The 57377-nt window shown below is 70.3% G+C and carries 52 protein-coding genes, 1 tRNA gene and 2 pseudogenes (2 of these 55 running past the window's edge); 32 read left to right on the top strand and 23 right to left on the bottom strand.

Annotation, left to right across the window (positions count from 1 at the left end; translation table 11 throughout):
* Positions 1-657, bottom strand: the 5' portion of a protein-coding gene (locus ADK65_RS14210) for a helix-turn-helix domain-containing protein (protein WP_053670440.1). 261 nt of this gene lie to the left of the window's left edge; only the first 657 of its 918 coding nucleotides appear in the window; it begins with the start codon at positions 655-657; the stop codon falls past the left edge of the window.
* A gap of 178 nt (positions 658-835) precedes the next feature.
* On the opposite strand from ADK65_RS14210, the gene ADK65_RS37110 reads away from it, so the two are divergent.
* The 4 genes from ADK65_RS37110 to ADK65_RS14195 all read left to right on the top strand — a co-directional run bounded on the left by ADK65_RS37110 (position 836) and on the right by ADK65_RS14195 (position 6135).
* On the top strand, positions 836-1294 hold the full coding sequence (locus ADK65_RS37110; RefSeq protein WP_078955959.1) for an ATP-binding protein: 459 nt from the start codon (positions 836-838) through the stop codon (positions 1292-1294).
* A gap of 166 nt (positions 1295-1460) precedes the next feature.
* Positions 1461-3935, top strand: coding sequence for an AAA family ATPase (locus ADK65_RS14205; protein WP_053670439.1), 2475 nt, complete (start codon positions 1461-1463; stop codon positions 3933-3935).
* The gene (locus tag ADK65_RS14200) at positions 3932-4339 is read left to right on the top strand and encodes a hypothetical protein (protein WP_053670438.1); all 408 of its coding nucleotides are present in this window, start codon (positions 3932-3934) and stop codon (positions 4337-4339) included. The genes ADK65_RS14205 and ADK65_RS14200 overlap by 4 nt, the downstream gene beginning before the upstream one ends.
* A gap of 110 nt (positions 4340-4449) precedes the next feature.
* Positions 4450-6135, top strand: coding sequence for a TIGR04141 family sporadically distributed protein (locus ADK65_RS14195; protein ID WP_053670437.1), 1686 nt, complete (start codon positions 4450-4452; stop codon positions 6133-6135).
* 113 nt (positions 6136-6248) lie between these two features.
* Here ADK65_RS14195 and ADK65_RS37105 read toward each other — a convergent pair whose 3' ends face one another.
* Complete coding sequence (locus ADK65_RS37105) at positions 6249-6554, bottom strand: recombinase family protein (RefSeq protein ID WP_234352873.1); 306 nt, start codon at positions 6552-6554, stop codon at positions 6249-6251.
* 85 nt (positions 6555-6639) lie between these two features.
* Here ADK65_RS37105 and ADK65_RS14190 point away from each other — a divergent pair.
* The 5 genes and pseudogenes from ADK65_RS14190 to ADK65_RS14170 form a co-directional block, all read left to right on the top strand.
* Positions 6640-6819, top strand: a pseudogene (locus ADK65_RS14190) (aminotransferase); the annotation flags it as partial.
* Between the two features lie 143 nt (positions 6820-6962).
* On the top strand, positions 6963-7532 hold the full coding sequence (locus ADK65_RS14185) for a hypothetical protein (RefSeq protein WP_053670435.1): 570 nt from the start codon (positions 6963-6965) through the stop codon (positions 7530-7532).
* A gap of 2 nt (positions 7533-7534) precedes the next feature.
* A complete protein-coding gene (locus tag ADK65_RS14180) occupies positions 7535-8842 on the top strand; it encodes a peptidoglycan-binding domain-containing protein (protein ID WP_053670434.1) in 1308 nt (435 codons plus the stop codon).
* The gene (locus tag ADK65_RS14175; protein ID WP_053670433.1) at positions 8839-9549 is read left to right on the top strand and encodes an ABC transporter ATP-binding protein; all 711 of its coding nucleotides are present in this window, start codon (positions 8839-8841) and stop codon (positions 9547-9549) included. Before ADK65_RS14180 ends, ADK65_RS14175 begins: the two co-directional genes overlap by 4 nt.
* On the top strand, positions 9546-10856 hold the full coding sequence (locus ADK65_RS14170) for an ABC transporter permease (RefSeq protein WP_234352872.1): 1311 nt from the start codon (positions 9546-9548) through the stop codon (positions 10854-10856). Before ADK65_RS14175 ends, ADK65_RS14170 begins: the two co-directional genes overlap by 4 nt.
* A 149-nt stretch (positions 10857-11005) precedes the next feature.
* On the opposite strand, the gene ADK65_RS14165 is transcribed toward ADK65_RS14170, so the two are convergent.
* Positions 11006-11365 (bottom strand): hypothetical protein, encoded by a 360-nt coding sequence (locus tag ADK65_RS14165; RefSeq protein ID WP_053670432.1) that lies wholly within the window; start codon positions 11363-11365, stop codon positions 11006-11008.
* A 300-nt stretch (positions 11366-11665) separates the two neighbouring features.
* On the opposite strand from ADK65_RS14165, the gene ADK65_RS14160 reads away from it, so the two are divergent.
* Entirely contained in the window at positions 11666-13300 is a 1635-nt protein-coding gene (locus ADK65_RS14160) for an ATP-binding protein (protein ID WP_053670431.1), read from the top strand.
* Between the two features lie 10 nt (positions 13301-13310).
* Here ADK65_RS14160 and ADK65_RS14155 read toward each other — a convergent pair whose 3' ends face one another.
* The 4 genes from ADK65_RS14155 to clpB form a co-directional block, all read right to left on the bottom strand.
* Positions 13311-14030, bottom strand: a complete 720-nt coding sequence (locus ADK65_RS14155; RefSeq protein ID WP_053670430.1) for a response regulator transcription factor — start codon at positions 14028-14030, stop codon at positions 13311-13313.
* Between the two features lie 246 nt (positions 14031-14276).
* Positions 14277-14804, bottom strand: coding sequence for a YbjN domain-containing protein (locus ADK65_RS14150; RefSeq protein WP_053670429.1), 528 nt, complete (start codon positions 14802-14804; stop codon positions 14277-14279).
* Between the two features lie 279 nt (positions 14805-15083).
* The gene (locus ADK65_RS14145) at positions 15084-15611 is read right to left on the bottom strand and encodes a hypothetical protein (protein WP_053670428.1); all 528 of its coding nucleotides are present in this window, start codon (positions 15609-15611) and stop codon (positions 15084-15086) included.
* A gap of 622 nt (positions 15612-16233) precedes the next feature.
* Positions 16234-18831: an ATP-dependent chaperone ClpB gene (gene clpB / locus ADK65_RS14140; protein WP_053670427.1), complete on the bottom strand. Its 2598-nt coding sequence runs from the start codon at positions 18829-18831 to the stop codon at positions 16234-16236.
* A 103-nt stretch (positions 18832-18934) separates the two neighbouring features.
* Here clpB and ADK65_RS14135 point away from each other — a divergent pair, with 103 nt between their 5' ends.
* Positions 18935-19351 (top strand): TIGR03618 family F420-dependent PPOX class oxidoreductase, encoded by a 417-nt coding sequence (locus ADK65_RS14135; protein WP_053670426.1) that lies wholly within the window; start codon positions 18935-18937, stop codon positions 19349-19351.
* A gap of 167 nt (positions 19352-19518) precedes the next feature.
* Here ADK65_RS14135 and ADK65_RS14130 read toward each other — a convergent pair whose 3' ends face one another.
* A complete protein-coding gene (locus tag ADK65_RS14130) occupies positions 19519-19815 on the bottom strand; it encodes a (2Fe-2S)-binding protein (RefSeq protein ID WP_078955969.1) in 297 nt (98 codons plus the stop codon).
* A gap of 354 nt (positions 19816-20169) precedes the next feature.
* Between ADK65_RS14130 and ADK65_RS14125 the strand changes: the two genes are divergently transcribed.
* A complete protein-coding gene (locus tag ADK65_RS14125) occupies positions 20170-21189 on the top strand; it encodes a helix-turn-helix transcriptional regulator (RefSeq protein ID WP_078955957.1) in 1020 nt (339 codons plus the stop codon).
* Positions 21186-22172 (top strand): helix-turn-helix domain-containing protein, encoded by a 987-nt coding sequence (locus tag ADK65_RS14120; protein ID WP_053670424.1) that lies wholly within the window; start codon positions 21186-21188, stop codon positions 22170-22172. Before ADK65_RS14125 ends, ADK65_RS14120 begins: the two co-directional genes overlap by 4 nt.
* Here the strand turns inward: ADK65_RS14120 and ADK65_RS14115 are convergent.
* The 7 genes from ADK65_RS14115 to ADK65_RS14085 form a co-directional block, all read right to left on the bottom strand.
* Positions 22135-23178: a helix-turn-helix transcriptional regulator gene (locus ADK65_RS14115; RefSeq protein ID WP_053670423.1), complete on the bottom strand. Its 1044-nt coding sequence runs from the start codon at positions 23176-23178 to the stop codon at positions 22135-22137. The two genes, ADK65_RS14120 and ADK65_RS14115, sit on opposite strands and share 38 nt — an antisense overlap.
* Positions 23179-23387: 209 nt before the next feature.
* Positions 23388-24509: a substrate-binding domain-containing protein gene (locus tag ADK65_RS14110; protein WP_053670422.1), complete on the bottom strand. Its 1122-nt coding sequence runs from the start codon at positions 24507-24509 to the stop codon at positions 23388-23390.
* Between the two features lie 269 nt (positions 24510-24778).
* Entirely contained in the window at positions 24779-25231 is a 453-nt protein-coding gene (locus ADK65_RS14105) for a heat shock protein transcriptional repressor HspR (protein ID WP_053670421.1), read from the bottom strand.
* Positions 25232-25236: 5 nt separating this feature from the next.
* A complete protein-coding gene (gene dnaJ / locus ADK65_RS14100) occupies positions 25237-26421 on the bottom strand; it encodes a molecular chaperone DnaJ (protein WP_053670420.1) in 1185 nt (394 codons plus the stop codon).
* Between the two features lie 33 nt (positions 26422-26454).
* Positions 26455-27111: a nucleotide exchange factor GrpE gene (grpE, locus tag ADK65_RS14095; RefSeq protein ID WP_053670419.1), complete on the bottom strand. Its 657-nt coding sequence runs from the start codon at positions 27109-27111 to the stop codon at positions 26455-26457.
* The gene (gene dnaK / locus ADK65_RS14090; protein WP_053670418.1) at positions 27108-28955 is read right to left on the bottom strand and encodes a molecular chaperone DnaK; all 1848 of its coding nucleotides are present in this window, start codon (positions 28953-28955) and stop codon (positions 27108-27110) included. Before dnaK ends, grpE begins: the two co-directional genes overlap by 4 nt.
* Positions 28956-29049: 94 nt before the next feature.
* Entirely contained in the window at positions 29050-30069 is a 1020-nt protein-coding gene (locus ADK65_RS14085; protein WP_053670417.1) for a glycosyl transferase, read from the bottom strand.
* Between the two features lie 296 nt (positions 30070-30365).
* On the opposite strand from ADK65_RS14085, the gene ADK65_RS14080 reads away from it, so the two are divergent.
* Positions 30366-32693, top strand: coding sequence for a (Fe-S)-binding protein (locus ADK65_RS14080; RefSeq protein ID WP_053670416.1), 2328 nt, complete (start codon positions 30366-30368; stop codon positions 32691-32693).
* Positions 32694-32854: 161 nt separating this feature from the next.
* Here the strand turns inward: ADK65_RS14080 and ADK65_RS14075 are convergent, their stop codons facing one another.
* Positions 32855-33298 (bottom strand): DUF6086 family protein, encoded by a 444-nt coding sequence (locus tag ADK65_RS14075; protein WP_053670415.1) that lies wholly within the window; start codon positions 33296-33298, stop codon positions 32855-32857.
* A 120-nt stretch (positions 33299-33418) separates the two neighbouring features.
* On the opposite strand from ADK65_RS14075, the gene ADK65_RS14070 reads away from it, so the two are divergent.
* The 7 genes from ADK65_RS14070 (at position 33419) to ADK65_RS14045 (ending at position 39975) form a co-directional block, all read left to right on the top strand.
* Complete coding sequence (locus ADK65_RS14070; protein ID WP_078955956.1) at positions 33419-34138, top strand: DUF1963 domain-containing protein; 720 nt, start codon at positions 33419-33421, stop codon at positions 34136-34138.
* A gap of 292 nt (positions 34139-34430) precedes the next feature.
* The gene (locus ADK65_RS38555; RefSeq protein WP_053670413.1) at positions 34431-35057 is read left to right on the top strand and encodes a hypothetical protein; all 627 of its coding nucleotides are present in this window, start codon (positions 34431-34433) and stop codon (positions 35055-35057) included.
* A gap of 20 nt (positions 35058-35077) precedes the next feature.
* Complete coding sequence (locus tag ADK65_RS14060) at positions 35078-35458, top strand: hypothetical protein (RefSeq protein WP_053670412.1); 381 nt, start codon at positions 35078-35080, stop codon at positions 35456-35458.
* Positions 35459-35785: 327 nt separating this feature from the next.
* Positions 35786-37192, top strand: coding sequence for an FG-GAP-like repeat-containing protein (locus tag ADK65_RS14055; protein ID WP_053670513.1), 1407 nt, complete (start codon positions 35786-35788; stop codon positions 37190-37192).
* 35 nt (positions 37193-37227) lie between these two features.
* Positions 37228-38652, top strand: a complete 1425-nt coding sequence (locus ADK65_RS14050) for an FG-GAP-like repeat-containing protein (RefSeq protein WP_053670411.1) — start codon at positions 37228-37230, stop codon at positions 38650-38652.
* A gap of 29 nt (positions 38653-38681) precedes the next feature.
* Complete coding sequence (locus ADK65_RS38550) at positions 38682-38819, top strand: hypothetical protein (protein ID WP_159038781.1); 138 nt, start codon at positions 38682-38684, stop codon at positions 38817-38819.
* Between the two features lie 145 nt (positions 38820-38964).
* Entirely contained in the window at positions 38965-39975 is a 1011-nt protein-coding gene (locus ADK65_RS14045; protein WP_053670410.1) for a Yip1 family protein, read from the top strand.
* Positions 39976-40038: 63 nt separating this feature from the next.
* On the opposite strand, the gene ADK65_RS14040 is transcribed toward ADK65_RS14045, so the two are convergent.
* Positions 40039-40536 carry a phosphoribosyltransferase gene (locus ADK65_RS14040; protein WP_053670512.1) on the bottom strand — a complete coding sequence of 166 codons (498 nt, stop codon included), beginning with the start codon at positions 40534-40536 and terminating at the stop codon, positions 40039-40041.
* Between the two features lie 26 nt (positions 40537-40562).
* Positions 40563-41138 (bottom strand): dCTP deaminase, encoded by a 576-nt coding sequence (gene dcd, locus ADK65_RS14035; RefSeq protein ID WP_053670409.1) that lies wholly within the window; start codon positions 41136-41138, stop codon positions 40563-40565.
* Between the two features lie 558 nt (positions 41139-41696).
* On the opposite strand from dcd, the gene ADK65_RS14030 reads away from it, so the two are divergent.
* Positions 41697-41770: transfer RNA gene (locus tag ADK65_RS14030), tRNA-Gly, on the top strand.
* 15 nt (positions 41771-41785) lie between these two features.
* Here ADK65_RS14030 and ADK65_RS14025 read toward each other — a convergent pair.
* Positions 41786-42871, bottom strand: coding sequence for a tyrosine-type recombinase/integrase (locus tag ADK65_RS14025; RefSeq protein WP_053670408.1), 1086 nt, complete (start codon positions 42869-42871; stop codon positions 41786-41788).
* Positions 42872-43013: 142 nt separating this feature from the next.
* On the opposite strand from ADK65_RS14025, the gene ADK65_RS14020 reads away from it, so the two are divergent.
* The 8 genes and pseudogenes from ADK65_RS14020 to ADK65_RS38045 all read left to right on the top strand — a co-directional run bounded on the left by ADK65_RS14020 (position 43014) and on the right by ADK65_RS38045 (position 52620).
* Positions 43014-43643, top strand: a complete 630-nt coding sequence (locus ADK65_RS14020; protein WP_053670407.1) for a DUF7019 family protein — start codon at positions 43014-43016, stop codon at positions 43641-43643.
* Positions 43644-43649: 6 nt separating this feature from the next.
* Positions 43650-47318 (top strand): protein kinase domain-containing protein, encoded by a 3669-nt coding sequence (locus ADK65_RS14015; RefSeq protein ID WP_078955952.1) that lies wholly within the window; start codon positions 43650-43652, stop codon positions 47316-47318.
* Positions 47312-48223 (top strand): tetratricopeptide repeat protein, encoded by a 912-nt coding sequence (locus tag ADK65_RS14010; protein ID WP_063788011.1) that lies wholly within the window; start codon positions 47312-47314, stop codon positions 48221-48223. Before ADK65_RS14015 ends, ADK65_RS14010 begins: the two co-directional genes overlap by 7 nt.
* A pseudogene (locus ADK65_RS39920) lies at positions 48223-48528 on the top strand (FHA domain-containing protein); the annotation flags it as partial. The gene ADK65_RS14010 and the pseudogene ADK65_RS39920, both read left to right, overlap by 1 nt.
* A 132-nt stretch (positions 48529-48660) precedes the next feature.
* Positions 48661-49524 (top strand): serine/threonine-protein kinase, encoded by an 864-nt coding sequence (locus ADK65_RS14005; RefSeq protein WP_234352870.1) that lies wholly within the window; start codon positions 48661-48663, stop codon positions 49522-49524.
* 603 nt (positions 49525-50127) lie between these two features.
* Positions 50128-50250: a hypothetical protein gene (locus tag ADK65_RS39600; RefSeq protein WP_267889724.1), complete on the top strand. Its 123-nt coding sequence runs from the start codon at positions 50128-50130 to the stop codon at positions 50248-50250.
* Positions 50251-51393: 1143 nt separating this feature from the next.
* The gene (locus tag ADK65_RS14000; protein ID WP_053670510.1) at positions 51394-52482 is read left to right on the top strand and encodes an SGNH/GDSL hydrolase family protein; all 1089 of its coding nucleotides are present in this window, start codon (positions 51394-51396) and stop codon (positions 52480-52482) included.
* A 30-nt stretch (positions 52483-52512) separates the two neighbouring features.
* Positions 52513-52620, top strand: coding sequence for an alpha/beta hydrolase (locus ADK65_RS38045; protein WP_420709028.1), 108 nt, complete (start codon positions 52513-52515; stop codon positions 52618-52620).
* A gap of 48 nt (positions 52621-52668) precedes the next feature.
* On the opposite strand, the gene ADK65_RS13995 is transcribed toward ADK65_RS38045, so the two are convergent.
* The 3 genes from ADK65_RS13995 to ADK65_RS13985 all read right to left on the bottom strand — a co-directional run bounded on the left by ADK65_RS13995 (position 52669) and on the right by ADK65_RS13985 (position 54924).
* On the bottom strand, positions 52669-53001 hold the full coding sequence (locus ADK65_RS13995; RefSeq protein WP_053670404.1) for a hypothetical protein: 333 nt from the start codon (positions 52999-53001) through the stop codon (positions 52669-52671).
* Between the two features lie 109 nt (positions 53002-53110).
* A complete protein-coding gene (locus tag ADK65_RS13990; RefSeq protein WP_053670403.1) occupies positions 53111-54247 on the bottom strand; it encodes a sensor histidine kinase in 1137 nt (378 codons plus the stop codon).
* On the bottom strand, positions 54247-54924 hold the full coding sequence (locus ADK65_RS13985) for a response regulator (protein ID WP_078955950.1): 678 nt from the start codon (positions 54922-54924) through the stop codon (positions 54247-54249). Before ADK65_RS13985 ends, ADK65_RS13990 begins: the two co-directional genes overlap by 1 nt.
* A 329-nt stretch (positions 54925-55253) precedes the next feature.
* On the opposite strand from ADK65_RS13985, the gene ADK65_RS13980 reads away from it, so the two are divergent.
* Together ADK65_RS13980 and ADK65_RS13975 are read left to right on the top strand one after the other, a co-directional pair.
* Complete coding sequence (locus ADK65_RS13980; protein WP_053670402.1) at positions 55254-55781, top strand: hypothetical protein; 528 nt, start codon at positions 55254-55256, stop codon at positions 55779-55781.
* Between the two features lie 246 nt (positions 55782-56027).
* Positions 56028-57224, top strand: a complete 1197-nt coding sequence (locus ADK65_RS13975) for a DUF418 domain-containing protein (RefSeq protein ID WP_053670401.1) — start codon at positions 56028-56030, stop codon at positions 57222-57224.
* Positions 57225-57237: 13 nt separating this feature from the next.
* On the opposite strand, the gene ADK65_RS13970 is transcribed toward ADK65_RS13975, so the two are convergent.
* Positions 57238-57377, bottom strand: the end of a protein-coding gene (locus ADK65_RS13970; protein WP_063788010.1) for a cation:proton antiporter. Its footprint extends 1213 nt past the window's final position; the window shows 140 of its 1353 coding nt (coding positions 1214-1353); its start codon lies off the right edge, out of view — the gene reads right to left on this strand; the stop codon is at positions 57238-57240.

The following is a 57377-nucleotide window of genomic DNA, read 5'->3' as shown; positions in this document are numbered from 1 at the left end:
TGCACCCTCGGTGTAGGCGATCTCCGAGCCGTCCGGCATGGCGAGAACGGTGAGCGAACCACCCATGACGTCGTGCTCACCCTGATCAAACGGCAGTACCTGCAAGGTGATGTGACGGGCCCTCATAATTTCCAGCAGTCGTTCCAACTGCTCGCACATCACCGCCTGCCCACCGACCGGGCGCCGAATCACCGCCTCGTCGAGGACCACCCACAACTCGGGCCGGTCAGGCGTGCCGAGATGCTTCTGCCGCCCCATGCGAACGGCGACCCGCTCCTCCAACTGCTCCTTACTGCCGAGCGTCAGACCGACGCTCAGTACCGCCCGCGCGTACGACTCAGTCTGCAACAGACCTGGTACCACATGCGCCGCGTACTCGCGGATCACCACCGCCCGCTCCGCGCACTCCATGAACCTCCGCGACCAGTCCGGAAACGCCTCCCGGTAGACGTACGGCCACAGCTCCACGAGCAAGTCGTCCGCACCGAGGACCACATCCAGCGCTCGCGCCAGCTCCAGCGTCGGCTTCGCCCCGGACGACCGCTCGATCTGCGTGATGCGCGTGCCCACCACATGGACCTTGTCGCCCAGTTCGGTCTGGGTCAGTCCGGCCGCCAGACGGAGTCTGCGGACTCGCGCGCCGAACAGCGCGGCCATCGACGTACCGGGGTCAATTCCGTTGGCCAAAGCGTCACTTCCGTTCCTTACGGGTCGAAAAGTAAGGCCGCGTCACCTGTTGAGCGTAGGGCGACCGGACGACTCTTGAGTGCGGAACGTGACGACTCGCGCACACCACGCCACATCCCTAGCTCGACAGCCAAGGACGGACCACGCCGTGCTGACAGAAACGACGAACGTACAGAGCGAACCGCCAACTGTGGTCGCACAGTTCACTTCCTCACCCCGGGGTGCGCGACTGGCTCGTCAACTCGCCGTACGGCACCTGGAGGAGCAGGGGTATCCGCCGGAGTCGGACGCGTCGTGCGCGGTCGCCCTCGTGGTCGCCGAACTCGCCGCGAACGCCGTGCTCCACGGTCGGGTACCAGGACACGACTTCGGAATCCGGGTCGCTCTCGACACGACGGCGGGCCTGGTCCGCGTCGAAGTCGCGGACGCGGCCTCCGGGAAACGGACCCCGGCGATGCCGCCTTCGTCGACTCCCGAGGGAGAGTCGGGCCGAGGGCTGCTCCTTGTGGACACCCTTGCCGTGCGCTGGGGTTCCGCACCGCGCCAGCCGTTGGGCAAGACAGTGTGGGCGGAAGTGTCCGTCGCCCAACCAACCGCCGTACGGTAGGCGTGAGTTGTGATAACTAGGGTTATCGCAGAGAACATGGATTGAGTAACTTCTCCGCCTCTAACGTCTGTTCCGTCACACCGGGCTCGCGCAAAGCGAGAGGCTCATGGCCCTCGCCCAGCGCACGGCCCGGCCCCGGAACCGACCGCGGAGGGCGGAGAGCACCATGACGGAACACCCCGCACAGAACGAGCCGAACGCATCCGATCATCAGGTCGAGCACCGCCGAGGCGCCTCCTCGACGCTCTCCCGCCTGACCGCCCGCCTCGAAGGTTCGGTGCTCGCCGAGGGACCTCGGGAACTCCTGCGCGAGGCACTGGGCGCCACGGCGACGGAGGCCTCCGGCGCCCTCGCCGCCCCGCACCCGGACCAGCGGGTGTTCCTGGACTCCATCAGCGTCAACGGCTTTCGCGGCATCGGCCGCAAGGCGCGTCTGCCGCTGACCGCGCGGCCCGGCGTCACCCTCGTCGTGGGACGCAACGGCTCGGGAAAGTCCAGCTTCGCCGAGGGCGCCGAGACGGCTCTCACGGGCCGGACCGCCCGCCTGGACAAGCGGCGGGGCGAGGTGTGGCGTCGGCACTGGCGCAACCTGCACGACGGGGCCGACCCGAAGGTCGAGGTCCGCCTCGCCATCGCGGGCGACCCCCGGCTGTCCACGCTGACGTGCACCTGGCCCGGCGACGACGTCACCGCCCCCGAGGTCGAGTTCAGACGGCCGGGCCACGGCCGTCGGCCCTTCGCCGGCATCGGGTGGGAGCGGGCCCTGAACGACTACAGCCCCTTCCTGTCGTACGCGGATCTCGACAAGGTCCTCAACGGCAGGCCCAGCGAGCAATACGACTCGGTCGCCGCCATCCTCGGACTGCGCGAACTGACCGACGCGGACGAGCGGCTCCAGGGCATCGAGAAGACGCTCGACTCCGCGCTGAAGCAGGTCGAGGCCGAACGGCCCGCACTCACCGAGGCGTTGTCCACACTGGACGACCCGCGGGCGGTACGGGCGCTCGCGGTCGTCGGCAAGGCGGGCGAGCCCGACTTCGCCGAGCTTGACGCCCTCGTGACCGCACTGCCCGACGCGGACGAGGGCCGCCTGAGGGAACTGCGCGCGACCGTCGCGCTGGCCGGACCGGACCTCGGCGCGGTCGGCTCGGCCGTGGACCGGCTGCGCGAGGCCGTCGCCGTACTCGACGACGTACGTGCCTCGGGCGCCGAGGACGCCCACCAGCGCGCGGAACTGCTGGCCAAGGCCCTGGAGCACAGCCGCCGACACGAGGACGAGGACACCTGCCCGGTGTGCGGGTACGACCGGGCGCTCGACGAGGCGTGGGCCGAGCAGGCCGCCGAGCAGGTGGCAACCCTGCGGCGGGAGGCCGCGACAGCGCGGGAGGCCCGCACCGGACTGCGGGACGCGGTGGACGCCCTCCGCTACCGCATCACGCCGGTCCCCGCGTGGTTGCCCGCCCCGCTCGTGGACCCGTGGGAGGAGTGGCAGGCGTGCCGGGTGCTCGATGACGCAGAGCGGCTCGCCGCCCGCGCCGAGACCGCTGCGCTCGTCCTCGCCGACGCCTGCGCCGCGCTGCGCGAGGAGGCCCTGCGGGAGCTGGAGAAGCTCGACGAGGAGTGGCGCACCTGTGTCACCCGCCTCGCGGGCTGGCTAGACCGGGCTCGGCCCGCGTACGCCGGAAAGCCCCGGCTGAGCCAGGTCAGGGCGGCCCGCAAGTGGCTCAAGGAGGCGCGTGCCGAGCTGCGCGAGGAGCGGCTGCGGCCGTTCGAGGACCACTCGCAGCGGATCTGGGAGGAACTGCGCCAGCAGAGCAGCGTGGACCTGCGTTCCGTACGCCTGACCGGCAGCGAGAAGGCCAACGTGCGCAAGCTGGTGATGGACGTGTCCGTCGACGGCACCGAGGCGTCGGCCCTCGGTGTGATGAGCCAGGGCGAACTGCACTCCCTCGCGCTCTCGCTCTTCCTGCCGCGCGCCGCCGCGCCGGACAGCCCCTTCGGGTTCGTCGTCATCGACGACCCCGTGCAGTCAATGGATCCCGCCAAGGTCCACGGTCTCGCGAAGGTGCTGCACGACCTCGGCGAGACCCGGCAGGTCGTGGTCTTCACCCACGACACGCGGCTCCAGCGGGCCTTCACCAACCAGGAACTCCCGGTGTCCGTGCTGGAGGTGGAGCGGGCGGGCCGGTCCGTGGTGACCGTGAGCCGGGTGACCGATCCGGTCCGTCAGGCACTGGCCGACGCACGCGCCCTGATCCGCACGCGGAACCTCCCGCCGGTCGCGATGACCCATGTACTGCCCAGCCTCTGCCGCGCCGTCCTGGAACGGGCCTTCTCCGAGGCCGCCTGGCTGCGGCTGCACCGGGCGGGGATGGCCGAACACGAGGCGGAGAAGACCGTCGCGAGGGCCGTCACGCTGATGGACATCGCCGCCCTGGGGCTCTTCGGAGACCCGTCGAAGACGGCCGGTGAGGTCTACGGCGAGCTGCGCAGGCGGTGCGGCCCCAGTGCGATGGACCTTGTCCGGCAGTGCCAGGAGGGCGCCCACCCGTCCGGCACCTCGATGTCGGACCCTCACCGGTTCGTGAACGACATCAAGGCCGTCGCCCTGACGGTACGCAAGCCCGAGGAGGGGCCGTGAACCAGACGATCCGCCAGCTGCTCGACACCGCCGACCTGCTCCTCATGAACACCGGCGAGCCCGCCCCGCCCGCGGACACGGCCGTATCCGCCGCGTCCGCCACCGCCACGGCGAGTCGGTGCCGAGGGGCCGCCTTCGCCCTCCGTGCCGCTCTGGAGAGCGCCGTCGCCGACCGCCTCACCGCCCACAGGGTGCCCCGCGCGATCCGGGAGGGCACCCAGCGGTCCGCGTTCCTCTGGCTCCGCTGCTGCGCCGAAGCAGGAACCGCTCGCCGGGCGAAGGCCGTGTGGAGCCAGCTCTGCCTGGGATGCCACTACCACCAGTACGAGATCGGTCCCACGGAGGACCAGGTCCGCGCCTGGCATTTGGAAGTCGCGGCGGTCATCGCCCTGTTGGCTCGCTGATTCGCGTCGGCCCCAGGAGAGGCGCCGCCGGGAGGAAGACACACGTGAAAACGACACCACGAGGACGGTTACCGCGACCGTCCACGAAGACCAGAACGAGGAGCAGCGGTATGACGGCCCGTACGTCCAAGCGAACCCTGTACCGGCTCAGAGGCGTGCCTCCCACGGACGGCGCGATGTTCGACGCCTTGGACGCGGACCAGTTGGAAAGGGTCCACGCGGAAGTCGACGTCCCCGAGAACCTCGGTGTACCGGCGGTCCTGGTCACCGGCAGCTTCCAGCAGCCCGTCGCGAGCTGGTGCGACGAGATCTTCCGAACGACGGGTATCGAGGTGTCACGGCCCGTCAACCGCTCGGCCGGCCTGCTGATGCTCGCCGTCGACGGTGAGGTGTACGCGATCGGCTATGACCAGGGCTTCCGCCTGGTGCCCGACCGTCTGAAGGACCACCGCTTCGGGCTGAGCTTCGCGTCCCGCCGGGTGGACCCCGCGAAGATCCGGGACCTTGTGTCGCACACGCCGGGCGGAGGACGCACCGACATCACTCTGATCCCCAGCGGGGCCTCGGTGTGGAGCCTGGGCATCGTCGAGCACGCCCAGATCGTGCGCCGCCTCGGCGGCCACCTGGACAACATCCCCCTCACCATCTCCCGGGACAACCCGGGGAAGGTCTCCAGTGCCGAGGGTGGCGCCGGCCTGCGCCTGCGGCTCGGTGTGGAGGGCGCCGACCTGATCGCCGACATCCGTGCGATTGCCCGTGTCCTGCGTGAGGAGAAGCCGAGTCCGGAGCTGGAGTTCGTCGAGCATGTCGTACCCGTCGACGATCCCGGCCTGCTCACCCGCCTGGAGGCCGTCCTCGACGAGCTCCTGGGCCAGGAGCCGGACGGGAGGATCCGTGCCGCCGTCCCCGCCGACCACTGGGACGACTACATCGCTGGTCGGACGTTCAGGGCCAGGATCAACAGCAGCGTCACCGGTCGGTCGACCGATGACTTCGACCTCGATTACGTCCTCTGCCGAGCTCGCGTGCAGCGCGCGGGCACCCGTGTGGCCGTACTCCGCGAAGGAACCGTCACCCTGTACCGGCACAGCCGCGCCGACCGGGCCGACGAGATCTGGACGTCCAGCGCGCTCCGGTGGATCGAGGCGGAAGTGTCCCTCGACTCCCACCGGTTCTTCCTCATGGACGACCACTGGTACGAGATCGACCAGGAGTACCTGAAGACGACCCGCCTGCACGTCGAGAGGCTGATCACTGAGTCTCCTTCCGTCGACCTGCCCCCCTGGGTCCTCGGGGAGAAGGAGCGCACCTACAACGCGTCCGTACCGGACCAGCGGCCCGGGTACGTCAGCTTCGACCGCGACGGCGTTCAGACCACGTTGCACCGGGGGAACGGTGTGGAGATCTGCGACCTACTGAGCCCGGACAATGTCCTGATCATGGTGAAGCGCGCCAAGGGCTCCGACGCGCTCAGCCATCTCTTCAGCCAGGCGCTCGTCGCCGTACAGACTCTGCGGAACTCCCCGGAAGGACGGGAACGGTTCACTGAGAAGGTGCTCGCGGCCCGGAACGGACGCGGCCTGCCGGAAGGCTTCCGGCCGTCGAAGGTCGTCTTCGCGATCTTGCTGAAGGACGGCACCGACCTCACCGCGGACACCCTGTTCGCGTTCTCGCAGGTCACTCTGGTTCAGACGGCCAGGACGCTCGAAGCGTGGGGTGTTGAGGTCGAGGTCGTCGGCATTTCCTCCACTCCGCCGACCGTCACCTCGAACGGGTTCCAGCGGATTGCGGCGTAGCCGCCACGCGTAGGCTCTGCCGAGCTCAGGGGCATCTAGAAGCCGCGGCTGATCTCACCTGGGGGCACCCAGTCTGAGCGCTCACCGTTTGCCCGTCCCGCACCGCCCACACATCACCAGGACGCGCAGCAGGTAGTAGCGCTGCGGCGGCTGGCTGAGCGCCTCCCGGTACACCGCCGACCGGTACTCGTGCCGAGTCGCGCCTCCGCCCACACACCCGCATCAATGATGGCGGGCCAAGCACCGGGGCCGGCTTCCTCGCCCTGATGCATGCGAATTCCGGCAACTTGCCGGGAGTCGAGCAGTGCACGGAGAGTCTCGCTGTTCCACGCCTTGCCGCCAGCCGTACAGATGCCCCGACTATGGAGCCCCTTCGCGAGAGGCGCCGCCCCGTCCCCCTTCAGGTAGCGATCGAACACCTACCGGACGCTCTCGGCCTCCTCCTCGACGATCGTCATCCCGCCCTTGGTGGAGCCGAACCGCGCACGCCGCCCTGCGGCCTACCCCCTCGGCGAGACCGACGGTTTCGCCTTCTGCCGCGGCCTGCCGGAACGCGCGGGCGTGGTAGCGATCCCCAACGCGGTCTTCTACGACCACCGCGAGGAGGGCGCGCCGTTCGTACGGTTCGCGTTCTGCAAGCGGACCGAGGTGCTTGAGGAGGCCGTGAAGCGCCTGATGTCGTAGCCCGGGCCGCAGGGGCTCCGCCCGCCCACCGGAGTGCCGCATGATCGGATGACAGGTTCTTCAAAGGTTCTTCATCACCTCCGGCCTACGGTCGGGAGGTCCGCCGCGCTCGCGGTCGGGCGCGACAGGAGGCGGGAGAACCGATGAGGACGAACCGGGTGCTGATGGCCGTGGTGACGGCGTCGGTCATGGCGATCACCCTGGCCGGCTGCGGGGACGAGGGCGACACCCCGAAGGTCCCGACCGCGGGCGGCGACAGGGCATCCGGCAAGACGGCCGCGCCGAGTGGCGGCGACGACGTGGCCGCGTACGTGAACGCCCAGCGCGAGTGGGTGAAGTGTCTGCGGAATAACGGGGTCGACGCCCCCGACCCGGACGCCAAGGGGCAGGTCGACTTCGGCGACAACGCGGCGCTGAAGAAGAACACGAAGTTCCTGGACGCCTCCGAGAAGTGCGCCTCGCTCAAGGCGGCCGTCCCCGAGGGCCTGGAGAACGCCAACCAGCCCACGCTCAGCCCCGAGCAGATCAAGGTCAAGCGTGACTACGCCGACTGCATGCAGAAGAACGGCGCCCCCGACTTCCCCGATCCCGGCCCCGACGGCACCGCGCAGGGCTCCGAGTGGAACCAGACGTCGGCGGGAGCCAAGCGTGCCACCCGTGTCTGCGCTCCGATCATCGGTGACCCGGCGGACCAGCCCGCCGGCAAGGGCTGACGATGGCGGAGACGGCTGTGCAGACCGAGCACGAGAGCGGGGCGGCTCCCGCGCCGCCACCGCGCGGTCGGCGCGGACGGCGTACGGTCCTGGTGGCGTCGGCTCTGGTCGTCGTGGCGGCGGTCGCCGTCGTCGGTGCGCTCGGCCTCGGCGGAGGCGGGGCGGAGGAGGGGTCCTCCGCCCCGCCCCGCTCGGACTCCACCGTCCCGGTCACCCGGACCACACTGACCGAACGCACCACGGTGGACGGTCAGTTGGGCTACGGCGCCGAGATACCGCTGCCCGTCAAGGCGACGGGCACCGTGACCTGGCTGCCCGCGGAGGGCACGACCGTGAAGCGCGGCGGCACTCTGCTGCGCGTCGACGACCGGCCGGTGGTGCTGCTGTACGGGAGCCTGCCGATGTACCGGGAGCTGGGCCTGACCGCGGACGACCGTCAGGACGCCCCGCAGGGCACCCGGCAGGGGACCGGGACCGCGGGGGACACCGAGCGATCGGGTGACCAGGGCCGCACGGACGAGACCTCCTCGGCGCCGGCCCCCTCCGGATCGCCGACGCCGGGTGGCACCGGGTCCGGGTCCGGAGCCGGGTCCGGAGGGACGGGGGGCACGCTGCGCGGGATGGACGTCCTGCAGTTCGAGAGCAATCTGGCCGCTCTCGGCTACACCGGCTTCACCGTCGACGAGGAGTTCACCGCCCTCACCGCCCGCGCGGTCAAGCGCTGGCAGGAATCCCTCGGGCTTCCCCGGACCGGCAAGGTCGGCATCGGGGACGTCGTCTACTCCGCCGGCAAGGTACGGATCGGCCACGCGGGTGTCCGGCTCGGCTCGCCGGCCACCGATGACGCACTCAAGTACACCGGTACGTCCCGGAAGGTCGTCGTCAACGCCTCGGCGGCGGAGGACTCCTGGGCCGTGCGCGGCGCCGCCGTCACGATCGGGCTGCCCGACGGGAAGTCGGTGAAGGGCGAGGTGGCCTCGGTGGGCAAGAGCGCCACCGCGCCCGAGGAGGGCGGCGGGGAAGGCGGCTCCGCGACACCGACGGTTCCGGTGACCATCACCGTCAAGGACCAGAAATCCGTCGGGCGGCTGGAGAGCGCGCCGGTCACCGTCGAGTACGTGGGGCGGGAACGGGCGGACGTCCTCACCGTCCCGGTCGCCGCGCTGGTCGCCCTGGCCGAGGGCGGCCACGGCCTGGAGACCTCGGACGGCCGGTTCGTCGCGGTGAAGACCGGGCTCTTCGCGGACGGCAGGGTGGAAGTGAGCGGAAGCGCGGTGCGCGAGGGCATGAACGTGAGGATCCCGGAGTGAGCGGAGCATCGGCGGTCGTGGAGTTCGACGCGGTCTCCAAGACGTACCCCGGTGGGGTGGCGGCGGTACGGGACGTGACCTTGCGCATCGGGCGCGGTGAACTCGTCGCGGTCGTCGGCCCGTCGGGCTCGGGCAAGTCCAGCATGCTGAACCTCATGGGCAGCCTCGACCGGCCCTCCGCCGGGCGGGTGCTGGTCGACGGCCACGACGTGGCGAAGCTGACGGACCGTGAGGTGTCGGCGCTGCGGGCCACCCGGATCGGCTTCGTCTTCCAGCAGTTCCATCTGGCGGTCGGGGTTCCCGTCCTGGACTCCGTGGCCGACGGGCTGCTGTACGCCGGAGTGCCGCTGCGCCGCCGCCGGGCCCGCGCGGCGGCGGCGCTGGAACGGGTCGGCCTCAGTCACCGTGTCCACCACCTCCCGCACCAGTTGTCCGGCGGCGAGCGCCAGCGGGTGGCGGTGGCCCGGGCGGTGATCGGCGAACCGGCGGTCCTGCTGGCGGACGAGCCGACCGGCAACCTGGACTCCGCTTCCGGAGAGGCCGTACTCGGTCTGCTGCGCGAGCTGAACGCCGCCGGGACCACGGTCGTGATCATCACCCACGACCGGGAGATCGCGGCCGGGCTGCCCCGCCGTATCGAGATGCGCGACGGCCGCGTGGTGGCGGACACCGCGAGCGGCGCCGTGCCGGACGAGGCGGTCCTATGACCGACGTCACGACGGACGGCCCGTCCACGGACGGCACCCCGCCGACCCCGCCGCCCGGCCCCGGCCGGGGCGGCGGACGTGGCCGCGGACGAGCGGGCGACGACGTCGGCGGCCCGGGCGGCCGGCTGCGGGCCGCCCGCCTCGGTCCCCAGGACATCGTGCGGCTCGGCGGGACCGGGCTGCGGACCCGTCCCCTGCGGATCTTCCTCTCCGCGCTCGGGATCGCGATCGGCGTCGCCGCCATGATCGCGGTGGTCGGGATCTCCGGCTCCGGCCGGGCCGAGGTGGACCGCCGGCTCGACGCGCTCGGCACCAATCTGCTGCGGGTCGCCCCAGGCGACTCACTCGACGGCACCGAGGCCGAACTGCCCCACGAGGCCGTCGCGATGATCGGCCGCATCCCGCCCGTCCAGCAGGTCGCCGCGACCGGCGCGACCGACGCGCACGTCTACCGCAACGAGCGCATCGCCATCGGCCGCACCGGCTCCCTGGAGGTCCTCGCCGCCGACAAGCGCCTGCTCCCGGCCGTCGGCGGCCACGTCCGCCGGGGCCGCTGGCTGGATTCCGCGACCGAGCAGTACCCGGCGGTCGTGCTCGGCTCCACGGCCGCGGGCCGGCTCGACGTGTACACACCGGGGACCCGCGTCTGGCTCGGCGACCGCTGGTTCTCCCTCGTCGGCGTCCTCGATCCCGTACCGCTCGCGCCGGAGCTCGACAGCGCGGCGCTGGTCGGCTGGCCGGCGGCCCGGACGTACCTGCGCTTCGACGGCCATCCGTCGACGGTCTACGTCCGCGCCGAGGACAGCCAGATCGCGGCGGTACGGAGCGTGTTGCCGGCCACGGCGTACCCCGAGAAACCGGGACAGGTCCAGATCTCCCGGCCCTCCGACGCGCTCGCCGCCCGCGAGGCCACCGAGTCGGCACTCACCGGACTGCTGCTCGGCCTCGGTGGCGTGGCGCTGCTCGTCGGTGGCGTCGGGGTCGGCAACACGATGGTGATCTCGGTCCTGGAGCGGCGACCCGAGATCGGCCTGCGCAGGGCGCTGGGGGCGACCCGCGGCCAGATCCGGACCCAGTTCGTGACGGAGTCGCTGCTGCTGTCGCTGATCGGCGGCCTCGGCGGGACGGTGCTGGGGACGGCGATCACGGCGGTCTACGCCCTCAGCCGCGGCTGGCCGACCGTGGTCCCGGTGTGGGCGAGTGCGGCGGGGATCGGCTGCACCCTGGTCATCGGCATGATCGCCGGACTGTATCCGGCGGTACGGGCGAGCCGGCTGTCACCGACGGAGGCCCTGTCCGGCTCCTGAGCGGCTTGTCCGGCGTACGCGTCGGGGGGCTTGTCCGGCGTACGCGTCGGGGGCGGCCGCACGAGTCAGGGGCGGCCTCGATGAGACCGCCCCTGACGCACCATCAGTCCTGCTTGCCCGGCACTCCCGCGGGAGTGGCGGCGAGTGTGCTAGAACCCGCAGTAGACGAGGCTGCCGCCGTCGCTCAGCAGGTCGTCGCGGACCCAGCCGGACGTACCGGTGGTGTCGTTGCGGAGGTACGTCCAGGTCTCACTGGTGTTGCCGATGCGCGTGTAGCAGTGGTAGTCGAGGCGGTGGGTGTTGTAGGCGATGCCGTTGCTGGCGCAGTTGGTGCTGGATCCGCTTCTCTCGTTGGCGCCGTTGGCGGTCCTGTTCCAGGCGCTGCTGTCCATGTCGGAGGCGGTCCTGCCACAGGACGCGGCCGCGGTGGCCGGGGTGGAGAGGGCGAGCGGGACGGCCATGGCCACCGCCGCCAGGGCGGGTATGACAGCTGCGATGCGACGCTTCACTTTGAACCCCCATGAATGCGTTCTCGGTTGGCGCTGCTTCTCTCAGGTCGTTGGACGACACCTGAGCGAAACAGCGACCACTGCACCAATCGGTGCGCAAGTGGCGTCAGTACGATCACAGTCAAAAAGATGCTGAAGAAATCCTTCCGCCCCCAACCGTCCGATTACTGCCCATGAGAGTCCGAAAACACCGGAAGAGGAAATGCGCCATTCCACAGTCCTTTCGGCCGGGAGCGCACTCTTGACGAGCATCCGAGTCCCGTCGCGCACACAGGTCCCGGCCGCTGGGCGGGGTGACCGATGAGCTTCCGGTTCCGGGTACTCGGCCTGTTGATGCTGGTCGCGATGGCCGCCACCGCCGCCACCGGCTGGTTGACCCTGCGTCAGGCGAACCGCCAGGTCCAGGAGAGTGTCACCGCGGGCCGGCAGGAGGTCTCCCGGATCACCGGCGACCTCCGCGCGTACGGGTTCGCGCACAGCACCTGGGAAGGCCTCTCGCCGACGGTGCGCCGCCTGGCCGAGGACACCGGCCAGCGCATCCGGGTCGCCACCGAGAACGACGTCCTGCTCGCCGACTCCGACGCGCTCGAGGGACGTGACCCCCGCCCGGTGAGCAACCAGCCGCCCGTGCTGGTCGACCCCCGCCCCCTCCTGCGGATCCCCGCGCGACAGCTGCCGCGGACCTCGATGAAGCGGACGGCGACCGCGATCGCCCAGTACCGCGCCGAAGCGGTGTACGCGGCCTGTCTGACCCGGGCGGGAGCCGAGGTGACGGCCCGGCCGGACGACACCGGCGTGCCGCGGATCAGCACGGAGCGCCGGCCGGAACGGTGCGAGGAGCCGAAGGGCGAACCGGACCCGCAGACCCCGCAGGACCTCGAGAAGATCCGGACCTGCGAGTCGGAACCGCAGTTCACCACCTGCCTGCAGCGGGTGTTCAACGAGCGCGTGGGCACCGCCGCCCCGCCACGCCTGGTGATCCGTCTCGGCGTCCGGGACGAGTCCCCGCCCACCCTGGCCGCGGCGCCCACGATGGCCGTCGCGGGCGGCGTCGCCCTCGCCGCCGTGCTCGGCGCCCTGCTCCTGAGCCGGGCGGTGCTGCGCCCGGTCCGTGCCATGACCCTGGCGGCCGGGGGGCTGGGCGAGGGAGACCTGGGGCGGCGGGTGCCCGTGTCCGGCCGGGACGAGATCGCCCAACTGGGCCGGGCCTTCAACCGGATGGCGGAGTCCATCCAGGCCGGCGAGGAACGCCAGCGCCGCCTCACCGGTGACATCGCCCACGAGCTGCGCACCCCGCTGGCCAATCTGCGCGGCTATCTGGAGGCCCTGCGGGACGGGGTGGTCGAGCCGACCCCCGAGCTGCTCGACTCCCTCCACGAGGAGGCACTGCTGCAGCAGCGGATCGTCGACGACCTGCAGGATCTCGCGCTGGCCGAGGCCGGTGCACTCACCTACCACCGGGTGCGCGTCGATCTGCGCGAGCTCCTCGAAGCAGCCGGCACGGCTCACCGCGCCCAGGCCGACGCGGCGGGTGTCGCGCTGCGGCTGGAGGCGCCGCGGCCGGTGGACGCCGACGCCGACGCCGACCGGCTGCGCCAGGTCGTCGGCAATCTGGTCGGCAACGCGCTGAGGGCCACGGCACCGGGCGGCACGGTGACACTGGCGCTGGCCCGGCACGGCGATCGCGCGGTGCTTCAGGTACGGGACACCGGGAAGGGGATACCCGCCGAGGACCTGCCGCATCTCTTCGACCGCTTCTGGCGGGCGGACGCGGCACGGGGCCGCGCCACCGGAGGAAGCGGCCTGGGGCTGTCCATCGCCCGCCAGATCGTGACCGACCACCAGGGGACGATCGCCGTGGAGAGCACCGTCGGCGTCGGCACGACCTTCACCGTCACACTCGCCGCGACCGGGCCGTCGGCCGACTCCGGCTGACCGGCCCCGGTCAGGATTCCGCGTGCGCCCGGGCGGGCGCCGAGCCGTCCAGCAGGCGGTATCCCCGGCCGTACACGGTCTCCAGATGGCGGGGCCGGGTGGGGTCGTCCCCCAGCTTCCGGCGCAGGTTGCGCACATGGGCGTCCACCGTGCGCTCGAGTACGTCGCTGTCGAAGCCGAAGGCGCGCTCGATGATCTGGGCCCGGGTGAACACCCGCCCCGGCTCGCGGGCCAGAGCCTCCAGGATCGAGAACTCCTTGGAGGTCAGCGCCACCGGGCGGTCTGCCACCCGGACCTCGAAGCGGGCGGTGTCCAGCTCGACCGCGCCGACCCGCAGCACCTCGCTGCCGGCCGCGCCGGCTTTCCTGGAGCGCCGCAGCAGCGCCCGTACGCGTGCGGTGAGCTCGCGGGGGCTGTACGGCTTGGTGAGGTAGTCGTCGGCCCCCAGGTCGAGGCCGAGGAGCATGTCCTCCTCGGTGCTGCGCGCGGTCAGCAGCAGGATCGGTACCTCGTGGCCCTCGGCCCGCAGAATGCGGCACACGTCGAGTCCGTCGACGAGCGGCAGCATCACATCGAGGACGATGAGATCCGGCCCCGTCGAACGTGCCCGTTCCAGCGCTGCCCGGCCGTCGGCCACGACCTGGACGGCGTTGCCTTCCCGTTCCAGATAGATCCGGATGAGACGGGATTGTTTTTCGTCGTCCTCGGCGATCAGGATGCGCGCGCTCAACGAATCTCCTCAACGAGGCTCTGCACGATTCCAGCACCGGTGATATCAACGGGCCCCCGGAATTCCCACCTCCGGAATTCCGACCTCGGGAAAATCCCGGGCCGACCGCCCTCGCCGCACAGTACCGCGTGCGGAGCAACCTTCGGCGTGGGCGGCATCCGGGCGCCCGAACCGAAAAAGCAGACGGCGCGTGCAGCGCGTACCCGTTCGTACGCGCCGACGCGCCGTGGAGCCCCGGCAGGGGGCCTACTCGTCGTCCTCGGGCTTCTCCGCCTCGTTGATCTCCTCTTCGAGACCGAGCTGCTCGACGAGCCACTTGTCGAACTCGATCGCCGCGCGCACCCAGCTGACCGTCGAGGAGACGAAGTGCTCCAGGCTGACGCCCATGCCGATCAGCATCTGGGCCTCGCCGATCAGGCGGACCGTGCCGTCGTCGTGGGTGTGGCTGTAGACCTTGGGCCACAGGGTCCGGCGGTTCCAGTCGTCGATCGACTCAAGGATCTGCGGCTTGGCCTCGATCTCGTGGGGCCGGTCGTAGAACGTCCGCACGGAGAAGACCTGCTGGTCTCCCTCTCCCCGGAACATGAAGTAGGTGCGGAACTGCTCCCACGGCGCCGCGAGGTCACCCTCGTCGTCGACGACGTACTTGAGCTCCATCTGGTCGAGGAGCTGCTTCACGAGGTCCTGATCCGGGACGACGGGGCCGGCCGGGCCGCCGGGCTGCGGCTCGGGCTGGCCCCCGAAGTTCGGAATCGAGGACGGGTCGATGGTCACCGTGAATTTCCCTTCGTACGGATTCCGCCATCCTCCCCCATGCGGGGAGGGGGGTGGCAAGCCCCGACCGGCCCCGTCAGCCCAGGGCTGACAGGATCCGGCCGGTCGGCGGAAACACCGGGTACCTCGCCGGAGCCCCGGCGCACCTGTCAGGCGCGCCGCACCTCGAAGATGTCCACCTTGTCGTAGCAGTGCACCTCACCGCTGGGCAGCTCACGATCTGGGTATCACGTCTGTTCTCCGGAGCGGTGTCGTGGACGGGTGACGCGTTTGCGCCGGTCAGCCGTGGACGAGCTGGGTGCCGGGGAGCTCCTGGGTGATGGCGCCCTTTCCGTCTCCCTCGATGTCGTAGACGACGGTGGCGTCCGACGACCACCACAGCTCACCGTCGTAGGTGGCGGACGGGGCGACGCAGGTGTTGTCCGGAGAGTCGTAGGACCACGCGTAGTGGTCGTTGATGATCGCGGTCATGTCACACGTCTTCTTGGTGATGACCTCGTCCTCGGCGGACTTGCCGAGGCGGGCCTCGACCCGCGTGGTGATCTTGAAGCTGGTGAACCGCTTCGAGGCGTCGATCACCTGGTCGACGCCGAGCTGCCAGTAGACGACCGACTTCCCGGTCATGTTGCCGTTCGACGTCGTCTGCGCGCCGGTGTTCTCCACGTAGTAGGTCGTCTGCGGCTTCTGGCCGGGGAAGACGACGTCGAACTGGGCCGAGGCCGTCCAGGCGGCGGCCGGGCCGGCGAACAGCACGCCGAGCGCGACGGCGGAGGAGGTGAGACCGGCTGCGGTCAGGAGCTTGCGCATGGGGCATTCCTTCTGGCTGTGGTGGGGACACACGAGGGCTGGCACCGGCCAGGGGCTGGTCACCTGTGCGGAGGGAGCGTCGGCCGGGGAACGCGGACGCGTTCTCGCGGAGCGGAAGGAGCGCGGGGGCCGCCGCTGGGCAGGGCTCCGCCGCGAGGTGCTCCCTCCCCGTCAGCGGGCAGGCGGCGGCGTGAAGGCGCGCAGGATGACGTGCATGGCTGAATCCCCCCGTGGATGGTCAACGCACCAGGACGGACTGGTCAGGTCCACTTCACTGGCAGCCCGGCCACTCTAGGCACACTGGCAACACGCGGACAGAGGGCCGGCAAGACGTGGCCGAGAACCGTTCCTCGAGCGGAACCGGCCGGCCGAAACGAAAGGTCGTTCGAACCCGGTCGCGCATGGCGACGATGCCGGGAAGCGGAACGTCCGGAGCGTGGAGAAGGCGCGGTGAGTTGGCCGGATATCTGCTGTCCGGGCGACGGCGTCGCGCACGAGGGACCGGGCGCACCTCACCGAGGGCCGCGCCCGCACACGGCACACGCGGGAGGGCATGCGTGGGGGCCGCACGAGTCGGCCCGCCCCGGAGGTACGGGGCGGGCCGACATCGAGGGCGGAGCGGTCAAGAGGCCTTGCCGGTGGCCGGTCCGACCAGGAGCCCGTCCTCGAAGCGGTCCACCCGGACCGTGTCGCCGTCCTTGATCTCCCCGGACAGGATCTCCTTGGCGAGCCGGTCCCCGATGGCGGACTGCACGAGGCGGCGCAGCGGCCGGGCGCCGTACGCCGGGTCCATACCCTCCTCCGCGAGCCACGCCAGCGCCTCGGGCGTGATGTCGAGGGTGAGCCGCCGCTCGGCGAGCCGCTTGGCCAGACGCTCCAGCTGGAGCTTCGCGATGCGCTCCAGCTCGGGCTTGGTCAGCGCCGAGAAGACGACCAGGTCGTCCAGGCGGTTGAGGAACTCCGGCTTGAAGGAGGTGCGGACCACCTCCAGCACCTGCTCCCGCTTCTCCTGCTCGCTGGTCACCGGGTCGACCAGGAACTGGCTGCCCAGGTTCGACGTCAGCACGAGGATCGTGTTGCGGAAGTCGACCGTACGGCCCTGGCCGTCCGTCAGACGCCCGTCGTCCAGCACCTGGAGCAGGATGTCGAAGACCTCGGGGTGGGCCTTCTCCACCTCGTCCAGCAGGACGACGGAGTACGGCCGCCTGCGCACGGCCTCGGTGAGCTGGCCGCCCTCCTCGTAGCCGACGTATCCGGGCGGGGCACCGACGAGGCGGGCCACGCTGTGCTTCTCGCTGTACTCCGACATGTCGATGCGGACCATCGCCCGCTCGTCGTCGAAGAGGAAGTCGGCGAGCGCCTTGGCCAGTTCGGTCTTGCCGACGCCGGTCGGGCCGAGGAAGAGGAAGGAGCCGGTGGGCCGGTCCGGGTCGGCGATCCCGGCGCGGGACCGCCGTACGGCGTCGGAGACGGCCCGCACGGCCTCGGTCTGGCCGATGAGCCGCTTGCCCAGCTCGTCCTCCATGCGCAGCAGTTTCTGCGTCTCGCCCTCCATCAGCCGCCCGGCGGGGATGCCGGTCCAGGAGGCGACGACGTCGGCGATGTCGTCGGCGCCGACCTCCTCCTTGACCATGGTGTCCTTGGCCACCTCCTCTTCAGCCTCGGAGGCGGCCTCCAACTCCTTCTCCAGGGCGGGAATCTCGCCGTAGAGCAGCTTGGAGGCGGTGTCGAAGTCGCCGTCGCGCTGGGCGCGTTCGGCCTGGCCGCGGATCTCGTCGAGGCGTTCCTTCAGCTCACCGACGCGGTTGAGGGACTGCTTCTCCTTCTCCCAGCGGGCGGTGAGGCCGCGCAGCTCCTCCTCCTTGTCGGCGAGGTCGCGGCGCAGCTTCTCCAGGCGCTCGCGGGAGGCCGCGTCGGTCTCCTTGCCGATCGCCAGCTCCTCCATCTTGAGCCGGTCGACGGCGCGCTGGAGTTCGTCGATCTCGACGGGCGAGGAGTCGATCTCCATACGCAGCCGGGAGGCGGCCTCGTCGACGAGGTCGATGGCCTTGTCGGGCAGGAAGCGGGAGGTGATGTACCGGTCGGAGAGCGAGGCGGCGGCGACCAGCGCGCTGTCGGCGATCTGCACCTTGTGGTGGGCCTCGTAGCGCCCCTTGAGCCCGCGCAGGATCGCGATGGAGTCCTCGACGGTCGGCTCGGCGACCAGGACCTGCTGGAAGCGGCGCTCCAGGGCCGGGTCCTTCTCGATCCGCTCGCGGTACTCGTCGAGGGTCGTCGCACCGACCATGCGCAGCTCACCGCGCGCGAGCATCGGCTTCAGCATGTTCCCGGCGTCCATGGCGGAGTCGCCGCCCGCGCCGGCCCCGACGACGGTGTGCAGCTCGTCGATGAAGGTGATGATCTGCCCGTCGGAGTCCTTGATCTCGGCAAGGACGGTCTTGAGCCGCTCCTCGAACTCACCCCGGTACTTGGCGCCCGCCACCATGGCGCCCAGGTCGAGCGCGACCAGCCGCTTGTCCTTCAGCGACTCGGGCACGTCGCCCTTGACGATCCGCTGGGCGAGGCCCTCGACGACGGCGGTCTTGCCGACGCCGGGCTCGCCGATGAGGACGGGGTTGTTCTTGGTCCGCCGGGACAGCACCTGCACCACGCGCCGGATCTCCTGGTCCCGGCCGATGACCGGGTCCAGCCTGCCCTCCCGCGCGGCGGCGGTGAAGTCGGTCCCGAACTTCTCCAAGGCCTTGTACTGGCCCTCGGGGTCTGCGGTGGTCACGCGGCGCTGTCCTCGTGTCTTCTGGAATGCGGCCTGCAGCTTCTTGGCGTCGGCCCCCTGCTGGGACAGCACCTCGCCGGCCGCCCCGCCCTTCGCGGCGAGGGCGATGAGGAGGTGCTCGGTGGAGAGGTACTCGTCCCCCAGGTCCTTGGCGCGGGCCTGCGCGTCGGCGACGACGGCCAGCATCTCGCGGTTGGGCTGGGGCGGCGCGACGGTCGACCCGGTGACGCTGGGCAGCCCGGCGAGCACGCGCTCGGCTCCGGCGCGCACGGCGGCCTGGTCGGCGTCGACCGCGGCGAGCAGGTCGGTGATGTTCTCGTTGTCCTGTCCCTGGAGCAGCGCGAGCAGCAGGTGGGCAGGGGTGAGGTCGGGGTGTCCCTCGGTCACGGCCCGGTTGCTGGCAGCGTTGATCGCGTCCCGGCTCCGGTTGGTCAGCTCGGCGTCCACGTTCGCGTTCTCCTCCTCGCACTGACCCGAACGGCTTGCACAAAGTTGAGTCTACTGCACTCAAGGGCGTCGCCGCGGGGATCGGGGGTCTAGGTTCCGGGGCATGGCGACCAAGTACTCCGTGGACCCCGGCGCTCCGGACCCGTCGTATCTCGATTTCTGGCGGGAGCGGCACCTGTGCACCCTGACGACTCCCCGCCCGGACGGCACTCCGCATCTGGTACCCGTCGGGGTCACATACGATCCCGAGGCCCGTCTGGCTCGGGTGATCACGAACCGGGCGAGCGCGAAGGTCCGGTATGTGCGCGCCGCCGGCGAGGAGGGAGCGGCCGTCGCCGTCTGTCAGCTGGAGGGCCGCCGCTGGGCGACACTGGAGGGCCGGGCCTTCGTCCACGAGGAGCGGGAACGGGTCGCCGAGGCGGAGCGGCGCTACGCGGAGCGCTACGGCAGGACCCCGTCGCCGAACCCGTCACGGGTGGTGATCGAGATTCATCTGACGCGGGCGATGGGGCGAGGTTGACCGAAGTGAACATCCACACCGGGCATCGACTGGATCCGGCCACCGCCGGATCATGCCCATACCCGGAAATATCCCGGAAAACTGCAGCGGCGTCACCGTGTTCAGGTCACGGTGACGCCGCTGCGGGGGGAAGCACCTGAGCGATCTGTTACGACGGGGGAATCGCGTCAGGCACTGCGGGGGGTGGCAGAGATGGTCCTCGGGGCGGGAGCGTCGGCCTCCACCTGCCGGTGGTCCCGTTGGTCCAGGTTCACAAAGATCATTCCGTACCGTACGGCACAGCGGACTGGCTGCGGCGCCCCCCGAGGCCGCCGCAGACACCGGTAGGCCCGGACGTCCTCGTCGTCGTCCCGCGTGACGACCACCGGCTCACCGAAAACAGTCACCATCAACGAGTCACCGCTGTGGGGGATGGCGGTGACCAGGTCGATGAAGTGCCAGCCGGAGCGGTAGGCGGTGGCCATTTCACGGCGGAAGGAGCGGTCGTCGGGTGGAGTGGTCACGTCAGCTCCCGGCTCCGTCTGCAGTGGCCCCTACGGACCGGGCCGCCGCCGGCCACACACTGTCCGCCAGGACACGACTCTTGGCAGCCGCCGGCCAGACACTGTCCGCCCGGTCGTCGCCGCTCGCGCCCGACAGGCCACTCACGGTTCCGAAGGCCACGACGGCAGAGAAGGCGGCGACAAGCCCCAAGCGAAGCATTCTGTTACGCATAGTCGGCTTCGTCCTCACTTGAAGGTCCCCTCTTCCCCCGTCGAATACGACGATGGCTCATTCGGGCACGTCATGGCCACACAATCGATGCATCATGTTCCTGCATGTTCAGGACCCTGGGGGGTGGAGATTTGACAACGAATCGGACCAAGGTGACACATCCCCATGTGGTGACCGAGATGTGCGAGGAAGGTGGCCGACTTTACGCGAACGCCCTGCGTGCGGGACGCGTTCCACGAGCGGACGTGGAAGCGGCCCCCTGCCTCGTGGAGTTCGCCCTTCTCCACCCGGACCCCGACGACCCGGACTGGCTGCGCCCCGTCCCCCCCGCGGTGGCACTTGCCCAACGGCTCAATCCCATCGAGAACGAGATCACCGAGCGCAGGCGCGTGTCGATCGAACTGTCCGACGCCTTCGCCCCTTTCATGGCGCTCAGCGCACAGACCACGACGTCCGGCGACTCCATCACCGTGCTGGAGGGCAGCGAGCGCATCAACGCGGCGCTCAACCTGGCCACGGCCCAGTGTCAGACCGAGATGCTCACGATCCAGCCCAGCGGTCACCGGCCCGAACGCAGTCTCATCCAGGGGCTGGAACGCGACCGGCCGCTGATCGAACGTGGTGTGCGCATACGGACGCTGTATCCGCACACGGCACGGCACAACCCCGAAAGGCTCGCGTACGCGGGTCAGTTCTCCGACGGCAAGGTGGAACACCGGACCATCGACGGCCTGATGGAGCGGCTCATCATCTGCGACGAGACGGTCGCCTTCATCCCCACCCGCGACGACCAGAAGGTCGCACTGGAACTCCGTCACCCCGGCCTCGTCAGCTATCTGATCAAGGTGTTCGAGTTCATGTGGGACCGGGCCGTCCCGCTGAGCGCCGGCGCCCCCTATGAAACCGCCCCCGACGGCATCACGGAGCTCCAGCACTCCATCGCCAAGCTCCTGGTCGAGGGCCATGTCGACGAGGCCATCGCCCGCCGCCTGGGCATGAACGTCCGCACGTGCCGGGCCCATATCGCCAAACTCGCCCACGCGCTGGGCAGCGGAAGCCGCGCCCAGCTCGGGTACCTCATCGCGCAGTCGGGCATCCTGGAACGCGCGGGTGCGGCCCAGTGAGCGCACCGCACCCGGAGCACGGCACCGAGGACCTGTGCTCCGCAGGCGCGGACCTGTACGAACGGGCACTGCGTGAGGGGAGGTTAGCGGCCGCCGACGCCCACTCGGCCCCCTGTCTCGTAGACCTGGGCCTGCTGCATCCCGCCCTCGACGACCCCGTCCGGCTGGAGCCCGTCGCCCCGGTCGTGGCCCTGCACCGGCTCCTGCGCAGCTCCGGGGAGCGCATCGCGCACGAACGGCGGCGCGAGGCACGACTGGCCGAGACCTTCGGCTCCCTCATGCGGATCGCCGGTCAGAGTCCCGCTGCTCACGGGTCTCCCGTGATCCGGCTGGTCACCGGGACGGAGCAGATCAACCGGGCCATCACCGACGCCGTGGATGACGCCCGTGAGGAACTGGTCACCGTGCAGCCCCGCACCGGACTGACCGGGGCACGCGGTGAGGCCGCCGACGCCGCCTCGCTCGGACGCGACCAGGCCGCACTGGACCGGGGCTGCCGGATACGCACCCTCTACCCGCACACGCTGCGTCACTTCCCCACCATCGTCGCCCGTTGCGAACGGCTGAGGGGTGACATCGAGGTGCGCTCCCTGGACGAAGTGCCCGACCGCCTCATCGCCGTCGACCGCGCCGTGGCCTTCGTCCCTGCCGACCAGGACGGCAAACTCGCCCTGGAGATCCGCCATCCGGCCCTGGTGACCCACCTGGTCACCACGTTCGACCGTCTGTGGCGACTCGCCACCCCCATGCACCCCCGCGCCACCCCCCGGCCCTCCCACAACGGCATCACCCCCCGCCAGCACGCCATAGCCGCCCTCCTCGTCGAAGGCCACACCGACGCCGTCATCGCCGACCGGCTCGGGATGAACATCCGTACCGCGCGCGTGCACATCGCCAAGCTCGCCGCGACGCTGGGCAGTCAGAGCAGGGCGCAGCTCGGGTATCTCATCGGGCGGTCCGGGATCCTTGATCGGGGACGCTGAGAGGCGGGGACGCGGCCGAGGGGGGCGGGCCATCGAGGCCCGCCTGGGCGATGCGCACACCCAGCTGCGTACGGCTGGCCGCCCCCAGCGTCTCCGAGAGGCGCGCGATGTGCGCCCGGCAGGTCCGCACGCTTATGCCCAGCCGTTCCGCGATGACGGCGTCCTGATGCCCCTCCGCGAGCAGCGCCGCGATCGACTGCTCCCGGTGGGAGATGCCCTCGATGCCGGTGTCGGGGAGCGGGGCCGTGAGGGGGATGGCGAGGCGCCACAGCCGTTCGAAGACCGTGACGAGGTACTCGACGATCGCGGGATGCCGTAGCTCCAGGGCCATCGTGCGGTCGGAGTTGGCGGGGATGAACGCCACCGTCCGGTCGAAGAGGATCAGCCGGTCGATCACCTCGTCCAGCGTGCGCGCCTCCACCGCGTCGCCCATCAGCTCCAGGTAGTTCAGCAACCCCTGCCCGTGCCGGGCGACATGGGTGTACAGGTCCCGCATCCGCACGCCCCGGCCGCGCAGCGCCAGCGCCCGGTGCAGCCCCTCGGAGAGCTCCGCCTCGCGGCGGATGCCGCCGGGCTGCACCGTGAGGACCTCGTTCGTGCACGCCTGGGTCGCCTCGTCCATCGCGGCCTGGATCCGGGCGAGTCCGTCCAGGACGCGGATCGCCGGGCCCTCCGCGGCCGGTGCGGCCGGCCGCACCCGGTCGCCCAGCCCGGCGTACCACTCGACGGCGGCGACGGCCGAGCCCACCCGCCGCCGGCTCGCGCTGACCTCGTCGTACATCCCGCGCAGCAGCCGGGTCATGACCTCCTGCGGGGAGGTCGGCACCAGCCAGTCCATGTCGTCGGGATCCGGGTGCAGCAGGGCGAGTTCCAGCAGGCAGGGCACCGGCTCCGCGTCCCGGCGCGGCACCCGGCCGCGCCGCACGGCCCGGGAGTACACGCGATCCCCGGCCTCGCACAGCCGGTCGGCACCATGGGGATGCTCATCCGCCCCGTGCCCGGCCATCGCCCATTCCACCCCCCGGTTCCGCCGTCCTCCGCAGCGCAACTATGCGCGGACCGGACGTGCTCCGCAACACGGCTCCCCGCGCGAGGACCGCCGGAAACAGCCCGTACGCACCGGTATCTCCGGGCTCGGTTCATCCGGTCGTGGGTCCTGTCGCAGGCCCGGTCGCACGGGAGGGCCAGGGGTGGTGAACCCGGCACTCGGGGCGGCTACTTCAGGCCGATCGCCCGGCACGCCGCCTTGTAATCGGCCGTGCAGATGTCCGACAGCTTGTAGATGTCGTCCGCGACCACGGTGTCCTTGATGTTCTCCTTGGTGAGCGCGACCACCGGCACGAGCTGCGCCGGGATGCCCTTGTCGGTGGGGCTGTCGACCTTGTCGCGGGTGAGGGCGGCGAACTGGATGTCCCGGCCCTGGACCTTGGCGACGGCCATCTCCGCGGCGTTCTCCGCCTCCTGCGGGTAGGACTTGTACACGCTCATGTACTGCTCGCCGCTGATGATCCGCTGCACGGCCGGCAGCTCCGCGTCCTGCCCGGTGATCGGGGGCAGGTCGCTCACTCCGGCGGCCTCCAGCGCCTTGACGATGCCGCCCGCCATGCCGTCGTTGGCCGAGTACACCGCCGCGATGTTGCCCTTGCCGATCTTCGCGATGGCCTTCGCCATGTTGGCTTCGGCGTTCTCCGGCTTCCAGTCCGTGGTGTCGAAGGACTCGGCGATCGTCACCTTGCCGTTCAGCTCGGACATCGCACCGGCCTTGAACTGCTTGGCGTTGGGGTCCGTCGGCGAGCCGTTCATCATGACGATCTTGTCGGACAGGCTCGCCTTCTCGCCGATGGCCTCCAGCACGGAGCGGCCCTGGACCTCGCCGACCAGCTCGTTGTCGAAGGAGATGTACGCGTCGATCGGGCCCTCGGCCAGCCGGTCGTAGGCGATGACCGGGATGCCGGCCTCCTTCGCCTTCTTCACGCCCTCGGCGATGGCGTGCGAGTCGACGGCGTCGAGCAGGATCACATCGACCCGGTCGTCGATCATCTGCTGCAGCTGGCCCGCCTGCTTGTCCGCGCTGGCCTCGGCGTTGGCGTACTCGACGCGCCCCTTGTCGTTGGTGAGCGACTCGACCTTCCGCTTGATGATCGGGTAGTCGAAGTTCTCGTAGCGCGTGTTCGCCTTCTCCGGCAGCAGCAGTCCGACGGTGATGTCGTTGCCCTTGGCCGGGCTCGCGTCGTCACTGCTCCCCGTCGCGTTGAGCACGCCGCAGCCGGCGAGCGTGACGGACATCGCGGCGGCTGCCACGGATATGGAGATGGGACGACGCATGCGGGAGCTCACTTCGCGTGTGATTCGGACGTGGGCACAGCTTTGCGGCCCATGTGACTGAAAAGCCAACGCGGAGGCGCCCCCCAGCGTCAAGCGGAACCACTTAACGAGATGGCAACACCACGCTCCGCAGTGGTTGTGAAGACGGTGCGGAATCGCCTTCAAGCGCTCTGCACCGGTCAATCATGGACAGGAGACCATGCGCAATCGGGTCAAGGCACGCGAAAGGGGCCGGGAGTCGACTCCCGGCCCCTTCACGCACTGTCACGCGGGCGCGTGGATCAGTCGGACGCCTGCTGCCGCTTGGGCCGCCACACCACCAGCGCGCTGGTCTGCTGCACCTCCTGGTACGGCACCAGGTCGCGGCGGTACGACGCGTGCACCGCGGCCTCGCGCTGGCGCATCGCCGCCGCGGCCCCGTCGAGCGCGTCCTGCATCTCGGCCACCCTCGCCTGGAGCGCGGCCACCTGGTTCTCCAGTTCGATGATGCGCTTGATACCGGCCAGGTTGATGCCCTCGTCCTGCGACAACTGCTGGACGGTGCGCAGCAGTTCGATGTCACGGGCCGAGTAGCGGCGGCCCCGGCCAGCGGTGCGGTCGGGAGAGACCAGACCCAGCCGGTCGTACTGGCGCAGGGTCTGCGGGTGCAGGCCGGACAGCTGGGCCGCCACCGAGATGACGTAGACCGGGGTCTCCTCGGTCAGTTCATACGGATTGCGCCGACGACCGTCCATCTGACTCATGCTCCCTTCGCGGCCTGGAACAGATCCGCCCGCGGATCCTCATCCGCGGTCGCCTCTCGGTACGCCTCGAGTGCGTCACGAGCCTTCCCCGACAGGTCCTTCGGAACACTCACCTCCACGGTGACCAGGAGGTCGCCGCGGGTGCCGTCCTTGCGGACCGCGCCCTTGCCCCGGGCGCGCATGGTACGCCCGTTGGGCGTGCCCGGCGGCAGCTTCAGCGTGACGGGCGGGCCGCCCAGGGTGGGCACCCGCACCTCGCCGCCGAGGGCCGCCTCGGCGAAGGTCACCGGGACGGTGACCGTGAGGTTGTCCTCCTTGCGGCCGAACACCGCGTGGGCGCCGACGTGCACGACCACGTAGAGGTCGCCCGCCGGTCCGCCACGCTCACCCGGTGCTCCCTTGCCGCGCAGCCGGATCCGCTGGCCGTCGCTGACGCCCGCGGGAATGCGCACCTGCATGGTCCGCGAGGACTTGGCCCGGCCGCTGCCCTTGCAGACCTCGCAGGCGTTCTCCGCGATCAGGCCGCGGCCCTTGCAGTCCGGGCAGGGGTCGGTCAGGGAGAAGCCGCCGCCGCTGCCCCGGGCGACCTGCCCGGTGCCGACGCAGGTCGGGCACACACGCGGTGTGCCGTTCTTGTCGCCGGTGCCAGAACAGGCCTTGCAGGGTGACTGCGACGACATGCGCAGCGGGACGGTGGCGCCCTCGATCGCCTCCGTGAAGCTCAGCGTGACCTCGGACTCGATGTCCTGGCCGCGCCGCGGCTGCGTGCGCGTCCCCGCGCCCGCGCCACCGCGGTTGAACAGGCCCCCGAAAACGTCACCGAGCCCGCCGCCGAAGCCGCCGGCCCCCTGGCCGCCGCCCTGGGCGCCGCCTCCGAAGAGGTCGCCCAGGTCGAAGTTGAAGGAGCCGCCCGCGCCGCCCGGCCCCGGGCGGAAGCCGCCGTTGCCGAACAGGGCGCGCGCGTCGTCGTACTCCTTGCGCTTCTTGGGGTCGCCGAGGATGTCGTTGGCCTCGGAGATCTCCTTGAAGCGCTCCTCCGCCTTGACGTTTCCCTTGTTGGCGTCCGGGTGGTTCTCGCGGGCGAGCTTCCGGTACGCCTTCTTGATCTCGGCCTCGGTGGCGTCCTTGGGGACGCCGAGGACCTTGTAGTAGTCCTTCTCGATGAAGTCCTTGGTGCTCATCCTCGACGCCCCTCCTTCCCTTCGTCTATGACGTCAGCCCTCGTCCGGGCCACCGCTCTCCTTGTCGTCGGCGTCGGCGGACTCGTCCGCCTTGACCGTCTGCGCCCCCGGCTGGGGTTCGGCCACGGCCACCCGCGCGGGGCGGATGGTGCGCTCGCCGATCCGGTACCCGGGCTGCAGAATCGCCACGCACGTCGTCTCGGTGACGTCCGGTGCGTAGCTGTGCATCAGGGCTTCGTGGATCGTCGGGTCGAAGGGCTCGCCCTCCTTGCCGAACTGCTGCAGGCCCATCTTCGCCGCGGTGCTCTCCAGCGACTCGGCGACGGACTTGAAGCCGCCGACCAGTTCGCCGTGTTCGCGCGCGCGGCCGATGTCGTCGAGCACGGGCAGGAGCTCGGTCAGGAGGTTCGCGATGGCGATCTCCTTGACCGCGATCCGGTCGCGCTCGACCCGGCGGCGGTAGTTCTGGAACTCGGCCTGGAGGCGCTGGAGGTCCGCGGTGCGCTCGTTGAGCGCCGTGCGGGCCTGGTCCAGCTGGGCCACCAGAGCCACGTCCTGGCCCGTGTCCCCGGCCGGGGCCGCCCCCTCCTCCGCGGAGGGGGAGGCGGCCTTCGGCTCGGCGTCTTCGGAGGTGGCGCCGGAAGGGACGTCGGGCTGCTGCTCGTCGAAGCCCGGGGTCTCCTCCGTCACGCGGCACCGTCCTTCCGGTCCTCGTCGACGATCTCGGCGTCGACGACGTCGTCGTCAGCGGCCTTGGCACCACCGGCGTCACCGGCGGGACCACCGGCCGCCTGGGCGGCATTGGCGTCCGCGTACATGGCCTGGCCGAGCTTCTGCGAGACGGCCGCGACCTTCTCGGTGGCGGTGCGGATCTCGCCGGAGTCCTCGCCCTTGAGCTTCTCCTTCAGCTCGGCGACGGCCTCCTCGACCTCGGTCTTGATCTCGCCCGGGACCTTGTCCTCGTTGTCCTTGAGGAACTTCTCGGTCTGGTAGACGAGCTGCTCGCCCTGGTTGCGGGACTCGGCGGCCTCGCGGCGCTTGTGGTCCTCCTCCGCGTACTGCTCGGCCTCCTGGCGCATGCGGTCGACCTCGTCCTTCGGCAGCGAGGAGCCGCCGGTGACGGTCATCTTCTGCTCCTTGCCGGTGCCGAGGTCCTTCGCCGTGACGTGCATGATGCCGTTGGCGTCGATGTCGAAGGAGACCTCGATCTGCGGGACGCCGCGGGGCGCCGGCGGCAGACCGGTCAGCTCGAACATCCCGAGCTTCTTGTTGTACGCCGCGATCTCGCGCTCGCCCTGGTAGACCTGGATCTGCACGGACGGCTGGTTGTCCTCGGCCGTGGTGAAGATCTCGGACCGCTTGGTCGGGATCGTGGTGTTGCGCTCGATGAGCTTGGTCATGATGCCGCCCTTGGTCTCGATACCGAGGGACAGCGGGGTGACGTCGAGGAGCAGGACGTCCTTGACCTCGCCCTTGAGGACACCGGCCTGCAGGGCGGCGCCGATGGCGACGACCTCGTCCGGGTTGACGCCCTTGTTGGCGTCCTTGCCGCCGGTCAGCTCCTTGACGAGCTCGGCGACGGCGGGCATACGGGTGGAGCCGCCGACCAGGACGACGTGGTCGATCTCGCTGATGGAGATGCCGGCGTCCTTGATGACGTTGTGGAACGGCGTCTTGCAGCGCTCCAGCAGGTCCGCGGTCAGCTGCTGGAACTGGGCGCGGGTGAGCTTCTCGTCGAGGTGCAGGGGGCCCTCGGCGGAGGCGGTGATGTAGGGCAGGTTGATCGAGGTCTCGGTGGACGAGGACAGCTCGATCTTCGCCTTCTCGGCGGCCTCGCGCAGACGCTGCAGGGCCATCTTGTCCTTGCCCAGGTCCACGCCGTGGCCGGACTGGAACTGCTGGACCAGGTAGTCGACGATGCGCTGGTCCCAGTCGTCACCACCGAGGTGGTTGTCACCGTTGGTGGCCTTCACCTCGACGACGCCGTCGCCGATCTCCAGCAGCGAGACGTCGAACGTACCGCCACCGAGGTCGAAGACCAGGATGGTCTGGTCGTCCTTGTCGAGGCCGTACGCCAGGGCGGCGGCGGTCGGCTCGTTGACGATGCGCAGCACGTTCAGACCGGCGATCTCGCCGGCCTCCTTCGTGGCCTGACGCTCGGAGTCGTTGAAGTACGCCGGGACGGTGATGACCGCGTCGGTCACCTTCTCGCCCAGGTAGGCCTCCGCGTCACGCTTCAGCTTCTGGAGCACGAAGGCGCTGATCTGCTGCGGGTTGAAGGGCTTCCCGTCGAGCTCGATCTTCCAGTCGGTGCCCATGTGACGCTTCACGGAGCGGATGGTCCGGTCCACGTTCGTGACCGCCTGGCGCTTGGCCACCTCTCCGACGAGCACCTCACCGTTCTTGGCGAAGGCGACGACGGACGGCGTGGTCCTGGCGCCCTCGGCGTTGGTGATGACGGTGGGCTCGCCGCCCTCCAGAACGCTGACGACGGAGTTAGTCGTGCCCAGGTCGATGCCGACCGCACGTGCCATGGTTGATTCCTCCAGCTGACTTGAGTGGAACGGACTCAAGTGTGCACGACGGCTCCCCAGCGGTCAACAGAGCTGAGTCGGGCAGGCTCAACTCTTATCCGCTCCTTACACGCAACGGCGCTCTGACCTGCGTCGATACGCTGCGTCGAGGGCCGTGCACGGGTACACGCGAGAGGGTGAACACCACCACGAGCGCCCCTCCCGCCACCCACCACAGGGCGCCCGCTCCGATCCAGCCGGCATGGGCGAGTACCCCGACGAGCATCCCCGACAACGCCGCGATTCCCAGCAGCAGACTCGCCCCCGGCGCGGTCAGACCGAGCCGCCGCAGCCGGTGCGCCAGATGGTCGGGACCACTGCGCGTGACACTGCGCCCGCCCAGCCGCCGCGACGCCAGCACGAGCACGACGTCGGCGGCCACCACGGCGGTCAGCGCGAACAGGACACCCGCGCTCTCCCCCAGCCCGAATCCGGCCCGGGCGTACACGGCCCCCACGGCGATCACGAACCCCGCGGCCATGGATCCGCAGCCGCCCAGCGCCACGCGCGCGGGATGCCAGTTGTGGAGGAGGAGGCCGGTCAGCGCGGCGGCCAGCACGCTCGTCAGCCCCGCGATCCCGTCCATCACCTCGACGGCCGCACAGGCCGCCGCCCCGAAGGCGGCGACCACCCCGACCGTACCCGCCAGCCCGTCGGCGTGATCGAGCCCCCGGAATCCGGACACCACCGCCACGACCCACACGACGGCCAGCAGCCCGGTCCCGATCCCCGTCTCGCCGTACGGCACGACACACGCCGCCGCCACGGCCGTGCCGGCGGCCAGCACCCGCCGCCGCAGCCGCAGCACGTCACCGGCGAGCCCGAGCAGGGCGACGGCGCCCGCGGCGACGAGCACACCCCGCGTCTCGCCGGAGGACGGCGCGACTCCCAGCCATTCCCCGCCCCCGACGACCAGCCCGGTGACGAGCACGACGGCCAGACCCCCGGACAGCGGCACGTCCCGCTGCCGGCGCCGCTCGACCAGGCGCAGCCGCAGGGCGGGGGCCCGCAGGGCGGCGGCGAGCACGGCGGTGAGGACGAGGGCGGTGGCGGCGGCGGTGATCCCGTAGAGCACGGATATAAGTTAGGCGGGACTATGACATTTCGGTATGAATAACACGACGGGACGCACGACGAGATTCACGGGATGTACGCCATGACGCGCGACGGCGCGCGTGACGGATCACGTCCGGAGCCGGTCCGCTCTGAGGCAACCCTCAGCGATTCAGATCACTGCCCACCCGGCTACAGTGCGGCGGAGGATGAGGGTAGTCTCAGACGGACTGCATAAGTTACCGCTTAGTAATTTCGGGGAACCTGGAAAACGACAGGTCACCCCGACGAACCCCCTCGCAGGCCCGAGGAGCCCCCATGCAACTCGCCGCGATCATCGTGTCGCTGGTACTGACCGTGGTCGGCGTCGCGCTGCTCGCACGCGCGATCGGCCAGTTCGTCCGGTATTTCAAGCTCGGCCAGCCCGTACCCGCGGGCGCCCGGACCGACAACCCCTACCAGCGCAGTGTGACCCTGGTGCGGGAGTTCCTCGGCCACACGCGGATGAACCGCTGGGGCATCGTCGGCGTCGCCCACTGGTTCGTGGCGATCGGCTTCCTGACGCTCCCGCCGACCATCATCACCGCCTACGGCCAGCTCTTCCAGGCCGACTGGACGCTCCCGGTGATCGGCGGCTTCCTGCCGTACGAGCTGTACATCGAGTTCATCGCGGCGATGACCACCCTCGGCATCGCCACACTGATGGTCATCCGCCTGCTGAACCTGCCCTCGCGGCCCGGCCGCAAGTCGCGGTTCGCCGGTTCGAAGATGGGCCAGGCCTACTTCGTCGAGTACGTCATCCTCACCATCGGCCTCGCCATCTACGTGCTGCGCGGCCTGGAGGGTGCGCTGCACCACGTGGACCACTACGAGGCGGCGTACTTCGCGTCGTACCCGCTGATCCTGGCCTTCAAGGGCCTCAGCGTGGCCGCCCTGCAGAACCTGGTCTACTTCTTCGCGATGATCAAGCTGGGCACGACCATGATCTGGATGATCACGGTCTCGCTCAACACCAACATGGGTGTGGCCTGGCACCGCTTCCTCGCCTTCCCGAACATCTGGTTCAAGCGCGAGGCGAACGGCGGCACGGCCCTCGGCGCGCTGCAGCCGATGACCTCGGGCGGCAAGCCGATCGACTTCACCGACCCCGGTGACGACGACGTCTTCGGCGTCTCCCAGGTCGAGCAGTACTCCTGGAAGGGCCTGCTGGACTTCTCCACCTGCACCGAGTGCGGCCGCTGCCAGTCGCAGTGCCCCGCCTGGAACACGGGCAAGCCCCTCTCCCCCAAGCTGCTGATCATGTCGCTGCGGGACCACGCGCACGCCAAGGCGCCGTACCTGCTGGCCGGCGGCGGCAAGACGATGGAGGGCGAGGAGAAGGCGTCCGAGGAGGCCCTGAAGGACGTCCCGGCCGCCGCCCTCGCGGAGGCCGAGCGCCCGCTGGTCGGCACCGCCGAGGAGAACGGCGTCATCGACCCGGACGTCCTGTGGTCCTGCACCACCTGCGGCGCCTGCGTCGAGCAGTGCCCGGTCGACATCGAGCACGTCGACCACATCGTCGACATGCGCCGCTACCAGGTGATGATCGAGTCGTCGTTCCCGTCCGAGGCGGGCACGATGCTCAAGAACCTGGAGAAGAAGGGCAACCCCTGGGGCCTGGCGAAGAAGCAGCGCCTGGAATGGCTCAAGGAGGTCGACTTCGAGGTCCCGGTCGTCGGCAAGGACATCGAGGACCTGTCCGAGGTCGAGTACCTCTACTGGGTCGGCTGCGCGGGTGCCCTCGAGGACCGCGCCAAGAAGACCACCAAGGCCTTCGCGGAACTCCTCCACATCGCGGGCGTCAAGTTCGCGATCATGGGCGGCGACGAGAAGTGCACCGGTGACTCCGCCCGGCGTCTCGGCAACGAGCCCCTTTTCCAGGAGCTCGGCATGGAGAACGTCATGGCGCTGAACATGGCGTTCGGCGAGGAGATGGACGACGAGGGCAAGGTCGTCGCCGAGTCGGCGAAGCCCAAGTCGGCCAAGAAGATCGTCGCCACCTGCCCGCACTGCCTCAACACGCTCGGCAACGAGTACCCGCAGCTCGGCGGTGACTACGAGGTCATCCACCACACGCAGCTGCTGCAGCACCTCGTCGACGAGGGCAAGCTGATCCCGGTCACGCCGGTCGAGGGCATCATCACGTACCACGACCCGTGCTACCTGGGCCGCCACAACAAGATCTACACGCCGCCGCGCGAGATCATCGCCGCCGTCCCCGGCGTCCGCAACGAGGAGATGCACCGCCACAAGGAGCGCGGCTTCTGCTGCGGCGCGGGTGGCGCGCGCATGTGGATGGAAGAGCGCATCGGCAAGCGCATCAACAACGAGCGCGTGGACGAGGCACTGTCGGTGAACCCCGACATCGTCTCGACGGCCTGCCCCTTCTGCCTGGTCATGCTCACGGACTCCGTCAACGGCAAGAAGAACGACGGCAAGGCCAAGGAGTCCATCCAGGTGGTGGACGTGGCCCAGCTGCTGCTGGACTCGGTGAAGACGCCGGTCCCGGCGGAGGACGAGGGCGACGGCTCGAACGACGACGACGGCGAGCCGCCGGCCGGCACGTCGGACTCCACGAGCACGCCGGAGCCGGAGCCGGTGAAGTAGCCGGTCCCACCTGGTCGTTCCGACCTCTTCGCAGCCCCCTGCCCGATCTTCGGGCAGGGGGCTACGGCGTTCCCCTGCGAGTCATCGGGCAGGACAGCCCTGCGGGTCATCCGGCGGGACAGCGGAGCGACGGGTCCGGAAGAGTGCGATGCCTCGCCGCCTCAGCGGGGCATCCAGCGGTCCACCTCCCGCGCCCGGGTGTCCAACGCGGTGAGACGAGTGGCCGGCGCGGGTCGGGGATGGCCGGGTACCTGCACGTCGGGCTGGACTGCACCAGCCACGGGGCCGAGTCCTGGAGGCGGCAGCTCCACCTCGATCCCGGCGCGCCACGCGAGTGCGACCGCCGTCGCAACGAACCCCTCTGAGAGCGCGAGGATCACGGAGTGTCCCGTCCGGCCGTGCCAGGCGACCAAGCGGCGTACGAACGCGGCGTACACGGCCGGATCGACCTCCAGTGTGTCCGGGTCGCCCTCGTGCCGGTGACCTACCCCCGAAGGCATCCCGAGCTCCGCCTCGAAGACCTCGAGCTGCCGTAGGAAGAGGCGGCCGGCGCCGTTCGAGGGGTTCCACAGCGTCTCGTCACCGACGTCGAAGTACATGCTCATCGTCGCTCCCCCTGCTCGGTTGTCCCGGTGCGATGACTGGCCACTACCCGGTTCGGGGCCGGACCGGCGTGGCGGGGCCGCCGCGTCGTTGGCAAGAAGGCCGGCCGGCAGTTCGCCGCCATGGCCCGTCGCGGCTTCCGGCTGGTCCCCGCGACGGGCGAGGCCCAGGTGACGGGCCGGTGCCGGCTCGGGGGTCCCGCTCTGCTCGACCCCGGGACGGCCTGGCCCGAACTGAGCGGCGTCCCGCTGTCCCTGCACGCCGTTCTGGACACCGACGCCCTCGCCCCCTGGCTGGGTTCCCAACTGCCCGTGCGGCCCGGCCTGCTGAACTTCTTCTACCTGGACCCGGACCTGCCGTACGAGGAGTACCGCGAGCTGGACGTGTACCAGCCCGGTGTGTGGCGCGTCATCCCCGCCGACCCGGCCCGGGCGGTCGCGGTCACTCCGCCCCCTCCCGCGCGCAGTTACCCGGCGACGCCCGTCCACGCGGACGAGGTGACCATGCTCCCGGACTGCTGGGACGTCGAGGACGGCGACCTGGACTACGACAGGGACGAGCACTGGGCGGTGTCCTCGCTGTTCCTCACCGAACTGGCGGACCTCGACGGCAACACCGCCGGCAGCCACTGCGCCTTCGGCTGGCCCGACACCTCGCACACGCTGCCGGTGTCGTCCCGGGACGCCAAGGGCACGCCGGCCGTCCATCTGCTCCAGCTCGCCGAGGACACCGACCTGGGGTGGGGCTGGGGCGACGCCGGGACGCTGTACTTCACCATCCCGGCGGAGGCACTCGCGGTCGGCGACTTCGACGGGGCTGTGGCACAGCTCATCTGCGGCTGACTCGACGCGTGGCAGTCGCGGGGGCTGACGGAACGGGTGAACTGCCCTGCAGCAGCACTAGTTCTGTTTTGAAGGTTCCATCGGTGCCGTGCCTGGGATCGAATGGTTATCAGGGTGTGACATCCGCACAATCGCCGGAACATCAGGCCCGGAATCATGGCTTCCGTCACAGCCTGCCCGATCTTGGTCTGCTTCTGTTGATCTCGACCACACCCGCACGCGCGCCCCTCCCGCCTTGCCAGGGCGGGCAGTTGCGCGTGCGCGCACCACCCTTGAGAAACAACGGGGACAGATGTTCACCAGAACGACCGACCGGATCCTCTACACGCGCGGCACCGCCATGCTCGTATCCGCCCTCACCGCGGGCGCGATCTTCACCGCGAGCACCGGTGCGCACGCCACCGAGGCCACCCCTCGCACCACCGCTCCGGTCTCCACCGGCATCACCGCACCGGTCTCCACCGGCATCACCGCACCGGTCTCCACCGGCATCACCGCATCCGCATCCGCATCCGCCTCCGCCTCCGCCGACTCCGGCGACGACGCCGACGACGCCCAGTGGGAAGCCCTGCTCAACTCGATGCTGTCCGTACCCGAGGACGTGCTGGCGCAGGGGGACGAGGCGACGGCCGCCTACCTCAAGCAGCAGCAGAACCGGAAGCCGGGGCAAGCCCTGGTCGGCTTCGGATGGCCCAGCTTCGGCTGCATGGGCGCCGTCGCGGTCGCCATCGGCACCAACCTCCTGCCCGCCGCCAAGATGGTGAAGATCGTGAAGGTGGCGAAGCGCGTCGGGGTCAAGCGGATCGTGAGCGCGATCAAGGCCATACGCAAGGGCAAGGGACACACACTCGCCAACGACCTCCAATGGGTCGGCGCCCAGCTCCTGGGACTCGAAGGCGTCAAGGCAGCCTGCCACTAGCACCGACCGGAGGCTTCGACATGCTGGCAGCGAACATCGTCTTCGCCTGCGAAACCCTGCTGGTCGTCACGGGCATCATCTGGATGCTCACGGTCGTCCGCACCCGGGCGAGGGTCGCCGGGGCCGAGCGTCCCCGGCTCGGCCTCATCCAGCCGACCGGCGAGCTGCTCACCGCCGCGGCGCTCAGCCTCGGCGCGGGGTGGGTCGTCACCCGCCACGAGGTGTCCAACCTGCTCGTGCTCGCCATCCTCGGGATCGCTCTCCCGGCCATGGCCGGCATGGCCCTGGCGCTGATCATCCGCCAGGAGGAGTCGCCGCTGCGCAGCGCCCGCGGCTGGCCGGTCCTGCTCGTGCCCGTCGTCGGAGGCGCGACCGCCGGTCTGGCACCTCACCTGTTCTGAGCGCGGAACAGCCGTTTCAGCCGTTTCCGGGCACGGCCGTGCGACGAATCTCAGGGGAGAAGGGGCTTCCGCTGCAGCGTGGCCGGCCCCGTCCAGGCCCCCACGAGCTCGCAGGCCCACCGCGCCCCGCCCAAGACGCAACCCGCCCAAGACGCAACCCGCGAATCAACCGAACTCACGTACAACCCTTACGTCCCTCCGCAGGTCTCTTGATCGCCGACCGGCCGTGAACCCCCGGACCATTCCCGGAGAACACGGACGGCCCGGCCCTCCATCGATTTGTGGATGTCCGCCAGGCATCCCCGCATGCAGACCCGGAGCCCCGCCTTGCGCAAGCGCACCCTCCTGCTGGCCGCCGCCCTCACCACCGGCCTGCTCTCCGCCACCCCCGCCACCGCCGCCCCCTCCGGTCTCGCCGGGGACTTCAACGGCGACGGTTACCGGGACATCGCGACCGGCGCCCCGTGCACCACCGTCGGCTCGGCCTCCTGCGCCGGTGCCGTGGTCGTGCTGTACGGCTCGGCGTCCGGTGTGTCGGCCACCCGCAAGGCCGTCATCACACAGAACTCCACGGGCGTGCCCGGCACCGCCGAGTCCGGCGACCTGTTCGGAGCCTCCCTGGCCACCGGCGACCTGGACCGGGACGGCTACTCCGACCTGGTGGTCGGCGCCGGCGGCGAAAGCGTGGGCGACCGGGACAGCGTCGGCTCCGGCACGGTCCTGTGGGGCGGCAAGTCCGGCCTGGCCGGCGGCAAGGGCCTGCCGCAGCCGAGCACCCTCGCCGAGTACGGCGGCTTCTCCCGCGGCATCGCCACCGGCGACTTCGACGGCGACGGCGACCTCGACGTCACGCTCACCGGCCAGAGCCACACCCGCCTCTACCAGGGCCCCTTCACCAAGACCGGCGGCCCGCTGACCGACTCCCGCGTCGGTGAACTCGGCACCACCTCCGAGGTGATCGCGGGCGACCTCACCGGCGACGGCGCGGCCGAGCGCGTCTACCCGTTCACCGTCGACGGCGACTCCGGCGGTCAGATCCTCTACTTCCGCTGGAACGGCATGACGCACAAGATGGCCGAGCTGCCGAACGCCGACGGCACCCAGGGCGCGATCGGCGACATCAACCGCGACGGCTACGGCGACCTCGTCCTCGGCGACTCCGGGGACCCGTACGAGCACAAGCCCGGCGGCCACGTCGGCGGCCAGATCACCGTCTGGTACGGCGGCCCGAACGGCCCCGACCCGGCGCAGCAGCCCACCGTCGTCCACCAGGACACCGCGGGCGTGCCCGGCGCGGGCGAGCCGGACGACGGTTTCGGCATGTCCGTGAGCACCGGCGACATCAACGGCGACGGGTACGCCGACGTCGCGGTCGCCGCCCCGGGCGAGGACCTCGGTTCGGCGACGAACGCCGGCTCGGTGACCGTACTGTTCGGCTCCGCGTCCGGCCTGAGGACCAGCAGCGGCGTGAAGTCGTACACCCAGGACACCGCCGGCGTGCCCGGCTCCGCCGAGTCCTGGGACCAGTTCGGTTCCGCGGTCGACCTGACCGACGTGACGAAGGACGGCAAGGCGGACCTGTCCGTCGGCGTCTACGGCGAGAACAGCACGGGCGGCCTGTGGTTCCTGCGCGGCTCCGCCTCCGGCCTGACCACCAGCGGCGCGCAGGGCATCACCACCGGCGCCCTCGCCCTGAACTCCGGCCTCTACTTCGGTTCGGCCATCGCCCAGTGACGCCCCGTCGACCCTCCAGTGAGGCACGTACGCCCATGCGCTCCCGTATCGCTTCCACCGTCCTCGCCGCGGCCCTGACCCCGCTCGCGCTCGCCCTGTCCGTCCCGGCCGCGCACGCCGCGCCGGCCGCCGCACCCTACGACTTCAACGGCGACGGCCGCGCCGACCTCGCGATCGGCGCGCCGGGCGCCACGGTCGCCGGGCAGGCGCGGGCGGGGGCCGTGACGGTCGTCTACGGCAGCGCGAGCGGCCCGAAGACCTCCACCCGGACGCTGCTGACGCAGAACACGGCCGGGATGCCGGGCGCCGCCGAGGCCGACGACGCCTTCGGTTCCGCCCTCGCCTCCGCCGACCTGAACACCGACGGCTACGCCGACCTGCTGGTCGGCACGCCCGGCGAGGACGGCAGCGACAACAACGACGGCACGGTCACCATCGTCTGGGGCTCGGCGTCCGGCCTGTCCGGCGCCCGTACGCTGTTCAGCTTCTTCAGCACCGACTACGACCGCTACGGCCAGGCCCTGGCAGCGGGCGACTTCGACGCCGACGGGGACGTGGACGTCGCGGTCGGCTCCACCGGCCCCGTCACACTCTCCCTCGTGGCCGGCCCGATCACCCGGTCCAGCTCCTCCAACGGCGGTTCCGGCTCGGGCAACGACTGGTGGGCGTCCGCGAACGGCGTCACCCACCTCTCCTCCGGCGACGTCACCGGCGACGGCCATCCCCGCGTGGTCCTGCACGGCCGCGCCGCGCACGACGGCGCCGCCACCACCGCTCTCGCCGACATGAAGATCAGCAACTACACCGACTGGCTGCAGAGGCTGCCCTCCGGGTTCGTCTCCGCCGTGGGCGACATCGACGACGACGGCCACGCCGACATCGTCGTGGGCAACGACCGGGAGACGTCCGCCGACCCGGGGGGCACCCTCGGCGGCCGGGTCACCGTCGTCTACGGCGGACCCGAGGGACCGGACCCGGGCCGCGCCCTGCTCACCCTCACCCAGGACACCGCCGGTGTGCCCGGCGCCTCCGAGAAGGGCGACCGCTTCGGCAGCGACGTCTCGCTCGGCGACGTCAACGGCGACGGATACGCCGACCTGGCGATCGGCGCCGCGGGCGAGAACGGCTCGGCCGGCGCGGTCACCGTGCTGTACGGCTCGGCGTCCGGCCTCACCACCAAGGGCGCGACGTCGTACACGCAGAACACCACGGGTGTCCCCGGCACCTCGGAGAACGGTGACCGCTTCGGCGAGCGCGTCACGCTCACCGACCACACCGGCGACCACCGCGCCGACCTGTCCGTCTCCGCGCCCGGCGAGAACTCCGGCGACGGCGCGGTCTGGTCCCTGCGCTCCACGGCGACCGGCCCGGCGGCCTCCGGCTCGACGAGCTTCGGCCCGGGCACGACAGGCATCTCGACGTCCGGCGCCCCGGGCTACGGCACGGCACTCAACTCCTGACCACACCGCCGAGCACCCTCGCGGTCGGCGTGCCGCACGAGGACGTCGACGGCGGGACGGACCAGGGCAGCGTCCATGTCTTCCGCGGCGGCTCCGGCGGCCTCGGCGGCGCGTTCTCGCTCCTCGTGGATCGCCCTGCCGGAGCTGGGCGCCCCCTTCCCGGCTGACGCCGGGCGAGTGGCCCCGGCACATCCGCCGGGGCCACTGCGGCGGGCCCGGGTGCGCCCGGCTCACTCCGTCGGCCCCGGGGCGAGGCCCGTACGGCCGAACCCCGACACCCCACGGACTCCCAAAGGCCCTTCCCCTTAAGGGATGTCACAGCTCGGCCGCAAAGCCGGGCCCGGAAGCCCGGGCCCGGCACACCACCGCCGGGGACCAGGTACGTTCGAAGACGTGGCTGGATTCAGGATCGGACGCGGCCGGAACAACGGCGCTCCTCAGACGCGACCGCACAACCCTCCGTACGGGCAGCAGACGCCGCAGGGACCGTCGTACGGCTCCCCGCCGGCGCCGCAGCCGTACCCGCAGCAGCAGCCGTACGGCAACGGCGGCGGTCCCACCTGGCCGCAGCCGAACGCCGGACACGGCGGCGGCTACGGCGGACAGGGCGAGCCGGAGTACTTCGGCGACGGCGCGTACCCGCCCGGCCCGCAGGGTCCGGCCGACCCGTACGCGGCGAACAACCCGGGCCACACCCAGGCCTTCTCGGTCGGCGACGACCCCTACACCCAGGGCGACACCTACCGCGCCGGCTCGGCGGCCCCGGCGCCCGGCCCGGTCGGCCCGCGCCTGCACTGGAAGGCCCTGCTCCGGGGGGTCGTCCTCGCCCCCAGCCAGACGTTCCTCCAGATGCGGGACTACTCGATGTGGGGCCCGGCCCTCATCGTCACGTTCCTCTACGGTCTGCTCGCCGTCTTCGGCTTCGACGGCGCCCGCCAGGATGCGATCAACGCCACACTGTCGAACGCGGTGCCGATCGTCCTGACGACGGCCGTGGCGATGGTGCTCAGCGCGTTCGTCCTGGGCGTGGTCACCCACACCCTGGCCCGCCAGCTCGGCGGCGACGGCGCCTGGCAGCCCACGGTCGGCCTGTCCATGCTGATCATGTCCCTCACGGACGCGCCCCGCCTGGTCGTCGCCATGTTCGCGGGCGGCGACGCGACGTTCGTCCAGCTGCTGGGCTGGGCCACCTGGGTCGCGGGCGGCGTCCTGCTGACCCTCATGGTCAGCCGCTCCCACGACCTGCCCTGGCCGAAGGCACTGGGCGCGTCGGCGATCCAGCTGATCGCGCTGCTGTCGATCGTGAAGCTGGGCACGGTCTGATTCCCTGCGCACACGACAGAGGGGCTCCCGGAGGAGCCCCTCTCTCGTGTCCGATCCCGCTGGTCAGGCGTCGAGCACCTGCCCGGCACGCCGCACCACGGGCCCCTCGACGGACCACGGGAAGTTGATCCACTGATCGGTCCGCTTCCAGACGTACTCGCACTTCACGAGCGACTGCGACTTCTCGTAGACGACGGCGCTGCGCACCTCGGCGACGGTGTCGAGGCAGAAGTCGCGGACCAGCTTGAGCGTCTTGCCGGTGTCGGCGACGTCATCGGTGATCAGGACCTTCTTCTCGGAGAAGTCGATCACGTTCGGGACGGGGGCGAGCATGACGGGCATCTCGAGGGTGGTCCCCACACCGGTGTAGAACTCCACGTTCACGAGGTGGATGTTCTTGCAGTCGAGGGCGTAGGCGAGCCCGCCGGCCACGAAGACGCCGCCGCGGGCGATGCTGAGGACTATGTCGGGCTCGTAGCCGTCGTCGGCGATGGCCTGCGCGAGCTCGCGCACGGCGACGCTGAACTTCTCGTAGGTCAGGTTCTCGCGCACGTCACTCATGCCTGCGTCACTCACGATCGGGTCGCTCACACCTGGGTCCGGTGGAAGTTGAGGAAGGACCGGGAGGCGGTCGGCCCGCGCTGCCCCTGGTACCGCGACCCGTACCGCTCGCTGCCGTACGGGAAGTCGGCGGGCGAGCTCAGCTTGAACATGCACAGCTGCCCGATCTTCATGCCCGGCCAGAGCTTGATGGGCAGGGTGGCGAGGTTGGACAGCTCCAGGGTCACGTGCCCGCTGAAGCCCGGGTCGATGAAGCCGGCCGTGGAATGCGTGACCAGCCCGAGCCGCCCCAGCGAGCTCTTGCCCTCCAGCCGGGAGGCGAGGTCGTCGGGCAGTGTGATGACCTCATACGTGCTGGCGAGGACGAACTCACCGGGGTGCAGGATGAACGGCTCGTCCCCCTCCGGCTCCACGAGCCGGGTCAGATCGGCCTGTTCGATGGCGGGGTCGATGTGGGGGTACCGGTGATTCTCGAACACCCGGAAGTAGCGGTCCAGCCGCACATCGATGCTCGACGGCTGCACCATCGCGTCGTCATACGGATCGATCCGCACCCGCCCGGCGTCGATCTCGGCCCGGATGTCCTTGTCTGAGAGAAGCACGCCCCGAGGATACGCAAGGCGCGCGGAGCGACCACAACCGGACGTCTCCGCGCGCCTTGTGCCTGTTGCTGTCGTGCTGTGTCCGTCACCTGCCGCGACGGCTGCCGCCGCGGCTGCTGCTGCCGCCGCTAACGCTTCTGATAGCTGACGGGCACCACGCTCCGGAGCCGCGCACATCGCGGGCACCGAAGCAGCCGCCCGGGGCCGAGTCGCTCGGCCTGCTGCATCGGGAACGAAGCGGTGCTGAACACGTGCCCATCGGCACAACGGACGACGGTGCGCTCCATCAAGTCCAAGAGTCCCTTCCCCAAGAGCCGCGTCTGGCTGTTGCTGCCTGACGACAAAAGCCACAGTACGGGATCAAAGGGACGGCCCTACAGGCGGCACTCCGGTCCCGCCCGGGCCCTCTTACGCCCCTCCACCGTACGCCCCAACTCCGTTCCCCCGCAGCCGCATCCCATCCCTGGAAACGCCCTCAGGCCTCACGGCGCGAACGCCGGAGGCCTGAGATGAGGTACAGTGAGCGAGCATTCGGACACCGGCTCGTCGGCGTCTTACGCGGGTGTAGTTTAATGGTAGAACATCAGCTTCCCAAGCTGAGAGCGCGAGTTCGATTCTCGTCACCCGCTCCACTAAGAAGGCCCAGGTCAGAGACCTGGGCCCTTGTGCTGTCCGCTGTGATCACAGCAGCCGCGTGCCAGATCCGTGCCAGAACGCTTGTCGGCGGCCTTCCGTGCAGCCTCCTCGCGGGCCTTCCGGACCGTGACGTCGAGGCCGGCGGCGACCTCTTCCTGGCGCTCGTCGTCGGAGTGCTGATAGATCAGCGCGGCCTTCTCGGACGACTGCCCGGCGCGCACCATCGTGTCCTTCAGGGTGGCACCGGAACGGGTGGAGAGGGTGTGCCCGGTGTGCCGCAGGCCGTAGAACCGGAAGCCTTCCGGCATGCCGAGGATCTCCCGGGCCTTCCGCCACTTCCGCCCGAAGGTGCTGCGCCGGAAGGGAGCCCCCTTCTCACCGACGAAGAGCAGCCCGTCCGGGCCTGGCTCGGCGTAGGACTCCAGATGCCAGCGGAGCTCCCGACGGAGGAACGCGGGAAGAATCACAGTCCGGGTGCCTGCTTCGGACTTGGTGTCGCCCTGGACGCGGCGCCCGTTCATCCGCTCCGGCTCGGCTAGGCGGACGCGGAGCCGTAAGTTGGCGAGGTCGACGTCTCGGCGCCGGAGACCGGCCAGCTCTTCCGGTCGAAGCGGACCGTAGGCGCCAAGGTAGACCATGAGCCGCCGGCGCATGCCGATCGCGTTGGCGAGGGCATCCACCTGGTCGACGGTGGCGATACGCCGCTCAGCGGCCTTCTCCTTCCCTGCACCCTTGATACGGCAGGGGTTGCGCGTGATCAGTTCGTCGTCCACGGCGGTCTCCATGATGGCCTTGAGGAGCCGGTACGCCTCGGCCGTCATCGTCTTCGCATTCGTGGTCCGCAGCCGATCCGCCCGCCACTCGCGGACAAGCGGGGCGGTGATTTCGTCCAAGTCCGACTCAGCGAAGGGGAACAGATACTTGTCGAGGAGGTAGCGGTAGAGGTCACGCGTGAGCGGCGCAAGCTCCCGTTCGTCGACCCACTTGTCCGCGTAGGCCCGGAAGCCAACCGCCCCGGAATCAGGGTCACGCCACTCACCACGACGAATCTCGGTCCGCTTCTCGGCGAGCCAGTCACTGATCGGTGTCCTGATCACCCGGGCCGCGCCGTTATGCCTCCCACAGGCTCCACGAAGACGACGTAGGTGCTCCGTGGGCCGCCTTGGCACTCTTACTGCGCGGGCACCACCGGCCGCATAATCTGATGTACGACGCGTCCGGGGCGGGGAGGGGACTGACGTGTCTTTCCGCTACTACCTGTACATCAGTGACAGCAAGGTCGACATGATGCTCGCACAGATCGACCCGGCACTGTCCAGGAAGAAGACCTCCGAGCTGAGCGTGGACCTGAAGATCTTCAGTGCCAAGCGCGGGTTGGAATTCGAGTCGGGCACCGACAGGATCGTTCGCCTCGAGCGCGTCATGCGCCATCTGGAGGAGTTCGGCGACCTGGGCTCGATCGAGGAGCCCGGCCAGTTCTTCCGCGGGTCACTACCCATGCGGTGGGGACCTTTTCACGGGACGTCACTGGTCTACTTCGGCGGTGGCACCGGGCAGACCGTCGTGGGGCTCGGTGGTTCGGGCAGATACGTGCTGGGCTCCCTGGAGCAGTCGGCCGAGCAGTCCAGGGCGCGCTCGGTCATGCCGTCCCTGATCGACGGGCTGACCGCGGAGCCGGAGGTCGAGGACCTCCTGGGCAGAGGGACCGGTGCCGACGCGGACGTACTGCAGGCAGTCCGGCTGGCCAACGACAGGCTGCGCGGCCCGGTGCAGCACGTGGAGTTCATCGCCAAGCGACTGCTGCACGGGCAGGTCGAGGGGCAGTCCATCGTGCTGGGCACACCGCTGTACGTGGCGTTGGTCGACTGATCCGGCATGACAGGGGCGTTGTGGCGGCCGGGTCAGGTGGTACACGGGCTCTACGAGATTCTCGACGTGATCCGCAGCGGTGGCATGGGGCTGGTGTACCGAATCCGGCACCGGGGATGGCGCATGGACCTCGCAGTCAAGGTGCCACGTCCGGAGTTGGTCGTGTCGCCGCAGGGGATGCGTGGTTTCGAGGCCGAAGCCGAGTCGTGGGTGCGGCTCGGACTGCATCCGCACACCGTGAACTGCGTCTATGTGAGGCGGCTGGACGGATTGCCACGGGTGTTCGCCGAGTGGGCCGACGGCGGCAGCCTCGCCGAAGCCGTGCGGCGACGAACGATCCATCGGGGTGGGCTGCGACAGCTGCTGGACATCGCGATCCAGTGTGCGTGGGGACTGGCGCACGCCCACGCGAGCGGGCTGGTCCATCAGGACGTGAAACCCGCCAACGTGCTTCTGACCGGCGAAGGCCCGGCGGGTACGGCGAAGGTCACCGACTTCGGCCTGGCCAAAGCGCGGGTGGCGGCGGGTGAGCGGCCCCTCGGCTCGGCACTCGTCAGTTTCGGCGGACTGACCCCCGCGTACTGTTCGCCGGAACAGGCACGGGCCGCCGCAGGGCGGCCGGTCGGCCTGACCCGGGCCACGGACGTGTGGTCATGGGGACTGACCGTGCTCGAGATGTTCACCGGCGGCCCGCCGACGAGGTTCGGACAGGCAGCTCGCGAGGCACTGGACATGTTCGTCCGCGAGAGCCGAAGGGATCCGGTGATCCCTCCGCTGCCGGCCGACGTGGAGGAACTGCTCCGCCGCTGTTTCGAGCCCGACCCGGCCGCCCGGCCGACCGACATGAGGGAACTGGCCGACGAGTTGATCGGTCTCTATGCCCGGCTGACCTGTGAGACCTATCCGCGACAACGGCCGCACGCGGCGCAGCTGCTCGCCGACGGGCTGTCCAATCAGGCGCTGTCCATGCTCGACCTCGGACATTCCCGAACCGCCGAGGAGCTGTGGGCGCAGGCGCTGGCGGTCGATCCGCGCCATCTCCGCAGCGTCTTCAACCAGGGACTGCACCGCTGGCGCGCGGGCCAGGACACGGACACGCACCTGATGAGCCGGCTGGAACAGGCCGGCACCGGCAGTCGGCACCATCAGCTGAGCAAGTATCTGCTCGGTCTCGTGCACCTGGAACGCGGCGCCCCGGAGCAGGCCGTGCCGCTGCTGCGCGACGCGGCCGCGGAGGTGCCGGAGGCAGCAGCCGCGCTGGACACCGCCCAGCGGCTGTCCGGGCCGCGTGAACCGGTCACGCTGGCCGGACACGAGGGTGCTGTGGGACCAGTGGCGACGAGTACCGACGGCCGCATCGGGGTCTCCGGCGGGGAGGTGACCACGTATCCCCCGCCGCCGGGCAGCGAGGGCGGCACGGTGTGTGTATGGGATCTGCGCTCCGGTCGTCGTCTGCACAAACTGGCGGGGCATGCACGGCGCGCCGAGTCGGTCGCGGTGAGCGCCGACGGCCGGATCGTGGCTTCCTGTGGTGATGACGACGTCATCCTTGTCTGGGACACGGTGAGCGGGCGTCAGCTGCACCGGTTGTCGTCCCCCGCGCGGTCGGTCGCGCTGACCCCGGACGGCAGACTGCTGGTATCGGCCTCGGCAGACGGCTCCCTGCTGGTCTGGGACACGGCCGGCGGACGCACGGTACGGACTTTGCAACGCCCGCGTCGGATCGCCGGGACGTTGGCGCACCCGCTCGTGGCGACAGCCGAGCGGGTGGTCCGCTGGGACCGGGATCTGAGCCGGCTCCAGGTCTGGGACCTGACGACAGGACACCTCGTGCGTTCGCTCCCGACCGCCCGGATGGACGTGGTGCTGCTGCCCGACGGCCGGTCCGCCGTGGCGGGCGACGAGGAACGGCTGGAGCTGTGGGATCTCGACACCGGTGAGCGGACACGCTCCGTGGTGCCGGGCGAGGCCCTGGGCGAGCCGCTTGCGGCAGGCGACGACGGTCGCGTCGTTCTCGTCGCGGGGCCGAGCGGTCCGCAGTGGTGGGACCTGCGTACGGGCCGCTGCCTTCGCACCCTCTCCACCAGCGTGCAGAAGCTCGCACTGCGTGCCGACGGGCGGGTGGCCCTCTCCTCTTCGTACAGGGCGCTGCAACTGTGGGAGGTGACCGGACCCGGACCAGGCGCACCGTGGAGCTACGCGAGGCCGGTCTCCGCTGTCGAGCACTCCCAGGGCGCTCGGGCCGTCGTACGGGCCCTCGACCGGGCCGACCGCCATGTCGGTGAGGATCAATGGGCTGCGGCGGCCGACGAGTTGCGCACCGGGTTACGAGTGCCAGGCTATGCACACAACCGTGAGCTGCTCGACTGGTTGGCGCGTGTGGGCCGTCACGGTCGGCGCCGCGGACTGCTGGCGGTCTGGCAGACGCGGGAGTTGCCGGTGCCTGATGTGGAGGAGCCCGGCTACAGCGCGATCGGGGGGACCACCCGCTCGTTCAGCATGGGACCGGCCAGCGTCCTGTCCGTGAGTTCCGACGGCAGGTTCTTCCTGACGTGCGCGTTCCGCACCATGAACCTGTGGGACCTTCAAACCGGTGAAGCACGGGGGACGCTGAGCACGCACGGTCCGGCCCTGCGAGCCGCCACCCTCAGTCCCGACGGCAGTGTCGTCGTCTCGGGCGCCGAGGACAAGACCGTGGTGGTGTGGGACACCCGGACCTGCCGGCCACGGCATGTGCTCACGGGCCACCCGGGCGAAGTCGACGCGGTGGGCGTCAGCTCTGACGGCCGGCTGGCCGTCTCGGGCTGCCGGAACGGGACCGTCCGGGTCTGGGATCTCGCCGACGGTTCGTGTCTGCGCGTTCTCACCGGGCACCCCGCATGGATCACCACGGTGGCCATGAGCCTGGACACCCGTCTCGTCCTGGTGGGGGGTTTCGACGGCACAGGAGCCGTCTGGGACGTGGCGGCCACCCGTCTCCTGCGCATCCTGCCCGGCCGCGCGCAGCACGTCACCCCGGCCATGGTGAGCGTCGACGGGCGGATCGTGCTCTCGCCCGGCCATGCTTCGAGCGGCATCTGGGTCAGCGACCCCTGGACCAACACGCTGTACGACATGCTGCCCGGCCACCACCCCGAGACCGTCACGTCCGTCGTCGCCCATCCCGACGGCAGCACCGGGTACTCCGCGGGCCATGACGGCACGGTACGCGTCTGGGACCTCGCCGACTCCACCTGCCGACATGTCCTGAGTGGTCACGAAGGCGCCGTGCACACGCTCGTCCCCTGCTCCGGCGGCCGGTTCGCCCTGTCCGGCGGTGCCGACGGAACGCTGCGGGTATGGGACCTGCAGGACGGACGGTGCCTGCACACTCTGGCCGGCCACTTGGGCGGTGTGGTGTGGCTGGGGGTGAGCCGCGACGCGCAGACGGCCGTTTCGGTCGGCAAGGACGACAAGGCCCGGGTGTGGCGGCTCGCGTGGGACTTCGACTTCCCCGCTCCGCAGGACTGGCACGAGAGCGCGCGCCCGTACGTCGACGCCTTCCGAAGGCGCCGGGCCTGGATCGAAGCCGATGTCGGGCATCTGCTGGACACGCTCACCGACGCCGGATTCGGCTGGCTACGCCGCGAAACGGTACGCGACCTGGCGAGGGGGAGAGGACACGAACCATGGTGATTGAGTGTGGGGGTTGGGGATGCGACCGGTTGATCTCGATATCGACCGTCCCCGGCGGCAACCCGGTGGCGCTGAGTGAGCCGGATGCCTGGGCGATCGAGTTCTCGATCTGCGAGGACTGCAAGGAGCCCCTCTGTGACCGGTGCACAAGAAAGCGGACCAGAGGGTTCCGTGCCGTGCGGTGCCCCTGGTGCCACGGCGGGCTCATTGACGGCAGGCACCGCTGGGAGGAGGTGACCAGCCGACCGTATCCGGAGGCGATCACTCGGTACGAGGAAGGGCTCGCCCTCGCCGAGGCGGGACGGATCGCGGAAGCGATGCCCGCGTTCGACTCCGCTGTACGACTCCGGCCCACGTACGTCCTCGCGCACTTTCATCGCGGGATCGCCCTGGGGGAGCTGGGGCGCAACACCGAGGCGCTGGAAGCCCTCGACGAGGCGAGCCGCCTCGACCTCTTCAACCCTCTGGCCAGCTTCGAGAAGGGCGCCATCCACGAAGAGCTGTCCCAGCCGCAGCAGGCCATCAAGGCGTACGACGAGGCGATCCGCCGCGAGCCGCGCTATATCGCCCCCCGCATCAACAAGGCCGTCATGCTGAACGAACTGGCTCAGTGGGACGAGGCACTGGCGGTCTGTGACGACACCATCAGGATCATCGAGGCGGACCAGGGCATCGACGGCGCCGAGCACGCGTACGCGCACATCCAGGCTGCGAAAGGCGCGTGTCTGCTGAACCTCCGGCGTGACGAGGAGGGCCTCGCGGCGTTGGACGTCGCCATCGCCAACGGCCCCGACGACCCGCTCACCTACCGCAACCGGGGGATCGCACTGGAGCGGCTGGGGCGGCACGAGGAAGCCCGGCTGTCCCTCCGGATCGCCGAGGAGTGCGCTGAGCAGGACAACTGATGGCGGACATACAGACGGACATGCGGGCGAGCGTGACGCTGTCAGTGCGTGCGGGCGACCGAACCAGGCATGACTACAGGTTCACCGAGCCCGGCACCTGTCTCGTCGGACGGGCGCCGGACTGCGGGGTGCGGATCGGGACGGACGACAGCCGCGTGTCGAGACTCCACTGCCTGCTGGACCTCGACCCACCGGAGGTCCGGGTGCGTGACCTGGGCAGCCGTAACGGCACATATGTCAACGGTGTCAAGGTCGATGAGTGCTCGCTCGCGCACGGTGACGAGATACGCATCGGTCGAACCATGCTGCGGGTATCGGTGACCGCACCCGCGCCCTCGGGGCTGACGTCGTGCCGGCACTGCGGACTCGCTGTCCCCGGGACCGGCTCCGGGAACGGCGAAACGATCTGCGGGGCCTGTCGTCGTACGCCCCGCGCAGTGCTGATCGACTTGTTGAACCGTGTCTCCAACGGTGACGCCGGGCCGAAGGCGGCCCACGGATACCAGGTGCTTCGCGAGATCGGTCGCGGTGGGCAAGGAGTCGTCTACCTCGCGCGGCACGAATCCTCCGGTGAGCTGAGGGCGTTTAAGGTTCTGCTGTCCGAGGCGGCGGTCGATCCCTACGCCAGGAACGGGTTTCTGCGTGAGATCGAGAACACCAGGGCCCTGCGGCACCCGAACATCGTCGAATTCCGGGACAGCGGTGCGCTGGGGGCGGCGTTCTTCCTCGCCTGCGAATTCTGCGAGGGAGGCAGCGTCGATCAGTTGACCGTCCCCCTGCCGCCCGAGCGTGCCGTGAAGATCGCGCTCGGCGTGCTGGACGGACTCGCATACGCCCACGACCAGGGGCTTGTCCACCGTGACATCAAGCCGCAGAACATCCTGCTGTCCGGGCCGGTCTCGGCGAGGGTGCCGAAGCTGGCCGACTTCGGGCTGGCCAAGGCGTTCGAGAACGCGGGCCTCTCCGGGCACACGCGCACCGGCTCGCTCGGCGGCAGTGTGGCCTTCATGTCCCGGCCCCAGGTGATCGACTACAAGTTCGCCAAGCCGGAGGTGGATGTGTGGTCCGCGGCGGCCTCTCTGTACTGGTTGCTCACCGGCTCGGCGCCACGCCGGTTCCCCGCCCGCACCGACCCGGTCATGGTCGTACTGTCCGAGACGGCCGTACCGATCCGCGAGCGAGCCCCCTCGCTGCCCCGCCGACTGGCTGCAGTGGTCGACGAGGCCCTCGTCGACAGCCCCCGCATCCCGATCGGTACCGCTGCGGAGCTGCGGCGGGCCTTGAGCGATGCTCTGCCCTGACACGAGCGGCCGCCGCCAAGGACTCAGCCGGGGCACGCACAGTGAGGGCCGGGGCCGGAACGCGATGAGCGGCCCACCCCGCAGCCATCTCCTCGCCCGTGACGTCCTCGGGGATCGGCAGCCGAGTCGCCCCGAGCGGCCTCCCCATCGCGGCGTACCAGGTCCGGTGTGCCTCAGGTCGTAAAACCGGAAGCCCTCCGACATGCCGACGACCTCCCGGGCCTTCCGCCACTTCCGCCACTTCCGCCCGAAGGTGCTGCGCCGGAAGGGAGCGCCCTTCTGCCGTTGCTCGGTCGCCCGTCCTCGGTGCCACGGCAGATTGACTCCGGGTGGCGCGCAGTGGCGCCGACACAACCCACAGGCCAGCGGCGACCGCAGGCACAACCACTCCCGGAACCAGGCACCCCGGCTCGGCCCGTGATCACGCACGGAGGTAGGTAAGGACCGCGAGGACGCGCAGGTGCCCCTCGCCGTCGAGGTGGAGTTCCAGTTTCTGCAAGGTCGGCATCGCGGTCGTCACCAACACCGGCCTGCTTTCGGGAGACGACGCCCCCACCCAGATCGCGCAGGGTCTCGTCGACCTGGCCCAGGGCAGGAACCGAGGTGGTCAAGCCCTTCTCGATGACGGCCGACTGGGTTCTGGCGGCCCTCACCCTGCTGGCGACGGGCCTCGGCATCCGCGGCGTGCTTCGTGCTCGGCGCTGGGCACGGCACACCGCACGGTGACGGTGGTGGAGAGCGGCACTGCGGCTGCTGTCCCATGCCCTTCCGGTCCTCTTCCTGACCCAACTCGCCTCGCTCCTGGGCCTGCTGATGAACCGCTCCGGAACCCTTGCTCAGACCGCCTACGCCTGGTCCGCCCTCGTCGTCTGTGCGGGCGCCGGTGCCCTTGCTTCCACCTCGATCGTCACCGCACGGGCCCTCGCTCTGCTTCGGCACCGCCATGGCCGTCGCGCCCGGCACGGAGCACTCGGTGCAGGGGACGAGTACCAGACCACCCAGCCTGGCTGACAGCACCAGGAGGGGAACGCAGACCCGGCAGCCACACGGCTCGGAGCAGCGCGCAGACCGAGGCCGAACTGGAGACGGCCGCCGAGAAGGGCTTCACCGCCGCAGTCGTCATCAGCAACGGCATCGCGAGCACCATCCACGACGGTAACCGAGCCACACCCCCATGGCGAGCCTGGCGATGGCACCCGCACCCTCGAGATGGGCCGCCGCGGCCTCGGAGGCAACTCAGCCGCGGCTGAACTTCACCCAGCCGTTGACCGCCCGTCACGTTCACCGACGCATTCATCAGGGGCGCGTTCGGGGTCGAGCAGATCTGCCAACTCCGTGGAATAGGCGCCTGGTAAAGCCTCCAGCGTCCGCATTCTGCGAGCGGCACCATTCAATTCGTCGAAGACGAGGTCAACCGTTACGCGCCGCCCCAGTCCCAACTGGCCGCCGTGCGCGCTCCGTAGAGCTTCCGCGGCCCCGTAACGGTTCAGTGCGTGCAGGTGGGATCACTCAGCGAATGGCTACGAACGAGTCCGGTCACCAATTCCCAGCAGTCGCGCTTTTTTCTCGCGATTACACGCTCCTTTGTGATCACTTCTTAACCGGCCTCCCGTGTAAAGCCGGTGTCACCCTTGCTAGGTTGAGGCCCGCGCCTCCGAGACGAAGTCAGGTAAGTCTCGGAGTTCCCCAGAGGCAGAATTCCCTCTGAGTCTTCACTGAGGCGTTTCCTTGGATGCTCGACACCGCTACGGCTGAGCCTTGCTGCTTCCAGCCGCGCCCTCCGACATCCAATCCCCCCAACACATCAGAAAGCGCACGCAAGTGATGAGATCCCTTCAGCGTTTCGCTACCCCGTTGGCCGTCACAGCTGTGACGGTCGTGCTGAGCACGCCGGGGCTGGCCGCCGCCGACGAGGCGGCCGACGGCAAGGACGCCACGTACTACATCTCGCTCGGTGACTCCCTGGCCTCCGGTTACCAGCCGGACGTGGACAAGGACACCGACGCCGCCTACACCGACCAGCTCTACGCGCAGCTCAAGCAGCGCACCCCCGGGCTGAAGCACATACGCCTCGGTTGCACCGCTGAGACCACCGACTCCCTGATCCAGGGCGGGAAGTGCGACTACCCGAACGCCAAGTCCCAGCTGGACGCCGCCCTGAAGGCCATGGCCCAGCACCGCGGCAAGGTCGCCTACGTGACGCTCAGCGTGGGCGCGAACGACATCCTGCTGAACTGCGTCAGCCCGGCCGGCACCCTCGACGGGTCGTGCCTGAACAGCCGTAGCCAGACCATGGCGAAGAACCTCGCGCAGATCGCGGGCGCGCTCCGTAAGGCGGGTACGGGCGACACCCAGTTCGTGGGCTCGACGTACCAGAACCCGTTCCTGGCGGCCTGGTTGCAGGGCGCAGCGGGGCAGCAGGCGGCCAAGGAGTCGGCACCCCTGGTCAGGGCAGCCAACTCGGGGATCGCCCAGGTGTACAAGGCCACCGGCTTCAAGGTGGCGGACGTGGCCGGGGCCTTCTCCTCGGACGACTTCACCACCCAGGTGAACGTACCCGGCACGGGCGAGGTGCCGGCCAACGTGGCCAAGATCTGCCAGCTGACCTGGGCGTGCACGAAGAAGGACCCCCACCCCAACGCCGAGGGCCACAAGGTGATCGCGGGTGCCTTCGCGGCGCAGCTCACCGACAGTGCCGCACCCGGAGGAAGCCCGTCCCCGACCCCGGGCGAGACGGCCCCGTCGGGTACGGGCGAGTCCCCGGCCCCCAGCGAGCCGGCTACGCCCGGGTCCGGCACGGGCACGGGGGCGAACAGCCCGTCCGCGAACGGAGGTCTCGCCGAGACCGGCGCGTCGAGCAACACGCCCGTCCTCGCCGGCGCGGGTCTCGCGGTCGTGGCGGTCGGTGCCGCAGCGGTCTACTTCGCGCGCAAGCGCCGTGGTGGCGCGCAGAGCTGACGGTAAGCCGGTGAAGCGCGGTTGAGCGCCGTGTACGGCGTCTTCGGCAGTTTCTGTGCCGACGCGACGGTCGACACCTACCTGGCCACCGGCCGCCTGCCGGTCACGGACGTCACCTGCGACCGGCTTCCGGGCTGAGGGAGGCGGTCCGGCGGCCGCCTCCCCTTCCCCCCGTTCGACCGGGTCCTACTCGATGCTCCAGCCGACGCTGCCGACACCCGAGCTGTACCAGGCACAGGTGGCGGAGGACTGGCCGTACTGGCCCGGGCTCAGGGTCACCCAGTCGCCGGAGACGTCGGGGGCCCGGCCGCAGACGACCTCGGCCCGGAACCGGATGGTGCGGTCGCTGTTGTTCGTGCAGCTGGCGATGCCCCGGTCCGTGTCGACGCCGTGGACCGCGCCACGGCAGTCGACCGAGCCCGCGGCCGACGCCGGGGCGGCCATGGCGCCGACGGACAGGGCCACCGCCGAGACGGTGGTGGCCAGACCTGCGGCGAACATCTTCTTACTGCGGATCATTGTCGTGCCCCCGAGAGGTCGCGGTCTGTATGTGCTGACCTCAGTGAAGGGCACGGAGGCCGCTCCGGGTACCAGACATCTGTCAGGGTGCCCGGCCACGCGGTCGTGTTCAGGCGGGCCGGGCGGGAGCCCGCAGTTCGATCTCGTATCCGCCCTGTGGCGTGGGTCCGGCGGTGAGGGTGCCGTTGAGCAGTTCAGCGCGTTCTCTCAGGCCGATCAGGCCGTGCCGGGCGCTGGGCAGGGCGACGGACGGGCGGGTGGGGGCGGTGTTGGTGACGGTGACGCCGAAGTGCTGCGCGTCGTGCCGCAGGCGCACCTCGGCACGGGCGCCGGGGGCGTGCTTGCGTACGTTCGTGAGGGCTTCCTGGACCGTGCGGTAGACGGTGCGTTGGGCGGTGGTGCTGATGCCGGGCGGGAGCTCACCGGTCAGGGTGGTCTCGATGCCGCTGTTGGCGATCAGCTGCTGGAGGTCGGCGAGGGTGGGCTGGGGGGTGAGTTCGGTTTCCTTGCCGCCGGAGGCGCGCAGCAGGGTGACCATGTGGCGCAGTTCGTCGAGGGTGTTCACGCTCAGGGTGCGGATGGTGCGGGCGGCGTCGCGGGCGTCGGGGTCCTTGGCGGCGACCTGCAGGGCTCCGGCCTGGACGGCGATGAGGCTGACCTGGTGGGAGACGACGTCGTGCATCTCGCGGGCCAGTTGGGCGCGTTCGTGGGCCAGGGCGGCCTGGGCGTACAGGGCGCGTTCGTGTTCGCGGGCCACTTCGACCTCGACGAGCTGGCGGGCCACGTCGTGTCTGGCCTGCACGAGCTGGCCGAACAGGATCGGGGCGAAGGCCGTGGCCAGCGTGTAGACGAACTGGATGAACGTCCAGGTGCGGTCGCCGGGAAACGTGTCGCCGGAGACCGTGTCGGACAGGGGCCAGGCGAGGGTGCCCGCCGCCGCGTTCAGCAGGGCGCATCCGGCCAGCAGGGGGCGGTTGCGGGTGCGCGTCGCCAGTGTGTACAGGGCGGCGATCGGCGCGACGGCCACGTCCATGAACAGGGTCATGGGCAGGGTCAGCAGGAAGACGGCCAGTGGAAAGCGCCTGCGCAGGACCAGTCCGGCGCAGCCGAGGGCGGCGCAGGCCCATATGAACGGTGTCGCCTCGTCGAGGAGGTTGATCAAGGCGTCCAGCGCGGCGAGCAGGACGAGGCCCGAGTCGACGGCCCAGGGCGGCACCCGCCGCCACCGTGCCTGAGCCCTGTTCATCACCCGTCGCCCTTCACCGCGTTGGCTCCGTCGCCACCGAGCAGTCCGGCCCGCTCGGCGAGGAGCGCCGCCGGGACGCGGCTGGAGACCCGGAGCTTGGTCAGGATCGAGCTGACGTGGTCCTTGACGGTGCCCGCGCTCAGATGGATGCGGGTGCCGATGTCGGCGTTGGACAGTCCTTCCGCGATCAGGACGAGGACGTCGCGTTCGCGGTCGGTGAGCAGATTCACCCGCGCCACGTCCGCGTCCTGGGGCGTGTCCGCCCCCGGATGGCCGCGCAACAGAGCCCGCGAGGCCTTCGGGGACATCACCACCCCGCCCGCGGCCAGGGTGCGTACGAGTTGGGCGAGTTGTTCGGGCTCGGTGTCCTTGAGCAGGAAGCCCGAGGCTCCCGAGCGCAGCGCGGTCAGGATGTACTCGTCGGTGTCGAAGGTGGTCAGCATGGCCACCTTCGGCGGCTCGGGCAGCGCCTGGATCTCCCTGAGGACGGTCAGGCCGTCCACGTCCGGCATGCGGATGTCGAGGAGGACGACGTCCGGGCGCTCGCGCCGGATGGCGTCGGTGGCCCGCGCTCCTTCCGCGGTCGCCACGACCTGGATGTCCCCGGAGGCGTTCAGGATCAGCTCGAACCCGGACCGCACCAGTGCCTCGTCGTCCACCACCACTACCCGGATCACCGGCGTTCCGCCTCACACTCGTCTGTTCTGCACAGCTTCTCGTCGTCCTGTACGCCCCTGCGCCTCGCATCGGGGCGTCCGCGTCCTCGTACGGCGACCGCCTGCTGTCGACGGTACGTCCGGGACGGCGCGCGGCGGTGCGGCCGCTGCGGACACCAGCCATCCGGCAGGCCCGATCCAGCCGGTCGGGGGGAGCGCTCCGGCCTGTCGGCGGGCGGGTGGGCGAGGCTCGGCAGATGGTGCCGGCGGCTCTCGTCCGGTGGGATCGGTCAAGCCCGCCCGAGTCGGCGGGCCCAGTCGATGTCCGTACCGTTCGAGGACCATCCGCCATGCCCCCCTTGTACCTGCGTCAGCCTGTCCGTGCTCTGCGCCGCTGTGCCGCGCGGCCCCATGTGCTGTTCGGGGGCGTGTACGGGGCGGTACTGGCCAGCTCCATGGTGGCCGCCCTGACGGAGCAGGGTGAGACAACGCCCGCCGACCGGTTCAGCAGCGCCCAGTGGCTCCTGGTCACGGCCGTCGCATCGGCCTTGGCGCACGGTTACGCGCATCTGATCGCCCTGCGCGGCGACCAGGACCATCACGGGGCACGGGCCACGGTCCGGCTGTTGCTGTCCGAGTGGCCGTTGGTGGTGGCGACGGTGCCGACACTGGTGCTGCTGCTCGGCACGGCCTGGGGGTGGTGGCCCTCGGCGGGCATCGAGTACGTGGCCTTCGCCGTGAACGTGGCGCTGCTGTTCGCCTGGGGCCTGTTCGCGGCCCGCGCTGCCGGTCGTACGTGGGGTTCCGCCTTGAAGATCGGCACGGTGGACGCGTTGCTCGGGCTTGCGGTCGTGGTGGCCAACGCCCTGATCAAGTAGGGCGGTGGCCGTCCGGGCCCGCGGATCGGCCGGCGACGGTGTTCCGCCGGTCGGCGGGGCGGTCCCGGCCGGTCGGCGGGGGTGGTACCGAAGCCTGCCGGATGGTCCGCCTCCCGAGGGCACCGAAAGCTCTTCCGTATGACATGGATACAACCGCCGCAGGAGGCACCCGCACCGCAGGAGAACGCGCCTCCCGTCCCCCGGACCCCGCCCGATACCGCCGGGCAGGCCCGCGGAGGTCCCTCGATGGGACGCCTGGTCGGGGTGGATCTGGCCCGCGCGCTGGCGGTGTTCGGTATGTACGTCGTGCACATCGCCCCGATGCCGTCAGCCGGGGACAACCTCGGCAGCTGGGTGTACTCCCTGGCCGAGGGGCGCTCGTCGGCCCTGTTCGCCACCCTCGCCGGGTTCTCGCTGATGCTGATCGCCGGCCGCCTTGAGCCGAAGACCGGTCTGGCGGGCCGGCAGGCGAAGGCCCGGATCGCGATCCGAGCCGTGATCCTGCTGGCGCTGGGCACCGTGCTGGCGATGGAGTACGGGGACATCATCATCCTCGCCTACTACGGCGTCTACTTCCTCCTCGCGCTGCTCCTGGTGCGACTGAGCGCCAAGAGGCTGGCGATCACAGCGGCGGGGATCGCGCTCGTCATGCCGCAGCTGGCGTTCGTTTCGAGGATGTGGCTGAGCGACTCCGTCCAGCAGAGCATCAACGCCTACGACCCGCTGGAACGGCTCAGCACCGTGGGGGTACTCGATCTGCTGCTCACGGGCCTCTACCCGACGATCACGTGGATGGCGTTCGTGATCGCCGGCATGGCCCTGGCCCGCCTCGACCTGACCGCCGCCACCGTCCAGCGGCGCCTGGCGGCGCTCGGGGCAAGCCTCACCGTAGGCGCCTACGGCCTGGCCACGCTGCTGGGTGGCACGAGTGCGGTGTTGAGCTTCAGGGGAGGCGGAGGGCCGCCCAGCGGCTCGGGAGCGGGGTCCATGGGCAGCGGGCCCGGGGCGGGGTCCATGGGCAGCGAGTCCCTGGGCGGCGGGTCCATGGGCAGCGGGTCCGGCGGGCTTGTGCAGTCGGCCTCGGACCTGCTGGGTGCCGCGTCGCACACCGGCACCACTCTCGACACCATCGGCTGCCTGGGTGTCGCGATCCTCGTGATCGTGGGCGCGACGGTGGCGATCGACCGCCTGCCGCGACTGCGCCGCCTGGCGAAACCGGTCATCGCCGTGGGCACCATGTCCCTGACGGCCTACGTCGGCCACTTCCTCGCACAGTCCGCGTGGCCCGCTTCCGGCGCCGGCACCACGAAGTCCTGGGTGCCCGTGCTCACGTACATCCTGGGGGCGATCGTGTTCGCCGCGATCTGGTCCCGCTTCTTCCGCCGCGGTCCCCTGGAGTACCTGCTCAACGCCGCCACCAAGCCCGCGAAGTTCATCCGTTGAGCTCCGGCCGGGGTCACTCGGCTTTCTGCTCCGTCCCGGCCTGAACGGTCTGCCCGGCCCGCAACGGATCGCCCTTGCGGGCTTCGGCTGTGGTCGATGAGTCCGGCTCGTCGGTCCCCGGGGAGCCAGGCCCGGCAGCCGGCGGGGGCGGGC

Source organism: Streptomyces sp. NRRL B-1140, from assembly GCF_001280065.1.
GTDB lineage: Bacteria > Actinomycetota > Actinomycetes > Streptomycetales > Streptomycetaceae > Streptomyces.
The sequence above is the reverse complement of the archived record's forward strand: the minus strand, read 5'-3'. Positions and strand labels throughout refer to the sequence as shown.

Coding starts and splice junctions, on each gene's coding strand:
- ADK65_RS14205 (WP_053670439.1), top strand. CDS start 1,461: ATGACGGAACACCCCGCACAGAACGAGCCGAACGCATCCGATCATCAG.
- ADK65_RS14195 (WP_053670437.1), top strand. CDS start 4,450: ATGACGGCCCGTACGTCCAAGCGAACCCTGTACCGGCTCAGAGGCGTG.
- ADK65_RS14185 (WP_053670435.1), top strand. CDS start 6,963: ATGAGGACGAACCGGGTGCTGATGGCCGTGGTGACGGCGTCGGTCATG.
- ADK65_RS14180 (WP_053670434.1), top strand. CDS start 7,535: ATGGCGGAGACGGCTGTGCAGACCGAGCACGAGAGCGGGGCGGCTCCC.
- ADK65_RS14170 (WP_234352872.1), top strand. CDS start 9,546: ATGACCGACGTCACGACGGACGGCCCGTCCACGGACGGCACCCCGCCG.
- ADK65_RS14160 (WP_053670431.1), top strand. CDS start 11,666: ATGAGCTTCCGGTTCCGGGTACTCGGCCTGTTGATGCTGGTCGCGATG.
- ADK65_RS14145 (WP_053670428.1), bottom strand. CDS start 15,611: ATGCGCAAGCTCCTGACCGCAGCCGGTCTCACCTCCTCCGCCGTCGCG.
- ADK65_RS14135 (WP_053670426.1), top strand. CDS start 18,935: ATGGCGACCAAGTACTCCGTGGACCCCGGCGCTCCGGACCCGTCGTAT.
- ADK65_RS14130 (WP_078955969.1), bottom strand. CDS start 19,815: ATGGCCACCGCCTACCGCTCCGGCTGGCACTTCATCGACCTGGTCACC.
- ADK65_RS14125 (WP_078955957.1), top strand. CDS start 20,170: ATGTTCAGGACCCTGGGGGGTGGAGATTTGACAACGAATCGGACCAAG.
- ADK65_RS14115 (WP_053670423.1), bottom strand. CDS start 23,178: ATGGCCGGGCACGGGGCGGATGAGCATCCCCATGGTGCCGACCGGCTG.
- ADK65_RS14105 (WP_053670421.1), bottom strand. CDS start 25,231: ATGGACGGTCGTCGGCGCAATCCGTATGAACTGACCGAGGAGACCCCG.
- dnaJ (WP_053670420.1), bottom strand. CDS start 26,421: ATGAGCACCAAGGACTTCATCGAGAAGGACTACTACAAGGTCCTCGGC.
- dnaK (WP_053670418.1), bottom strand. CDS start 28,955: ATGGCACGTGCGGTCGGCATCGACCTGGGCACGACTAACTCCGTCGTC.
- ADK65_RS14080 (WP_053670416.1), top strand. CDS start 30,366: ATGCAACTCGCCGCGATCATCGTGTCGCTGGTACTGACCGTGGTCGGC.
- ADK65_RS14075 (WP_053670415.1), bottom strand. CDS start 33,298: ATGAGCATGTACTTCGACGTCGGTGACGAGACGCTGTGGAACCCCTCG.
- ADK65_RS14070 (WP_078955956.1), top strand. CDS start 33,419: ATGGCCCGTCGCGGCTTCCGGCTGGTCCCCGCGACGGGCGAGGCCCAG.
- ADK65_RS38555 (WP_053670413.1), top strand. CDS start 34,431: ATGTTCACCAGAACGACCGACCGGATCCTCTACACGCGCGGCACCGCC.
- ADK65_RS14060 (WP_053670412.1), top strand. CDS start 35,078: ATGCTGGCAGCGAACATCGTCTTCGCCTGCGAAACCCTGCTGGTCGTC.
- ADK65_RS14050 (WP_053670411.1), top strand. CDS start 37,228: ATGCGCTCCCGTATCGCTTCCACCGTCCTCGCCGCGGCCCTGACCCCG.
- ADK65_RS14045 (WP_053670410.1), top strand. CDS start 38,965: ATGTCACAGCTCGGCCGCAAAGCCGGGCCCGGAAGCCCGGGCCCGGCA.
- ADK65_RS14040 (WP_053670512.1), bottom strand. CDS start 40,536: ATGAGTGACGTGCGCGAGAACCTGACCTACGAGAAGTTCAGCGTCGCC.
- ADK65_RS14015 (WP_078955952.1), top strand. CDS start 43,650: ATGACAGGGGCGTTGTGGCGGCCGGGTCAGGTGGTACACGGGCTCTAC.
- ADK65_RS14010 (WP_063788011.1), top strand. CDS start 47,312: ATGGTGATTGAGTGTGGGGGTTGGGGATGCGACCGGTTGATCTCGATA.
- ADK65_RS13995 (WP_053670404.1), bottom strand. CDS start 53,001: ATGATCCGCAGTAAGAAGATGTTCGCCGCAGGTCTGGCCACCACCGTC.
- ADK65_RS13990 (WP_053670403.1), bottom strand. CDS start 54,247: ATGAACAGGGCTCAGGCACGGTGGCGGCGGGTGCCGCCCTGGGCCGTC.
- ADK65_RS13980 (WP_053670402.1), top strand. CDS start 55,254: ATGCCCCCCTTGTACCTGCGTCAGCCTGTCCGTGCTCTGCGCCGCTGT.
- ADK65_RS13975 (WP_053670401.1), top strand. CDS start 56,028: ATGGGACGCCTGGTCGGGGTGGATCTGGCCCGCGCGCTGGCGGTGTTC.